Genomic DNA, 57671 nt, shown 5'->3' on the forward strand with positions numbered 1-57671 from the left:
GCGCGTTCTCCGCCATCGCCCGGTCCCTGAGTTCAGTGCTCGAATGCGGGGCCACGACAACCTCGGCGAACTGGCCCAGCACCCGCGCATGGCGCGATACCAGGGCACGGGCCTTCTCCGAGCGCTTCCGGATGGGCGGCAGCCGCAAGCGGGCGTCGATATCCGCGACGAGTCCGGCGAGCTGCTTCCCGGTCTCCACCGGGAGCGGCTCAGGGCCCTTCTTCTCGTCGAGGAACGGCGCCAGGGGCCCGAGCAGCCGCTGGTGGAAGGCGGGGGCCTCCTGCTCGAAGAAGTCGACGAGGGCCCGCGCGGAGGCGGACGGGACGCGCGGAGCGCCGGTTCCAGCGCACGCGAGGGAAAGCACGAGCCACGGCAGACACAGGACTTTCACGCGGACCTCGGGATGGACGACGGGGGCCCGGCCGGGACGCACCGGGCACGGGAGGCCCGGCGCATCCGCCGTGAAGGGACACAGGATGGGCGGGGAGATGCGTCCACCCCGCATCGACGCGCGCACCAGAAGGCGGCGACGCTCACGTGCTCGGGTGGGAACGGAGCCGAAGCGGGGAGCCACGCTCCCACGCTCCAGCTTCCGGGTGTCGCGGACCGACGACGGCCAACGCTACGGCGAGATGTCCTCCTGGTAGTCGCTCGGGATGACGAAGCGCGTGGCGTCCTGTTCGACGAACTGGATGTTGGAGACGCGCAGGGTGCCGAAGAGGTCGGACTCCTCGCGGATGGCGTAGCCCAGCTCCGCGTCCACCCACTGCGTCATCGTGTCGTGCGGCGCATGGACGCGGCGCCACCGGCGCGTGAGTCGTCCCTCCAGGACCTCCTCCCCCTGGAGCTGGCAGTCCTTCTGGCTCTCCGAGCAGCCATCCGGAAGGTGCAGCGGAAGCCCCAGGTCTCCCGGAGAGGGAATCACGTCGTAGGTGCGCGCCCTGACATCCAGGGCCACCCGCTCCCGCGTGGTGACGTCATAGAGCAGCACATGCGGGGAGCGGCCATCCGCCGACTCCAGGCGGATGCGGCCACACCGCGAGACGGAGATGCGGTGGGAGATGCGGTTGAGGGTGAGGCTCCCATCGTTCTCGTAGGTCGTGATGGCGGTGAAGTCCTTCGGGTAGACAGCCCGCGCACACACCGCCGCCGCGAGCCCGGTCCTCGGCCGCGCGGGTGTGGACAGCGGCTCGGGCACCTCCCACGCCCAGGCCGCGCCGGAGGCCACCAGCACCGCGAGCACCACGCCGGCACGCGCGGCCAGTCGCGCCTTGCGAGGCACCTCCCGCCTCGGCGCCTGTCCGAGCAGCCGCCGCACCCGCTCCGCCAGCGGCTGAGTGCCCGCGCCCAGCGCCACCACCGGGCCCGCCTGCCGCAGCTCCTCCAGCCCCAGGAGCGCGCTGGAATACACCCGCGCGTCGCCGCAGAAGCCGACCGCCGCGTCATCACAGCAGTGCTCGCGCTCCAGGCGCACCTGGGCGGAGAGCCAGCGGGCAGCGGGGTGGAAGAAGAACAGCACCTCCACCAGGGACTGCACGAAGTTGACGACGGTGTCGTGGCGCCGCACGTGGGTCAGCTCATGCGCCAGCACCGCTTCCAACTGCGCCGGGGAGAGCCGCTCCCGCATGCCGCGCGGGAGCACGAGCACCGGGCGCACCACGCCCAACACCAGCGGAGACGGCGCGACGGCGGACTCCAGCACCTTCACCGCGCGACGCAGGCCCAGTTGTCCGGCGACGTGTGACACCAGCAGGTGCAGCGCCACGGAGGCGGGCGTCGCGGGCCGCACCAGCCGTCGCGTCAGCCGCCGCCACCCCAGGGCCAGGCGCAGCAATGCCACACATGCGCCGCCGAGCCAGAGCCCGCCCACCACGAAGGGCCAGCGCGTGAAGGAGTCCTCCGGCACCGACATCGTCTGGGGGGACGGGCTCGGCAGCGCGCCGCCCGCGAGCCTCCGGGAGTCCTCGACGATGGATGTCGCGCGCCCGCTCTCCGCCGCCGCCAGCAGCGGCTGCTCCACGGGGGCGGAGACAGGCGACGACAGCAGCAGCGTGGCCATGGGCGACAGCACCACCACAGCCAGCGCCAGACACCCCACGGCATAACGCGCCCGCGCCGAGCGGCGGCGCAGCAACCACAGCGCGCCGCCCGCGACCAGGACGACGACGCTCGTCTGCCACACGCCGTGAGCCAGCCACAGGGCCACCGCGCGCCCCCACTCCTCCATCAGCCAGACGGGGCTCATCGCTTGCTCCCCTTGTCCTCATCCAGCAGCCGGCGCAGGTCTTCCAGCTCCTCCTTCGAGGCGGGCTTGAGCGACAGCGCCTGCACGGCGAGCGCACCCGAGGAGCCACCGAAGACGCGGTCCAGCAGGTCCTTCACCAGTTGGCGCTTGGTGCGGGCCTCCGCGACGCTCGCGGCGTACACGTGGCTGCGCGCGCGCTCGTCACGGCTCACCAGCCCCTTGGCGGACATCACCTGGAGCTGCTTGAGCGTGGTGGTGTAACCCGCGCTCTTGCCGTCCTCCCGCCCGAGCGCCTCGTGCACGTCTCGCACGGTGCTTGGACCGCGCTTCCAGAGCACACCAAGGATGGCGAGCTCCACGTCCGTGGGAATGGCATCCGTCGTCATGCGGCCAAAGTACGATTTCAATCGTATGTTGTCAACGACGCTCGTCGTACTTCATCGCCGCGCTACGTGCCGGGGTGCTGCGCACCCTGTCCCCAGCCCGACACGCAGCCCAACTCATGCTCGCGGGCGAAGGCCACCAATCCGCGATGGTGCTCCGGGGTGAACTCCCTGCCATCGACGTGGCGGCCGAACAGGGGACAGGCGCCCAGCCGCCGCCAGACCCTGCTCGAATCCCAGTGGGGGAAGGCCGCCGAGACATGCGCGTGCATGCCCCGCAGCGCATGCAGACAGCACTCCAGGGCATCCGGAGGCGCCGACGGTCCGAACTCCATCATCAGCCCATTGATGAGCGCCGGTTCGATGCCAGCGGAGGACAGCCGCTGGAGGAACCTCACGCCCCCGTCGTTGAACCCGGCCAATGCCCCCGGCGCACCCGCGACGGGCAGCGTGTAGGAGAGCTTCAGCGTGGGATGGACGGAGAGCAATTGGGAGATGGCCGCCAGGTGGCGCACCTGGCCCTCGTCGTCGTGGAGGAAGGCCCCCTCGAAGTCGAAGTCCAGGTGGCGCACGCCGTAGTTGCGCAGGACGGACGCGTAGGCCGTGACGAGCCTCGACACGTCCGTCTCCACGGCTTCGAGGGGCACGTTCGCCGCGCCGCCAAAGGACAGCACCACCGTGCCGCCCCCGCGACGGAAGTCGTCCAGGTCCTGCTTTCCATAGTCGGAGACCGTGGCGTCCCCCGCGTATGTCTGGCCATCCTCCGAGTCCACGAGCAGGGCGTTTCCGCCCCAGGACACCGACCTGTCACCGTCCGGCCGCACGACGATGAATCCGAGGAAGACGCCATCCAGGCCGGACTGCCCTGCGGACCGAGACACGCGAGGCGTGGGCCACGTCGTGTAGTCCACGAAGGGAGCCCGCGGCACGTCCCAGTCCCCCGCGTCCGGCAGCGCTGGCGCCGTGCGGACCTTCACCGCCTCCGAGGGCACCGAGGCGTTGTCAGCCAGGTCCAGCGCCACCACGGAGACCCGGTACTCGCTCCCCGCCGACAATCCCATCAAGGTGATGGCCGGCCGGGTCGTCACGCGCGTCTGGGCCCCGCCGCCGCCCTCCTTCGTGTACGTCACGCGATAGCCCGCGACGGCGACGTTGTCCGTGGACGCATCCCACCCCAAGGAGACGAGCCGGGAGCCCACCAGCGTGGCGTGCAGCCGCCTGGGCGTCGTGGGGGGCTCGGTGTCGAGCGGAGGGTCCGCGGGGCTCCCGTTGACGGTGAAGTCGAAGGGAAGCCGGCCCTGGGCCTGGCCCTGCACCGACAGCCGGAACTCGCTCGCGGCGCGCGGTGGAATGACCTTGCGCTCGGACACGAGGGTGCCGGACACCACCTCCCCGCTCCGCGTCCACACCAGGCCGTAGTTGTTCTGGAGGACCTGTCCCGCTCCCACCCTGAACGAGATGACGGGATTGACCACCACCTCGTCCGACAGGTTCAGCAACGTCACCTTGAAGGTCGACCACGAGGGTCTTCCGCCCGACACCCACTCCGGGCGCGCCACCACCACCAACGTGTTTCCCACCATGCCGACGGTTGTGCCGGATGCGGGGCGGGCACGACATTGCCCACGGGTTCCTGCCCCTTGTCGCTCAAGTGACGGGACGCGCCCCACCGTGTCACTGCGGGGCGCGGCCCGCGCCGTGAACAACACCTGAAACAGCGTGAGACCGACCGCGACAGCACGAAGTCCGGGCACGGCCCGGCGGGAGAAAATCATGATGGAACCCTCCTGGGGGAACCATCATGAAATCCTGCTTTATCGATGATATACAGAATTACAGCTATATGGACTCATGCGACACCGCTACATATGCCACCGTATTGAAACGTGAGAACCCGGGCCGGGTGGAGGCCTACTTGTCCCGCGACAGGATGACGACGCTGTAGGGGCCCAGGTTGTTGAGGGAGCCGCTGGCGGGCAGGCCATCCTTGCCGTTCCACTTGCCGCCCACGTCGAAGCTCTGGGCGTTGCCGAAGTCGCCGGAGTAGCCCTGCCAGTCGCTGTTGTAGCGCACCTTCCACGTGCCGTCGGAGGGCAGGCCCAGCTCGTAGTTGGAGAGCTGCTTGCCGCCGAAGTTGACGACGACGATGGTGTCGTCGCCCGGCCCGCCCTTGTCCCAGCGGTGGAAGGCGATGACCTTGTCGTTGTTGTTCACGTGGTGGACGTTGACGTTCTCCCCACGCAGGCCCGCGGTGTTGTCGTTCCAGTTGCGCCGCAGCTTGATGAGGTCCGTGTACGCCTGGTTGATGCCGGCGAAGGACTCCTTCTTCTGCCAGTCGAGCGGGTCGCCGTCCTGGAAGTGGCCGTCCTCGAGGAACTCCTGACCCTGGAAGATCATCGGAATGCCAGGGCTTGTCATCGTCAGCGCCGCGCCGATGAGCGAGCGCTTCTTGGCGTGGTAGCCACCGGAATCCCAGCCCCCCACTTCACTGGGCAGCCGCTGCTTGCCATTGGCCACTTCATCGTGGCTCTCCGTGTAGATGACACGCTGGGTGGCATTGCCGTTGTATTTGAAGCCAATCGCTTGGGCGACGGCGTTCATGTCGCGGTCCGCGTCGGAGAAGGCCGTCAGCGCCGTGCGCACGGGGTGCACGAAGTTTGCGTCCCACTGGCTGTCGAAGTTGGCGCCATCCGGGTGCGTGAGGCCGCCCTCGTTGCCCAGGTCCTCCGCGATGATGATTTTCTGCGGGAACTCGCGGTTGACGGCGTCGTTGATGTCCCGGAGCAACTGCCAGCCCTGCGGGTTGTCCGCGCCGCTGGCCTGGCGGATCTCCTTGGTGGCATCCAGCCGCAGGCCGTCCATGTGGTAGTCGCGCAGCCACATCATCGCGTTGTCGCGCAGGTAGTCGCGCACCTCGGGGCGGCCGTAGTCCGGGCGCGTGTCGCCCCACGGCGTCTTCGCGCGCCAGTCCGTGTAGAAGTAGCTGCCGCCCTTGCCGTACGTCTCGCCGTCGAAGTCCCAGTGGGGCAGGTCACTGGGCCCCAGGTGGTTGTAGACGACGTCCATCACCACGCCGATGCCGCGCTTGTGCGCCTCGTCGACGAAGCGCTTGAGGTCCTCGGGGCTGCCGTAGGCGCTCTCCGGCGCGTTGGGGAAGGCGGGGTTGTAGCCCCAGCTGAAGTCAGCGGCGAACTCGGCCGAGGGCATCACCTCGACGACGTTGATGCCCAGGTCCTTCAGGTGGTCCAGCTTGTCGATGGCGCTCTGCCAGTTGCCGGGGCCCCAGCCGGGTGAGTCGTTGAACGTGCCCACGTGCATCTCGTAGATGACCGCCTCGTTCCAGGCCGGCATCTTGAACTCCCAGTCGTGCTTCCACTCGTAGGACTTGTGGTCGACGATGACGGAGTTGCCCGTGGAGTTCGTCACGTCGTTGGCGCGCGGGTCTCCCTTCCAGCGCCAGTCGCCGTGCTTGCCCTGGATGACGTACTGGTACTGCTCGCCGGCCTTCGCGCCGGGGACGTCCAGGGAGAAGTTGCCGCTCGGCTCGCGCTTGAGCTCCACCGACTCCCAGTTGCTGAAGTCACCGGCCACCTGCACCCGCTGGGCGTTGGGTGCCCAGACGCGGAACGTCGTCCCTCCGTCGTAGGGGATGGCGCCCATGCCCGGACGACTGGAGGGCTGGGAGGGCATGGGGACGGCGGTGGCCCGGGGCAGCTCGGCGACGAGGCTCCCATCCTTGCGGACGATGTCGCGCCCCACGGGCCCATGGTCCGCCGGTGCACGCCGCGCCTCCGCGTTGCGCGTCTGCCGGACGTCGTCGAAGAAGTCCTTCACCGCCGGCCCGCGCGCGCCAGCCGCCTTCCCGCTGGACGCGGGGCGCTGCGACTCGGACTCGGTGGAACGGGACGTGGAGGAAGTCGCGGGACGGCTCGGTGGGGGAATCCGGGTGGGCATGGCTCGGCCGTTGTCTGGAGAAGTCCAGAATCAGTATCGAGCACACGCCCTCAAGGTTGCTTGAGGCATGTGACAGCAGCTGCTGGAGCCCGCTGAAACAGCATCAACCTGAAAACAAAAACACGTTATTCACGGCTGATACCCGCGCGCCCCACACCGTGGGACTGAGTCCCACCCGACCGGGCCCTACTCGTGCGGGTAATGCGCGTCCCGGGCGACGACGACGTCCGGGGCCGCATCGCGGTTCAGGGCGTCTCCGTGAAAGCCGGCCTCCCCCATGGAAGGAGCGGAGCCTCCGCGTCGGGCCTCGGCCACGCTCTTGAGGTCGGCCAGGCCCTGCTCGAAGTCCCGGCCCATCACCTCGTCCATGCTGGCGAAGAGCTGGAGGGCCTTGCCGGCGAAGGTGTTCTCCCCGGACATCACCCACGTCAGCGTCACGCCGTCCGCGGTGGGGGTGAGCAGGTACTCGCTGGTGTTGGTGGCCCGCATGGGCACGGTGAAGTCGAGCCGGATTCGCACGTAGGTGTTCGGACGGCTCTCCACGATTTCCATCCGCCCCGAGCCCGTCCGCTCCCCCCGCCACGCGTAGATGGCGCCCACACCCGAGGGCGCGCCCTCGAAGGAGACGTGCTGGGTGGGCTCCAGCTTCCACCAGGGCGACCACTGCTCCCAGTGTTGGAAGTCGTTCACCAACGCGAAGACGACCTCGGCGGGTGCCTGGATGTTCGCGCTGCGTTCGACGCGGAACGTGCCGGGTCGCTGGCCGATGGCGATGAGCAACCCGACGACGGCGACCATCGAGACGATGCCTGATGTCCTCTTCATGAAAACTCCCGGACGTTCAAAAGGAATGGATACGTCGGGCCCCCCCGGGCCATGCACCGAGCGCTCAATCGCCGCTCTGCAGCGGCGACGAACGAGGACCCCTCAGATCGACACGGGGTTTGCGATTTTCCTGGTCTTTCCAAGTACGCGGAATGATTGATGCTGGCACCCCCGGAGGGCTCCCATTAGAAGTGGGCGGCCTCTTCGACGCCGGACACCATGAGAAATACCCACCGTCCCCTCACCACCGTGGCCCTGGCCCTGAGTCTCTTCATGGCGGCGTTGGAGGTGACAGTCGTGTCCACCGCCATGCCCACCGTGGTGGGGGAGCTGGGTGGCATCCAGAGCTACGCGTGGGTCTTCACCGCGTACATGCTGTCCTCCACAATCACGGTGCCCATCTACGGGAAGCTGGCGGACCTGTACGGTCGCAAGCCCATCATCCTGTTCGGCATCGGGCTGTTCCTGGTGGGCTCCATCGCCAGCGGGCTGGCGTCGTCCATGGGGATGCTCATCGCCTTCCGGACGCTTCAGGGCCTGGGTGCGGGGGCCATCCAGCCGGTGGCGCTCACCATGATTGGGGACCTGTACACGATGGAGGAGCGGGCCCGGGTGCAGGGGGCCTTCAGCGCGGTGTGGGGCGTGGCGGGACTGGTGGGCCCCGTCACCGGCGGACTCATCGTGAAGTACCTGAGCTGGCACTGGATTTTCTTCATCAACGTGCCGGTGGGGATGCTGACCTTCGCGCTCATCGTCACGTTCTTCCACGAGCGGGTGCAGCGCAAACCGCAGCAGCTGGACTATGCGGGCGCGGCGCTCCTGTGCGCCGGTGTGGTGGCGCTGCTCTTCGGAGTGCAGGGCGTGGGCATGAACCTGTGGGCCCTGCCGGTCGCGCTGGGACTGCTGGTGGCCTTCGTCCAGGTGGAGCGCCGAGCCTCCGCGCCTGTCATCCCGATGACGCTTTTCAAGTACCCCGCCATCGCCATCTCCTCCATTGCAGGAGCGCTCTTCTCCGCGGCGATGTTCGGAGCGACGACGTACGTGCCGCTGTACGTGCAGGCGGTGCTGGGCAGCTCGCCCACGGTGGCGGGCGGCATGATTACGCCGATGATTGTCGGCTGGCCGCTGGCGGCGGTGTTCGCGGGGAAGCTGCTCTTGCGCGTGGGCTTCCGGCCGCTCATCGTCGGAGGGCTGGCGCTGACGGTGGTGGGCACGACGTTGATGGCGCTGCTGCTCAAGCAGGACGCGCCCCTGCTCGCGCTCCAGGTGGCGATGGCGCTGTTCGGCGTCGGCCTGGGCTTCGCGTCCACGGCGCTGCTCATCGCGGTGCAGACGAGCGTGGGCTGGGAGCTGCGCGGCGTGGCCACCGCGAGCAACATGTTCTTCCGCACCATTGGTGGCGTGCTGGGCGTGGGGTTGATGGGCGGGGTGATGGTGTCGCGCCTGCTGGCGGACCCGACGATTCCCATCGAGGCCGCCAACGCGCTGCTCGGCCCCGAGCGCAGCCACTCCGCCATTCCGGAGGCGATGCTGAGGTCATTGAGCGGCGCGCTGACGTCGGGGCTGACCGTCAACTTCTGGCTCATCTGCCTCTTCGCGGTGGGCGCCTTCATCGCGGGCCTGTTCTTCCCGCGCGTCCAGCGCAACGCGGGCACGCCCGTCCCCGCCGAGGCCACCGCCGCGCAGCACTGAAGCGCGCGCCCTACCCCCGCGCGAAGACACGAGGGGCGGGCTCCGTCACCCAGAACAGCTCCAGCGCCTTGCCCGGCAACCTCACGCGCAAGCTGTCCGAGCTCTCGACGGCGAAGAGGCCGTCTTCCGTCATGGGCACCAGCCGGCTGGGCGGACGGCCTGGACGCACGAGCCACAAGCTCCCGTCACGCAAGCTCACCTCGATATCGCCATAGCGCCCCGCCAACGATTTGAGTCGCGCCGGGGAGAGCGACACGGGCAGGAGCTTCGCTTCCAGGCCGACGCGCGCCCACGCGTACTCGGCCCGCTCCGGGGCCGTGGCTCCGGAGCGCTGGGACAGGCCCTCCAGTGCCATGGACAGGGCGACGTCCAGGGCCTCGGCGGAGGGCACCTCCCGGTCCGGCGCCACGCCCGTGCCCTCCCAGTTGGACTGGCTGACGGCATGGACGGGGCGACCTTCCGACACGCTCAACTGGAAGCACGGGGCCACCGGGAGCAATGCGTTGTTGTTCGCCGCGCCCGCCGTCCGGGTGCCCACCAGCGTGCCCAGCTTGAACTGCTGCACGTCGTACGCGAAGTCCTCACCCGCGGAGCCCACGCGGCCATCAATCAGGACATACAGCGGCTTGCCCGTCAGGCGCCCCGCGGGCACGTGCTCCAGCGTGCGCGACTGCGCCGGCGGCTGGGTGCCACTCTGGAACGTCATCAACAACGTGTCAGGCGCCAGGAAGTGGCTGACCAGGTACTGCACCGCCGCGTGCGAGCCACCGCCGTTGCCGCGCAGGTCGATGATGAGGGCGTCACCGTCGCGCAGGAACCGCATCGCGTCGTCATAGGCTCCGCCGGTCTCGTCGCGAACCCACATGAAGCCGGTGACTTTCATCGAGCGCACGTTGCCTGGATGGACCTTCAGCTCCGTCAGGCCGTGGTGCTGACGCTGGGCCTGCTTCCGGTGGAACGCCTCGGCGCTGTCGCCCGCGGAAGACTTCGGGCCGGCCTGCTGCGCGGCGAACCAGGCGGGGTCGTGAATCAGGTACAGGTGCCCGTCTCCGCTGGCCGACTTCAAGTCTTCGGTGATGTGCTCCGCGAGCTGGCCCGGCGTGTTGCCCGCGTACCGCCCGGACTTCCGGCCTCGAGCGAGTCGCTCGAGGATGACCGCCCGCTTCTCAGGGAAGACATATGAGCGCTGGATGGCCGACTCGATGGAGTCCAGGGCGGTGGCCAGCTCCGCTGGAGTGAGAGGCCCGCGCGAGGGCGGCTGGGGTGGAGCCATCGCCGGATGGGGATGAGCACCTCCGCCCGACTCCGCCGGAGTGAGCCGCCCCTGCGTGGGCGCCATGCGAGGGGCGGCCTTCGACTGGGCAGAGGCGCCTCCACCCAGGAGAAGCAGCGAGGCAAGGACGGCGAGCCACGGCCTAGGCATCTTCATCGGAGTCTCCGGTGTCATTCGAGGTGTCGAGTCCCAGCCGCTCCCCGGCCCGGGCGCGCAGTCCTCTCCGGTCCAGGGCCTGGTCCAATCCATCCAGCTGCGCCATCAGCGTGGGAGCGCCCTCGCGCAACAGTTCGTCCGCCGCCTGGGCGATGGCGGTCCACAGCGGCGCGAGGCGCGTGGCCGTCCGCTGTCCCTTCGCGCTGAGCAGCAGACGCTGGCGACGGCCGTCCTCCGGGTCCGCCTTGCTGAGAATGAGGCCCTCGCGCTCCAGCGCGGTGCGCACCTGACTGACCGCCGCATGGGTGATGCCCAGCCGCACAGCCAGCTCGCCCACCGTCAGCGGGCCGGAGTCACGCAAGGTCGTGAAGACCGCGTACCAGCGAGGCTCGAACCGCTCGCCCGCCGCGCGGTAGAGGGCGAGCACGTCCCGGTCCATCCGCTCCACGAGCCGCCGCAAGCGCGTCCCGAAAGCCAGGGTGCCCTGCTTCTTGAGGGAGTCCACGAACTCCGTTATTGCTTACGGAGTTTCGCGGCGCAAGGACGTCGCGAATGGCAGGCCCTGAACCCGGCCCCCGCCGACCCGAGCACCATCGACCCACGCTCCATGGACGCCCTGAAGGACTTCCTCCGTCGGAGCGACGCGCTCGCTCACGCACGACGGGAGCGTGCCCCCACGGACACGCTCCCGTCCTTCCCTGCGACAGTCGCTCAGTGGTGGTAGCCGGACGCTTCTTCCCGCGTCATCGGCGCGCTCACCGGGTGGCGCTTGAAGTGCTCGATGCAGGCGATGAGGTCCGTCACCAGCAGCGTGGCCAAGTCCCTGCTGACGCCGTGGCGCACCAGCACGCGCTGCACCACCAGATCCTCGATGTTGGCGGGCATGGGGTACGCGGGCACCAGCCAGCCGCGCTCACGCAGCCGGTCCGCCAGGTCGTAGAGGGTGAAGCCTGGATTCGTTCCGTCCTTCAGCTTCCAGCACACGCCGGGCACGCCGCCCCGACCGTCGTAGACGATGTCGAACAGGCCAATCTGTTCAATGGCCTTCGCGATGACATTCGCCGTGTCCGAGCACGACTGCTGCAATCGCCGGTAGCCCTCCCGCCCCAGCCGGAGGAAGTTGTAGTACTGGATGACAATCTGCCCGCCCGGCCGCGAGAAGTTCAGCGCGAACGTCGGCATGTCGCCGCCCAGGTAGTCCACGCGGAAGATGAGCTCCTCGGGCAGGTCCTCCTTGTCGCGCCACACCACCCAGCCGCAGCCCAGCGGCGTGAGGCCGAACTTGTGGCCGGAGGCGTTGATGGACTTCACGCGCGGCAGCTTGAAGTCCCAGACGACGTCCTGGTGGATGAAGGGCGCGAGGAAGCCGCCACTGGCCGCGTCCACGTGGATGGGGATGTCCATTCCGGTGCGCTTCTGGAGGTCATCCAGCGCGGCGGCGATCTCCTGCACCGGCTCGTAGAGCAGGTTGAAGGTGACGCCCAGCGTGGGCACGACGCCGATGGTGTTCTCGTCGCACAGCTTGAGCACCTCCGCGGGCGTCATCACCATGCGGCCCTTGGCCAGCGGCACCTGGCGCAGCTCCACGTCGAAGTAGCGCGCGAACTTGTGCCAGCAGATCTGCACCGGCCCGCAGATGAGGTTGGGCTTGTCGGTGGGCTTGCCTTCCGCCTCGCGCCGCTTGCGCCAGCGCCACTTCAGCGCGAGTCCGCCCAGCATCGCCGCCTCGCTGGAGCCGGTGGTGGAGCAGCCCATGGCGGTGGACGCGGACGGCGCGTGCCACAGGTCAGCGAGCATGTTCACGCAGCGCGTCTCGATTTCGGCGGTCTGCGGGTACTCGTCCTTATCAATCATGTTCTTGTCGAGGCACTCATCCATCAGCTTGTGCACCTGGGGCTCGGACCAGGTCTGGCAGAAGGTGGCCAGGTTCTGCCGGGAGTTGCCATCCAGCAGCAGCTCGTCGTGCACGACGGCGTAGGCGTGCTCGGCGCTGTGCTCCTCGTCCGGGATGCGATACTTCGGCATCGGGACGGACAGGTCCGGCGAGGCGTAGACGTCATCGTTCAGTCGGTCCCGGACTTCATCTTTGCCATGCAGGGGCATGTGTCTCTCTCCTCGCGGCGGTGCACGGTGAAGGCATCACTGGGACGTGAGATGGCGTCACCCGCCCGGAGGGGCGTCGTCTCCAGGAGAGGGGCGAGCCGCCGGGCAGCCGTCCGCTCCGCCTGGAGGATGCGGGTTGTCAGGTGCGCCGGCTTCGGGTTCGAAGCGACGGGAGAGATCGCCCTCCCCTCCCTGCCGCCCTGACTCCAGGAGCGCCGCGAGGCGATGGCTTTCAGCCTGGGCGTGTCTGGAGGCCCTCGCCTCGCGGCCCATGAGCCGCGTTCATACGGCCCTGGAGCCGTGAGAAGGGCCCCCTCATGGGGGACGGCCACGGCATGCCGTCTGCAATCTCACGGGGCATGAAGCTGAACCGAATGAATGCCCCACGCGGCGCGCCCCTCTCGCCGGGTGCCCTCGCCCTGGCGCTCTGTCTCGGGCTCGGGAGCACGACGGCCCTGGCGGCCGCTGACGAGCCCCCCGTCGCGAAGGGCACGGTCCTGGTCGAGGGCCCCATCGACACCCTGAATATACCGGGCACGGCGAAGCGAATCTCCTGCGAAGGCCCCTTCTGCCTGTGGCTCGTGGTCGAGGAGTTGGGACCGTGCTTCTACGGGCTCTGCACGAACAAGTTCATGGTGCTGTCGGACCTCGAGGGGAAGTTCATGGGGGCGTCGCGTTCGCTCGACTCCTGGACAGAGAGCACCCCGCGATTCATCGACGCGGAGCATGTCGAGGTCGTCTCCCGAAACACCAATTATCCCTTCACCGCCGTCGACGATGGACTGGACCCGACCCAGGTGTCTCGGACGGTCCTGAAGGTGTCCCGGGATGGCACGCGTTTCACCCAGGCGCCCAGCCTGACTCCGACATGGACGAAGCCTGGCTCTCGGCGAATGGGCTCGTCAGTCGCCCCGAAGCCTCCCGAGCCGCGGGTCGTGAGTGCCGAGCTCCTCGCTCGGGCCCGCGCCCTGTGCCCCACCGACGTGACCTTCAATCCGGTGGACTACGCCTGCGGGGACGGGACGTGCCTTCTCCTGCTCACGGAGTCCGAGCCCAAGTCTGGGCCCGACGCCGGGCGCGAGGAGGCCACCGCGAAGCCGACGTTCGAAGTGGAGGGGCCGTTCTGTAGCGTCATGGTGAAGGGAGAGGACGTCGAGTTGGCCTCTCTGGGCGGTGATGCGACCTCGGTCAGGGTGACGCCGACGGGCTATGCGTTCTCCGGGCCCGTGGGAATGCGCGGCTCGACGGAGGTCATGGAATGGGTCTCCCGGGCTCGGCCCGGATACATGTCCTTCAGCGACACCGAGGGCGTGGTCGTCAATGGGAGCAATCCCTATCCCGTGAGGTTCGCGGAGTCCGCCAAGGCCGCGCTCGCCCTGGCTCCCACGGTCCAGGCGTTCACGCTCGCTCACGTCACCTGGGGACTTGCCGACTGGAAGGGCCCGACCGACCTGGCGTTCGCGTGGCGACTGGCCCGCGTGGGAGAGGCGCTCGCCCTCATCGCCGAGGTGCACGATGACAAGGTGGTTCCTCTCGGGAAGGGCACGGGCCTGCATTCGGACCACCTGGAGCTCACCTTTCCGCGGCCTTCCGTCTCGCCCTCTCACACCATCAAAGTGGGCGTCCTGCTCACGGCGGGAGGAAAGGTCGAGGCGCGTGACTGGACGGGAGAGGCGAACCCGGTGCTTCCTTCCATCCAAGGCACCTGGCGCAAGCGTCCGCATGGCTACGAGGTGTCGCTCACGCTTCCATTGGCGGCCCTCGGCGTGGAGAAGTCAGCCAGGGCCTCCTACTTCTCGCTCGCGGTCTCGGACGCGGATGCACGAGGCAAGCAGGAGACGTTGATGGGGCACGACGGGGAGCTGCGCTTCTGGACCGAGTACCCGCCGAGCATCGCCGAGTACCGCGGCAGCTCCCCCTGGCCCTGGAACTGACGCGAGGACAGGGGTCGCGGGGTCAGGTGCTCAGCGCGGCAGCAGGACTCGGCGACCGTCGCCCAGGCGACCACGAGCGGAGCACCGTCAATCACATCCACGACGTCGCTGGCCGTCCCCCACCGGCTCCGCCACGCGGCTCTTGCCCGGCGCTTCGCTCGTGGGCGGCATCCGGTTCGACAGGGAATGCTCCAGCCCTGGAGTCGCGCCCCGCGCCTCGGATCCCAGAATCCTCACGATGAGCTCCGAGCGCGAGTTCACTTCGAAGCCCCGGTAGATGGACTTCGTGTAGTGATTCACGGTGAAGCGGCTGATGCCGAGCCGCTCAGCGATCTGCTTGTCACCGAGCCCGTCCAAGACCAGTTCCAGTGTCTGGCGTTCGCGCCGGGAGAGCTGGACACCCTGGGGCACCTCCACCGCGGCACCAGGTGAGTCGAGCAGGGGGCTGCACTCGGCATGGAACAGGTGCAGCAGCTCCCGGTCCGCCGCGTCGAACGCGCGCCCGCTCCACCCACGGTAGATACCGAGCCCCTGGACCTCGCGAGGCAACCCGGACCATCGGATCGAATACACCGAGTCGTCGAGCCCCGCTGCCCGCAAGTAGTGGTCGACATAAGGGGAGCCATACCAACACCGGTCCTCGACGAGATCCCGCCGCATCGCCGTCACGATGGCCCCTGGCACCAGGGGGCGATCCATCAACGAGCGGATGGCGGGATTGCGGGAGTTGCCCATCCTCCGGAGCGCCTCGAGCGCGCGCAACGCACTGCCACTCCTCCCATTCAGCATGATGACCGTGCAGTCTCCTCGCCCTGCCGGGCCGAAGTCCCGCTCCAGGACGCATGCCCCTTCCTCCGCGCCCAGGATACGACACACGCCCGTGAGCAGTTGCCGGAGGCGCTCCTGCGGCCTCTCCCGCAGAGCATGCGCCGTGTTGACCAGACGAAGCAGTGCACGAACTTGCGAACTGCGCAGGTTGCCATCAGCCATCGAACCCCCGAATCCGCATCCATGAGGCCATCCCTAATTCTAGCGAATTTCCAGCTTTGCCATTTTAGACGATATCCAATCCTGGAATCCAAAGGCAGGGGGGCACTCCATGAAGAGCCATCTCAAGCTGGCGGCGCTCACGGTGGCGGCCACTCCTGCGGGCAGGTCGCGCTCACGGCGCATTGTCCGTGACCCAAACGGAGGGACACAATGAGACGAGTCGGCATGATCCTGGTAGGGCTTCTGGCCTTGTTGATGGCACGCCCGGCGGACGCGGTCTGCAAACTGGTCATCAACGTTGATCGAACCGCGTCAATGATGGCGGTGCGCGACAACGGCAAGACACGGTGCGAGACCTCTCAAGAACAGGTTCTGGCAATTCTCGACGCTTACCTCAAGGGACTCGACTTCGACATCACGCATCCAGAGCGTGGGGCAATCCCACGTGCGGAGTACACCGCCAATTGTCCTGCGGGGCCCGACTACATGGCCACGGCGGGTACCAGACTGGTACAGGTGCGGGAGTTTCATGGAGACGTCATGTCTCCGGTCGTTTCGGCGGGCTTTCTCCCGGTGAGTTACGTCATCACCCAGGTCGTCAAATTGAATTGGTATGACAGCACCACCGGGCGCAGTCGAAACAACTGCCCCGGACCCTCGACGCCGCTGGCGCAGGCGATGTGCCGCGCAGCCCGCATATTCCCGCCGACACCTCCTCCTCCCGACGAGTTCAGAATCGTCAAGACGACCACTGATGGGCAAGAGAACTCATCGACCTACGTGCCAGTCGCCAATGGCGAAACGCGATGCCGCATCAATGGAGAGCCCGAGCTTGAATGGCGTCAACGGGTCATGAACGAGTACACGACACGTGACATTGCCGCCGACGCTGTCCTTTGGGGGGTCGGCGGGTCGACCTCTCTTCAAGAGCCATCAATCGCTGCGCGAGAGCCCGACGCCGAGGCTCATGGATACACGGAGAGATTCGGGAGCCTTGACGAGTCGCCGGACTATCTCTTCTTCTGGTCCATGGCACTATCGACGGGTGGGCTCTTCAACTTCGTCGATGAAGCGACGGCCCTCTCCCCTGTCGTCACGCTGATTGACAGCGATTCCGATGGGATTCCAGACTTCCGTGACCAGTGCGTTGGTACGTGCGCTTCCGATGCGGATCGTGACGGCATTCCCGATGCCAACGACCTCTGCCCGTCGCTTGCCGAGGATGGTCGCATCCCGAATAGCGCGGACGGATGCCCAGACAGCGACTCCGATGGCGCCCACAATGGAGTCGACCTCTGTCCGAATGCACTCGAGGACTCGTTGGAGCCGTTCCCCAACGACAATTGCCCGGCGGAACGCTGGTCCGCAACGAGTACGCTGGGTCTTCAGACGATCAACAATGCCACGGTCTGCACTCACCTCAATGTGAACTCGCGGACCGGAGCGGCGTCACTGGCGAAGCTGGACATTTCGGGCGACCACCAAAACGGTTTCTGGCTGCGCGGCACGCTGATGCACAATGGAACCACTGTCATGGCATTCCCGGCCGGCACATTCTCCCCCAACCCCACCGGGGGGCCTGGCCGCTTCCAGTTCTTCAATCGTCAGATGGCCATGCCTCCGGGGGCAGCGTCAGGAACATGGACGCTGTGTCTCACCGACTCCAATCCATACGGCTACATCGGCATCCTTTGGAATTGGTCGGTCCACGACTGAAGCGTGGCCAATTCCTGGCACCTGCCCTCCACGCCTGGGCCATCTTCCCCACGCGGGGCCCAAGGCTCAAATCAGCAGCAGCGTCCTGCCAGTGACGCCCCGGGAGGTGAGCGCCGCATGGGCATCTCCCGCCTTCTCCAATGGGAAGGTCTGCCCGATGACGGGCCGCAGCTTCCCCGCCGCGGCCAACGCCAGCGTCTGCTCCGTCAGTCGCTGGCGCTCCGGAAGGGGGAACTGGACCTGCTGGATGCCGCGCACCGCGATGTGTCGCCGCTCCGCCTCGGCCGTGTCGATTTGCGTGAACCCACCCGCGGGCGCTCCGTGCGCGGAGAACTGCCCGCCTTGCGCCGTCACACCAAAGGCCGCCTGCCCCAGCTCACCTCCGGCGCCATCGAAGACCACGTCAGCGCCCCGCCCGTCCGTGGCCTCCAGCACCCGCTGGGCCCAGCCGGGCTGGGAGTAGTCCACCACGACGTCGGCGCCGAGCTGACGGAGGAGCTCCAGCTTCCGCTTGCCCCGGGCCGCGCCAATGACCCGCGCGCCGGCCGCGTGCGCGAGCTGCACCAGCAACACGCCCATCCCTCCCCCCGCCGCGGTGACGAGCACCCACTGTCCCGGACGAATCGCCGCCTTCTCCATCAGCCCCAGCGCGGTGGGACCATCGGACCGGAGCGCCGTCGCGTCGCGCAACTCCAGTCCATCCGGCACGGCGACCATCTTCCGCACCGAGACGACAGCGCGCTCCGCATATCCGCCGTGCTGCTCCGTGTTGGCGATGACCTTCCGACCCACCCAATCAGGGTCCACCCCCGCACCCACCACTCGCACCGTCCCACCCACGCCGAAGCCCGGCACGTAGGGCGGCTCCATCTTGAAGAACTCTCGTCCCCAGCCGCTCCGGATCTGCGTCTCGACGAAGATGATGTCCGCGAAGGCGACGTCGATGAGGACCTCGTCCGCCCCGGGCTTCGGCTCGGGCACCTCACGCGGCTCCAACACCTCCGGACCGCCGAACCTCGACACCTGGATTGCGCGCATGCGTTTCACCCTCCATGGCCGCTCGGACACGGTGAAGCACGGCGGCGAGACCCCATGTCCCGCCCGCTTGCCCGCACGTGACTCGAACGATGCACGCCCTTGAATCTGCGACTTCAAGTGCACTTGAAGTCAAGGCGAAGTGCACGCATATCCAGGCATGGACGCGTTGCTCACCATTGGAGAGCTGTCCCGGCGCACCGGCGTCGCGACCTCCGCGCTGCGGTTCTACGAGGAGCGAGGGCTCATCCGCTCCGAGCGGACGTCCGCGCGCCACCGACGCTTCGCCCGGCCCGTCATCCGGCGCGTGGCGTTCATCGTCTTCGCCCAGCGCGTGGGCCTCAGCCTCGAAGAGGTCGGCCGGGAGCTCGCCAGGCTGCCCGTCGACACCGTCCCCAGCCGACAGGACTGGGCCCGACTGTCCGGGACGTGGAGTCAGCGAATCGACGAGCGCATCGCCGAGCTCGAGCGGCTCAAGGCGGGGCTGACGGGGTGCATCAGTTGCGGCTGTCTCTCATTGGACCGCTGCCGCTACGTGAATCCAGGAGACCGGGCCGCCGCACAGGGGCCCGGTCCGCGCTTCTGGGTCAGGGCTCCCAAACACGAGCCACCGACCCAGGAGCGATGAAGCGGACGACTACTTCACACCCACCGCGGCCCAGCTCTCCAGCACCTTCGCGGCCTCGACGGAGTCCTTGCCGTAGAGGTCCTGCGCCGCCTTGTACGTGGCCTCCTTCGCCTGGGCGAAGTTGGTCTGCGGCGTCATGTAGAAGCTCAGCGCGCGGGAGTAGATCTTCAGGCCCTTCTCGATGCCGATGCCGTCCTTCACCTCGGTGCCGGAGGTGCGGTTCTTGCCACCCTCGGACAGCAGGTAGAAGGCGTTGTTGGCGATGCCCGAGTTGATGTGCACGCCGCCGTTGTCCTGCGAGCCCTTGTAGCGCTTGGAGTAGTTGTCCGGCGACATGCCGTCGCTGGACGGGTCGCTCAAGTCGCGCAGGCCGTCGGTGGGGTCGCCGTTGTTCGGGGTGTACGTGTCCTCGCCCACCGTCCAGTCGAACTTCACCGCGTCGTTCGTCTGGCTGGCGTGCCACTCCACGCCCACGCCCATGATGTCGCTGAAGGCCTCGTTGAGCGCGCCCGACTCGTTGCGGTACTCGAGGCCGGCGGTGCGCTCGGTGAGGCCGTGGGTGATTTCGTGGCCCGCGATGTCCAGCGTGGTGAGCGAGCCGAACTGGTCGCCGTCGCCGTCGCCGTAGTTCATCTTCTCGCCGTCCCAGAAGGCGTTGGCGAAGTCCTTGCCCACGTGCACGTCGGAGATGAGCTTCTCGCCCTTGCCGTCGATGGAGTCGCGGCCGAGCACTTCCTTGTAGAAGTCGTACGTCGCCTGCGCGCCGTACTGCGCGTCCACCGCGTCCTTGTTGCGCGCGGAGTCGGTCTTCTCGCCCCAGACGTTGTTGTCGTCGGTGATGGGGGCGTTGGTCGTCCAGTCGGTGTCCGGGTCGCGGTTGAGCGCGTCACGCGTCACCACACCACCGCCGCGCGTCGTGTCCTCCAGCGAGTACTTGCCGTCCGCCGTCTTCGTGCTGCCGATCTCCACCTTGCCGCTGTACTGGGTGGTGTCGTCCTTCTTGCTGGTGGTGGGCTCCGCGCCCGGCGTGGTGGGCTCGGTGGCCACGAGCGAGGGCTTCTTCGCGGGCGCGTGGTCGGCGCCGTGCGCGTGGTTCCCCACGCCGCCCATCTGGTTGTACTGCTCCAGCACCTTGCCGGTGTTCGCGTCGACCAGGTAGTTCATCCGGCGCGGGTCCTTGCCCGGGCCCACGTCCGTCGTGTTGCTCAGCTGCACGTGGTACGCGGAGCGGTACTCGCCGCTGGCGTCCTTGAAGATGACGCGCTCGGTGACGGGCTTGCGGTCCGTCGCGCCGTCGAACTGCTTCTGGGCCACGGCCAGCGCGTCCTGCTCGGACAGCTTCGTGGGGCTCTTGCCCAGGCCCGCGGGGATGGTCGCCACGTCACCGGTGACGCTGTCGACCTTGCCTTCCGCCGTCAGGTGGCTCACCACCTGCTCGCCGAAGACGCGCACGCCCTCGCTCTTGCGGTCCATGCGCACGTGCGTCATGCCCAGGTCGTCCTGCTCCACCGCGCGCGGCGCGAAGTCCGCGGCGTTGACGCCCGGCTTGCCGGCGAGGAGCTGGGAGACGGTGGGCGCGCCCTGCTTCTGGAGGAAGTCCACCGTCGTCTGGATGGCGGCCTTGCTGGCCTCGCTGTCCAGGGCCACGGGGCCGGACTTCACCGGCGGGGCCAGCGGGGCGGCCGGCTTCACCTGCGCGGGACGCACCGGCGCCTCGAACGAGGAGCCCTCCGCGAAGCCCACGGCCTTGTTCTTCACCTCGGTGGCGGCGGCGGGCCGAGAGTCAGCGGGACGCGTGACGGGAAGCTTCGGGAGGTCGGCGCGAATCTTCATGGTGGGGGTGCCCAGAGGTTGAAGTGCGGCTTACGTGGGTATTCTCGATTCTTGCGAGCCCAGGTTGTGTCTCCGTGGGAGGAAAACGCACACACTTCGCGTCACAGCGGGCAACCCCCTGGAATCACTGGGCTACATTGGCCGCCGAATGCCCCGTCCCCGCTCGTTCACTCCGTCAGGCATCGCCGCCGCCGCGCTCACCGTCATCGACCGGGAGGGGCTGGACGCGTTGACGATGCGCTCCGTGGCGAGCGCGCTCGGCCTGGGCACCATGTCGCTGTATCGCTACGTCGAGGGTCGCGAGGCGCTGGAGTCGCTCGTGGTGGACACGGTGATGCGCGGCATCGAGCTGCCGGCGCCGTCATCGAGCGCGAAGTGGACGACGCGGGTGATGGGGCTGATGACGCGCGTGCGGGAAGCGGTGGTCCAGCACCCGGCCGTCGCGCCCCTCCTGCTCACCCGCCGCCACTCCACGACAGGAACGCTTGCGTGGGCCGAGGCGCTGCTCGGACTGCTCACGGAGGGCGGCTTCGACGGCACGGCGCGAGTCATCGCGTTCCGCACGCTGGTCAGCTACGTGTTCGGCGCCGTCCAGTTGACGCACCTGGGCTCGCTGTCCGGCGAAGGCACCGCCGCGCTCGCGGAGCTGGACGTCGCCACGTATCCGCTGCTCCGGGAGACCGCGCGGCGCGCCCAGAGAATGACCCACGAAGAGGAGTTCCGACACGGCCTGGAGCTCATCCTGCGTGGAGTGGAGGAGACGGTGGCCCACCGCTGACGCGGGCCCAGGTGAGCGGCGATGTGTCCAGGCATGCCACGCTGAAGAAGTCGAGCCGCGCCAGTCAGAGCGCAACGGGCTGCATGAGGCCGGCCCTGGCCAGCAACTCGCGCACCCTCCGCGCCAGCGCCATGTGCTCGGGGTTGGCCACGGTGAAGCGCTCCGGCGTCAGGACGATGAGGGTGCCCAGGTCTTCCACCCTCTCGATGCGCACCGGAGCAGGAAGTGGAGGCACCTTGCCGCGACTCCGCGCGAGATAGGTCACCCAGCCCAGCCACATGTCCGCCTCGTCCTGCCTGGCGTCCATCGTCCGATAGGCCTCGGACATGGCCACCGCCCAGTCAGGTTCCCAGGCAAGTGCCATGCTACGCACCACCCCCATCAGCACGGGCGGTGTGAGGAGTCGCTCCGCGTTTTCTCCCTTGTAGGGGATCGACAGGACGCACGCATTGGCAGTGCTGAATTCGGCGGAGCTGCCGCAGTGCATCCTCAACGAGGCAAGGTCTGGGCCGATGCCGTCGTTGTAGGCCGAGACAGTCAGGCCCAAGTGCTCAAAGGCTGGCCCACCGGGCTCCCGATTGACGCCGCGCCGATATGCTTCCGTCAGCGTGGAGAGGTCAGGGGGCATGAGGGGGGTCTTGCGTCCCTTGCCTCGCGGCTTCGGAATCTTGTTCCAGTGAGCCAGCAACGGGTCACACGCGGCCAGCAGATTGAGGAACGTGACCGCTCGCCGGGCGCACTCTTCAGGAGACTCTCGTCGCGGCCCCCAGTAGGCACCTGCGTAGTAGGTCTCAGGGTAGGTCTTGGGCGCGGGTTGCGCGGTCATGAGGTTCTCTCCTCAGCGCGCCAGGAGCCGTGCCGGGGTGTGAACGACGGTGATATCCTTGTAGCCGTTGCCCTCAAGCAGCTTCCGGATGGCATTGGCAGCATGCTCCTCGGCAACATGCCACTCGATTCTGTTGCCCATGCCCCGAACGATGTCACGCTGCCGTTCGGCCTGGTCGATGAGATCCTGTGCTTTGCCGGAATTTCTGTACCAGTACTTGGGGGCAAGGTCGTCCTCGAAGAACGCCGCGTAGCCAGGCCCTTTGGCCTCCAGGAGCACGCCGTCTTTGAAGCCGTCGAAACGCACGCCTCCATCCTTCGTACCCATCCCCCCGACCCAGTAGGCGTCGTCGTATGAGTGACCTGAAATCTGCTCCTGGTAGGCCTGAGCGCGCTCGGACGCCCCCTTCTCTCTAGAAGGCCCCCAATTCCCAGGCCCTTTTCCGCCAGAGGGGGCCGGATGCCCCGTAGTTGTATTGGCGCGCTGAAGGATGATGGCGGCTCCGGGACCGCCACCCAACACCGCCGCCGCGCGCCCTACTGGAACCGCCACGCGCTCGATGGTCAGCGTCCCCTGCGCGGACAAGGCCAGCACTGGCACCGTGGCCTCGGCGCCCGCCAGTGCGCTTGTCACCGAGCGCGTCGAGGCGGCCGCCGTGCCCGTCGTGAGCAGGAGGTCCGTAGCCAGTTCGGCCACCGCCTCGATCTGCTCGCCCCGCGTCATGTATCGGAAGCGCTCGAAGTATTCCGGCGATGACTCAATGAGCGCGGCCACGCCAGCGGGCAGGTTCTTGACGGCGGCGATGCTGTCCATCGGATAGGTGAGAAAGTGACCCACGGAGAGCGCCAGCTTCACGACAGCGGATTCGGCTCCATCCAGTGTGCGGCCCACGTAATCCGCGTCGTCGTGGACATCCGCCAGCGGGAATCCATCCACCTCCCGCAGCGCGTCGTCCAGCGCGCGGAAGACGCCCGTGCGCCCATCGTAGAAGCGGCCCAGTTCGAAGCCGTGCGCCCGGAAGCCACCGTTGCGCCACTCCACGGAGCCCACCCGCTGTTGGGTCCCGCCACTGCGCACCCATGCGAGGCACCCGTCAGGCCGGAGTACCGCCAGATGATCGAAGCGACTCACCCGCTGAACCAACTCGGCGCGCGACACCTCGCCCTTGTCCAGAACCTCGCGCAGCATGAAGCCCACCGCGACGCGTGCCGGAAATTGCCCCAGCGTCACGTCCCTGCCCAGCAGCGCTGCCAGAAGCCGCGCCGCCTGCGGGGGCGTGAGTGGACTCCCCTTCACAGGTCGTTCGTCACGGTCCTCCATCCCCGCGTCACGAAGCAATACGTCAAAGGCGTCGCTCCGTGGACCTCGTGGAGGGAGAGTTTCCCGGGAGGTGTCCTCCACCCGTCGCTCACCAAGTGACGCGGAGCGCTGGTGGAACGTACCTTTGCGAGTAGCGGGTTCAACTCCCGAGCAGCCCGAGACAAGAACGGCGATGCACAGCATCCAGAGGCCACAACGCATTCTTCACCTCGCGCCTCCACCCTCGGAGGCCAGCGGTCTGGATGCTGGCATTCACTTCTGACAAGACGATGGGCAGCGCGGTAGGGTCCCGCATCGTCACGCAGACATGCCTCTGCAGCGGGCCCGCGCGGGCGTGTCACCCTCTCTGCATGGGCGACACGCTCGGGGTGACGACTCAGGCGGTGGCGCGCAGCGGGAACGGCTGGGGGCTCGGGCCGGCCTGCCAGTTGTTGTAGCGGCCATCCCAGTACTGGACGGTGAGCTTGGAGACGTCCACGCCGTCGAGGCAGCCCAGGTTGATGGAGCGGAAGTGGCCGCCCATCTCCTCGACGAAGCCTCCGCCGTAGCACTGGACGCCGCAGTGCTTGCAGAAGCGGCGGTAGTTGGGGCTGTCACCCACCCGGTACTCGCCCGTCTCGCTCTCTCCCTTGGTGACACGGAACTGGCTCGGCGGAACCGAGGTCGTCGTGCCGCCCATCTTGGTGCAGACGGTGCAGTTGCAGCGGTTCACCGGCGCCGCGAGGTCGAACTCGGCCTCGAAGCGCACGGCGCCGCAGTGACAGCCGCCGACGTACGTCTTCAGGGTGGGGGACTTCTGGGGGGCGGTCTCGCTCATGGCAGGGTTCTCCTCGGTGCGGCGTGTTGATGGAGGGAGTTATGAACCCTGTCAGTGACAGGAGTATGTCAGGTTTCCGCGAGGCCCCCTGACAATCCGGCCTGAGCACGGGCACCCCATCACGCGCGCGAGCGGACGATGGCGCCCGGTGTCACTCCCAGTACCCGGCGCATGCACCGGGCCATGTGGCTCTGGTGGGAGAACCCCGCCTCCAGCGCGACCTGCCCCGTGGGCATCTCCCCACGCAGCAACAGGGTGCGGGCGAGCTCCACCCGGCGCTGAATCACGTACTCGTGGGCGGGCAGCCCCGTGGAGCGCTTGAAGAGCGTCTTGAAGTGCGACGCGCTGACTCCCGCCACGCGCGCCAGTGACGCGAGCGCGAGGTCTTCGTCCAGGTGCTTCTCGATGTACTCGATGACCCGCTGGAGCTGGGACGCGGGGAGTCCGCCGCGCACCTCGGCCTCGGTCCGGTACCGGGCCAACAGCCTCGCCGCGAGCGCCAGCCCCAGGCTCTCCCGGTAGAGCAGCCCGTTGGGGAAGTCCGCGTGGGACTCCGCCTCCAGCGCCCAGGCGATGTGCTCTATCTGCTCGTCGCGGAAGTGGTGGCGCTCCTCCAGCCCCACCTTGTCCGGGTCCAACCCCATGTCCTCGGCGGCCATCCGCAAGAGCGAGTGGGGCAGCCGCAGGTCCACCGCGGTGCTCGCGTCGTCCTCCACCCAGGTGTCGGACGCGCCGGCGGGCATCAGGCTCAAGTCACCGCGCGTGCGCACCGAGCGGCTGGAGCTGGAGTGACAGGACACCCGGACGGGCTTGCCTGAATGGAGGCTGATGAAGTGGTCAGCGCTGGCGGCGTGCCGCACGTCGCCCATACGCGTCATCCGCAACTCGACACCGAGGCTGATTCGAGGACGTCGGCGCGCGTGCTCACTCATGGCCCCCGAATATAGGAACCCCCGGCTTTTCGTGCTCCCGAAACATCCGCGCGTGCGCGACCCGCGCGGAGGCCGTCGGTATTCCTTTCCCACATCCAACGCGAGGTGGCCGCGAGCGGTCCCACCTCCACGCAGGCGGTCGGGAGTCATGCACATGGGCAGGTACTCAGGGAAGAAAGCAGTGGTGACCGGGGGCACGGCGGGAATCGGGCTCGCGACGGTGAAGGCGCTGCTCACGGAGGGCGCGGAGGTGCTGCTCACCGGACGCAACGAGCAGGGCCTGGACGCGGCGCGAAAGGAGCTGGGCCCCCGGGCGCACGTGGTGCGCTCCGACACGGCGAACCTGCGCGACATCGACGCGCTGGCCGCGCTCGTGAAGGAGAAGCTGGGCGCGGTCGACTTCGTCCTCATCAACGCGGGCTACGCGAAGCTGCGCCCCTTCGACCAGGTGTCGGAGGCCGAGTACGACGAGACGTTCGCCATCAACACCAAGGGCGCGTTCTTCGCCGCGCAGCGGCTGGCGCCTCACGTCCGGGAAGGCGGAGCGTTCGTCTTCACCACCTCGGTAGCGGACGAGTCCGGCTACCCGGGCATGAGCGCCTATGCGGGCTCGAAGGCGGCGGTGCGCTCGTTCGTGCGCGTGCTCGCCTCGGAGCTGTTGCCCCGAGGCGTCCGCGTCAACGCGCTGAGCCCCGGCTTCACGAGGACGCCCACGCTGGGCGTCCACGGCGCCACGCCCGAGGAGGTGGCGGCCTTCGAGAAGGAGGGAGCGGAAATCACGCCGATGAAGCGCATCGGCTCCGCGGAGGAAGTGGCGCGCGCGGCGCTGTTCCTCGGCTTCGAGGCGACGTTCACCACCGGCGCGGAGCTGCCCGTCGACGGCGGCCTCTCGCAGCTCTGATTCGAGACAGGGAGAAATCCAAACATGAAGCCATCCATCAGTGTCATCGGCGCGGGCCGCATGGGCTCCGCGCTCATCAAGGCGTTCCTCAAGAGTGGACATGCGACGACGGTCTGGAATCGCACGCGGGCCCGCTCGGAGCCCCTGGCGGCGCTGGGCGCGCGCATCGCGGACAGCGTGCGGGACGCGGTGCACACCGCCGACATCGTCGTGGTGAACGTGAATGACTACGACACCAGCGACCACCTGGTCCGGCAGGACGAGGTGACGCAGGCGCTGCGAGGCAAGCTGCTCGTGCAGTTGACGTCCGGCGCCCCCGCCCTCGCGCGTGAGCAGGCGGACTGGGCGCGGAGGCACGGCATCGACTACCTGGACGGCGCCATCATGGGCACGCCGGACTTCATCGGCCTGTCCGAGGGGACGCTCCTGTACGCGGGCCCCGCCGCGCTGTTCGAGAAACACCGACCCACGCTGCTCGTGCTCGGGGGCAACACGCAGCACGTGGGCGAGGACGTGGGCCATGCGTCCGCGCTCGACAGCGCGCTGCTCGTCCACATGTGGGGCTCCCTGTTCGGCGTGCTACAGGCCGTGGCCATCTGCCGCGCGGAGAAGCTCCCGCTCCAGACGCTGGCGACGTTCGTCAAGGCGCTGGCCCCCGTCGTCGACGGCGCCGTGGCGGACGTGCTCACCCGCGTCCAGAAGGACACGCTGGGCGCCGACGAGGCGACCCTGGCCACACTGGAGACGCACAACGTCGCGTTCCAGCACCTGCTGCACCTGTGCGAGGAGCGCGGCATCCACGATGGCATCCCTCGCGCCATGGACGCCCTCATCCAGGCGGCCTTGAAGAAGGGACACGGGCAGGACGACTTCGCGGTCCTCACCCGCGTCCTGCGCTGAGCGTCACGCGCATCACCGAGGCGCGAGTCGAGGCGGAATCCCCTCCGCGCATCACTGCCGGTGAGGTATCGGCCGTCCGCTCATCCCACCATCGCGGAGCCGCCCTCTGCATGGCGCTTGCTGGCCCATGGAGAGGGCGGTAGGGAAACGGGGCCACCACCACGAGCCAGGACTCCATGGCGCAAAAGAAGACCGCGGTCCCTCGTTCCCCCTCGAAGAAGGCGTCGACGACTCCCGCCGTCCCGCTTGAGGTCGCCTGGCGGGCGCTGGAGCAGCAGTTCCGCGAGGCCCTGGGCCCGCGCGCCACGGGGCAGTACCCGGTGGACCTGGAGCCCCTGCACGTGACCTTCAAGCAGGTCCCCGACGTCACGGGGCTCCTGCCGGACACGTATCAGCGCTTCGTCGAGGCCGTGGGCTATGGCTGGCTCAACACCGGCAAGAAGGGCCTGGCCTTCCTGCCACCCCGCTGGCGCGCACGGGAGTCACAAGGCATGGGCGAGCCGGGTCGCGCTTGGGACCGGGTGCGCTGGGAACGAGAGGCGGGCCATCACGTCTACCGCTTCCTGATGTTCGCGTCCGAGGACCGCAACGACGTCAATGGCTACTGCTTCGGCAAGAGCGAGCAGGATGGCTCGCTCGTCGTCTGGCTCGTGGAAGACAGCCTGCCGCTGCGGGAGGAGGGCCCCTTCGAGCCCTGGCTCGCCAAGAAGCTGGCGGCCCTGACCAAGGCCCTCGCGAAGCGCGGCGCCCGGCCGGAGCTGGGAGACCCGCTCGCGCTGGCGCAGGAGTCGCTCGGAGTCACACCGCCTCCGCCACCCACCTGACCCGGTGTTCCGGAACTGGGAAGCCACTTCCCAGGGTCGGGCAACCCGACGCGCGGCGAGCACGGGCCTTCACTCGACGCGCCCTGGGAGAAGAGGCATGGCTCGACCCTTGCTTCGTGCGGGGAGCCGCAGCCTTCGCCCCGGAGGGGCCTTGTCCGACATCACCCAAGACCTTCGCCTCGCCCTGAGGATGCTCGCCCGGCATCCGGCGTTCACCCTCGTCGCGGTGCTCACGCTGGCCCTGAGCATCGCGGCGAACACCGCCATCTTCAGCGTGGTCAACGCGGTGCTGCTGTCGCCCCTGCCCTTCCCCGAGCAGGACCGACTGGTGCTGGCCTGGACGCGGATGCCGAGCACCCCTCGGTGGACCGTGGCGCCCGCCAACTTCCTCGACTGGCGCGCCCAGGGCGACGTGTTCGACGGGCTCGCGGCGTTCTCCCGCCTCAGCCTCAGCCTGACAGGCGATGGCACGCCCGAGCGCCTGCGCGGCGCCAGCGTGTCCGCCAACTACTTCCAGGTGCTCGGCGTGCCGGCGGCCCTGGGCAGCGCGTTTCAACCCGTCGAGGGGGAGACAGGGCCTCGCCACGTCGTGGTGCTGAGCCACGCGCTGTGGAAGCGCCGCTTCGGCGCGGACCCTCGCATCATCGGTCGTGACGTGCGCCTCGATGACCGCGGCTACCAGGTCGTCGGAGTGATGCCGGAGCGCTTCACCCTGCCCGGCATCGGACCGCAGACGTCCACGCCGGCCGATGCACCCGAGCTCTGGGTTCCCGCGCCGTCGCACGACATCCCGCAGCTCGGCTCGGATGGGACGCTGGACCTCAGCCAGTCCCGAGACACCACCTACCTGCGCGTGCTCGGACGACTGAAGCCCGGCGTGACGATGGAGCGCGCGAGCGCGGCGATGAGCGCCGTCGCCCAGCGGCTGGAGCAGGAGTACCCCTCGAGCAACCTGCACTCCGGCATCACCCTGGTGCCCCTGCGCGAGCAGATTCTCGGCGACGTGCGGCCTGTGTTGTGGGTGCTGCTGGCGGCGGTGGGGCTGGTGATGGCCATCGCCTGCGCGAACGTGGCCAACCTCTTCCTGGTGCGCGCGGCGGCGCGGCGGCAGGAGATGGCGGTGCGCGCGGCGTTGGGCGCGGGACGCGGACGGATGATGCGTCAACTCCTCACGGAGAGCGTGCTGCTCGGCCTGCTCGCGGGCGCGCTGGGCCTGCTCCTCACCGTCTGGGGAATGGACAGCCTGCTGAGCCTGGTGCCGGCGGAGCTGCCCCGGCTCGACGAGGTTCGCGTGGACGGACGGGTGCTGGCCTTCGCGCTGTGCATGTCGCTGGGCACGGGGCTCCTCTTCGGCCTGCTGCCCGCGCTCCAGGCCTCGCGTCCGGACCTCGACGGAGTGTTGCGACAGGCGGGTGGAGGAAAGCTCGTGGGCGGCGGCCGTTCGCGCGGCGCGCTCGTGGTGGGCGAGGTGGCGCTGGCGGTGGTGCTGCTCATTGGCGCGGGACTGTTGCTGCGCAGCCTGTCGCGCCTCCAGGACGTGGACCCGGGCTTCCGCGAGGAATCCGTGCTCACCTGGACCCTGGAGCTGCCGAAGGAGAAGTACCCAGACGAGGCGCGACAGGGGGCCTTCTTCCAGCAGGTGGTGGAGCACGTGTCGGCGCTCCCGGGCGTCCGGAGCGCGGGCGCGGTGACGGACCTCCCGCTGGGAGGCGCCAACATCTGGTTCAACCTGGACATCGAGGGACGTCCGGCGCCTTCTCCCCAGGAGCGCGCGAGCGTGGGCTTCCAGGTCGTCACGCCGGGCTACTTCGAGTCGCTGGGCATCCCCGTGCGCCAGGGCCGGGACGTGACGAGCACCGACACGAGCATGTCGCAGCCCGTGGTGATGCTGAACGAGACGGCCGCGCGGCTCCACTTCCCGAAGATGGACCCGGTGGGCCAGCGGATTCGCGTGGGGGACGCGGAGACGCCCTGGCTCACGGTGGTGGGCGTGGTGGGTGACGTGCGGTACGACGGCCTCACCCAGGAGACCCGACCGGAGGCCTACCTGCCCGCGCTCCAGCGCTCCCTCTTCCTCATGTCCTTCGTCGCCCGGACGGAGGCCGAGCCGATGGCGCTGGCCGCCGCGGTGCGCTCCGTCGTGGCCTCGCTGGACAAGGACCTGCCCGTGGGCGTGACGCTGACGATGGAGCAGCGCGTGGCGGAGTCCACCGCGCGGCCTCGCTTCGTGTCAGTGCTCGTGGCGGTGTTCGCGGTCCTCTCGCTGCTGCTCGCCAGCGTGGGCCTGTCCGGCGTCATGGCGTACACGGCGCGGCAGCGCACGCGGGAGATTGGCATCCGCATGGCGCTGGGGGCGCAGGCCTCGGACGTGCTGCGCATGGTGCTGGGCCAGGGCCTGCGGCTGGCGCTCGGGGGTGTCGCGCTGGGACTCCTCGGGGCCTGGGGACTGACGCGCGTGTTGTCCAGCCTGCTGTTCGACGTGAGCGCCACGGACCCCGTCGTCTTCGGCTCGCTGTCCCTGCTGGTGGCCGTGGTGGCCCTGCTGGCCACCTGGCTGCCCGCGCACCGCGCCACCCGGGTGGATCCGCAAGTCGCCCTGAGAAGCGAGTAAGCGCTGAGAGTCCAGCACTCACCCTGTCCGTGATGGAGGTGACGCCACGGGGCGCTTGAGGCTTGGAGGGCGGTCGTTAGATTGCCTCGCATGGCTGACAACTTCGACCCCATCGACGGCGCTCGCGCGAACATGATTCTGGAGAGCCTGCTCGACACGCCGTTCACCGAGGACGACGAGCACCTCCAGTTCCTGCTGCGCCAGGGGGACCTCACCTTCGAGGGGGACTTCGAGATGGAGCCCAACGAAGTCGTCATCGTCGTGGGGAACCTGACGGTGACGGGCTGCCTCGCGGACCAGTTCTACAACGAGGACGACTTCTCCAAGCTGTACGTCCTGGGGAACGTGAGCGCGCGGGACATGGTCTGTGGCTCGGAGGTTCGCGTGACGGGGAACCTCACGGTGGAGAACGTGCTCTACGCCAACTCGTTCGACGTGGACACGCTGGGCGTGAGCGGGAAGCTCAGCGCGAAGGTGTTCATCGAGGATGGACACCAGGTGGAGTTCGGCGCGCTCCAGGTGGGCACGCTCATCTCCGACGACGCGTCGTGGCGCGAGGTGAAGCCGGAGGCCGTCATCGGCGACTTCGCGACGGTCCTCCAGTCCCACATCCTCAGCGAGGACGGACAGGTGGTCCTCGGGGATGCGCTCCATCAGGAGCTGAAGGCGGGCCGCTCCGTCCTGCTCTGAGCGGCCCGGGCCCGGGACTCAGGGCGCGTCTGGCAGCGCGTACTCGAACACGTAGGTGTGGCCACCCTTCTCGTCGATTTGAATCTGCATCGAGCCGGTGAGGCCCTTGAGCTCGTCCGTTCCGGAGTCGGGGACGACGAGGATGGTGAGCTCGGGTGCGCCGCGGGTCATGCGCCCGGTGTGATGGATGGAGAAGCTGCCCTTGCGGCCCTGGAGGCTGCCGGTGACTCGCTCCATCGCGACGTAGGCGCCCGACTTGCCGTCATCCATCGTCGCGAGCATCTGCCCGACGCCCGTGCCCTCCAGGTCGCCGTGGTAGCGCTTGTCGATGGACATCCGGCCGATGGGCGAGGCCGCCGCGCCTTCGTCCGGCGCCAGGGGCTTCACCTTGACGTCGAAAGGTCCCTGCACACGCTTCGTCATGTTCGTCTCGCTCCCTGTCCGTGGGGAAACCGTGGCCTGACTACCCGCGCATCCCTGCGCGAGCACGGCACCGAGCACCCACGTCCACATCATCGTTCTGGCCTTCATCATGGATGGCCCCTCATCGAGTGGCCCACCCATACCGGTGCCCGTTTCCGGTCGATTGCAAAAACGCGACACGCCGACAGAATGCGCGCCGGTGAGTCGCCCTCGCATCGATGCGCCCCGTGGAGTGCTTCAGCGCCCAGCCCCCGAGGGCAGGATTGCGCACGAGCGCTTCGCGCCCTCGCCTGACCTGGAGGCCTTCGTCCAGCACTTCTGGACGGTGCGCTGGGACTTGCGTGGGGAGCCACCGCTGCTGGCGGAGACCCTGCCCCACCCGTGCGTGCACGTGGTGTTCGAGCGGGGACAGGCGCGCATCGCGGGGGTGCAGTCGCGTCGGTTCCGCCGCAGGCTCCAGGGCCAGTCCCGGGTGTTCGGCATCAAGTTCCGTCCCGCCGCGTTCCAGCCCTGGCTCAAGGCCCCGCTGTCGCGGCTCACGGACCGCACGGTGAGCCTGCACTCCGTGTTCGGCCGGGACAGCATCGCGCTCAAGGACGCCATCTTGGCGGAGCCGGACGTGCGCCGGTGCATGACGTTGGCCGAGGACTTCCTGCGGCCCCGTCTTCCAGTCATGCCCGAGCCGATTGCCCGGTTGAGGGATTTGGTGGAGCGGCTCGCGGTGGACACGACGCTCACGCGGATGGAGCAGGTGGCGGCGCTCGCGGGGTTGGAGCCACGCAACCTCCAGCGGAGATTCAGCGCGGCGGTGGGCGTGAGCCCCAAGTGGGTCATCCAGCGGTATCGCTTGCATGAGGCCGCCGAGCAGCTCGCGCGACCGGATGCCCCCGACATGGCGAGCCTGGCGCTCCAGCTCGGCTACTTCGACCAGTCCCACTTCATCCGGGACTTCAAGGCGCTCGTGGGCCGAGCACCCGGGCAGTACGCCGCCCAGGCAGCGGCCGCGCGTGGGAAGCGCGCCTCCCGCTAGGAACCCGAGACGCGGCGTCACGGACTGCGATTGCCTCTCGTACTTCACGACAGGCCGCGGGGGCTTCGGATCGACGGCATTCACCACAAGAACCATCTGCGCGGTGTGCAGGAGGCGGGGGCAAAGCCAAGCTCCAGCACCCATTCGTCAAGTCCAGAATCGGGTGCTGGGAAGGCGTTTCCAGTGGGACCAGGATGCGCCGGCCGGAGCAGAAGGCTTGGGTGAGAGCACTGTCAGGCCCTTCAGGTAATTCTTCGGAATGGACCTGCTGAAGAGGACCAGCTCCAGGAGAAATCCCATTGAAGCTGCGCCCGACGGTGCTGGTCGCGATTCTCGCCGGATGTTCCACGACTCACGGAACAGGTGGGTCCGGTTCCGACCCATCTCCAGGAGTCCAACCAGCGACGAAGAAAGAGCTGCCCTGGATTCCGGTGCTCGGCGGGCGAATGGAGACGACCCTTTTCTACGGTCCCTGGCAGTGCAGACAGGAGTTCATGCGAACATGCCAGCGTGAATGCGCTCGGGTCATGGGCTGCATGTGGTTGGCCGACATCAAGCTGGAATGGGAAGGTCGATTGGTCGCCCCACCGCTTCCCGTCAAAGCTGGCAGTCGCTACGGCATCTTCCACTGCTGCTGCGACCATCCCAAGCTGACGCCAGACAAGAACGAGGAGGAGCGGAGGTTGTGGGAGAACTTCCGAACTTCCTTCCGAAAGGACTGGAGCAAGAAGTTCGGAGACTGGCCTGAAGAGGAAGGTGTCGCCTGGCCCGGGCACCACATCCGGGACCTTCTTCATGGCGGAGATCCGGTGGACCCCAACAACATCATCCCCGTGAAGCCGGGCGTGCATACCGTCTTCAACAAGGCGTATCCCGCCTGCTACGGAGGTCAGCCACCCTGGAATACAGTGGGGCCCAATCTTCCCTACTCGGACCACTGACGATGGCCACGCCCATGAGCAGCCTGCTCGAAGAGGTCTCTCGCGAGCACTTTCCCTATTCGCCCGCCGCGCCCGAAGAGGTCGATTCGTTCGAACGCCGGGTGGGCTGGAAGTTGGACCCCGACCTGCGCGCCTTCTACCTGCACTGCAATGGAGCGGAGCTGGTTGAGCGGCTACCAGAGACGCCTTACCGCGTCCTGCCGTTGCACAAAATCACACGGGCGAGGGTGGCCATCTACGGCGAGGATGACGACAAGTGGGGACCGGCCTCGGTGTACGCGCTCTGCGATGTGCAGGACGGCAACTACGTTCTGGTGGACGTGGCCCGACAGGAGAATGGCCGCTACCCCCTCTTCGACGGGAACCACGAAGCGTGGCCGGACCCGGCCTACTGCAAGCAGATCGCCAGCTCCTTCTCGGAGTTCCTGGAGCGGGTGCTACGCACCCGGCGCGGCCTCTACTGGCTGGGGTAATGAAACAGCGAGGCGAGCGTGGAGTGCCCCTCCGCCACTCCCCGCCCGCCCCGCCTTTCTTCACGTCAAGAGAGCGCCGCCCCGGGCGGCGGGCTCCCCGTCCGTCACTGAAACAGCAGGCAATAGGTGTCGAGCCCGTAGAAGTCCGACGGCACGAACGGGTTCCACGTCTGCCGCACGAAGTAGAGGTGACGCCCGTCCACGCTCAGCGACGGGTGGAACTCGTCCTTCTCCGTGTTCACCGCCGGGCCCAGGTTGATGGCCTTGGTGAAGCGGCCACCGATGTTGATGCTCGCGTACAGGTCCCCCAGACCATGTCCCTCCGGCCGGTTGAGCGAGGCGAAGATGAGCACGCGGCCATCCGCGGAGATGTGCGAGTTGTACTCCCAGTAGTCCGGGCTGTTGACGCCAGTCCCCAACTTCTCCGCGGGCGCGTAACCAGGGCCACGGCGCTCCGCGCGGTAGATGTTGAAGTCCGAGTCGAACGTGCCGCTGGCGAAGTACACCGTGCCATCACGCGTCGCGCTGACGTAGAGCTCCTGACGGTCCGAGTTCACATTGGGGCCCAGGTGTTGCGGCGTGCCCCAGCTTCCATTCGCCTGCTTGTGCACCACCCACAGGTCCGAGTCCGCGCGCTCCTCGGTGCCCGTCACGGGACGGGTGGACGAGAAGAACAACGAGTTGCCATCCGGCGTGAGGAACGGGTCCGTGTCCAGGTACGTGCCGGAGAAGGACACCAACTGCCCCGGGGTGAAGTGGCCGTTCACCTTGCGCGTCTCGTAGATGGCCTGGAACGGCGCCTCCGCCGCATCCACGTGGTAGTACGCCGTGTTGCCGTCCGCGGAGACGGTGAGCCGGTACTCCGAGCGGTCCGGAAGGGAGACCTCTCCCGGAGCGAAGATGCTGCCGCCCGCGGGGCAGGTCATGAACCGCAGCGCCTCGCTGGACACCTCGTGCGCACCGAGCGCCTCCGCCACCTTGGCGGACTCCGGCTCCTGCGCGGCGCACGCCATCGTCATGGAGGACATGGCGACGAAGAGGCTCAGAGACCACGACTTCCCAGGGATGAAACGATTCATGCGACGTCTCCTTGTGATGGAGACACAGTCGCCCGACCTCCCGACGCTCGCGATGGAGTTGTGACGAACGGCGGAGGTCCTGGGGCGAACGGTGGAACCGCCGCCCCACCCCGCTCAGGAGGGCAGGTCCAACGCCCGCTGGAGCCGGGCGCGGTAGCTCCGGCCTGACGTCAGCTTCGTCCCATCCCGCAGTGTCAGCACGAACTCGCCAGGAGGCAGCGGCTCCACCTCCTCGATGCGGTCCACCCGGACGATGAGCGAGCGGTGCGCACGCACGAAGTCCTTCGGGTCCAGCTTCGCCTCCAGCGCATTCATCGTCTCGCGCGCCAGGTACGACTGCTTGCCCAGGTGGACGGAGACATAGTTCCCCTCCGCCTCCAGGTAGTCGATGTCCTCCACGCGCAGGAAGCGCATCCGCCAACCCACCTTCGTCACCAGCTTCGTCGCGTACGGCTCCGACGCGGGAGGCAGGCGCTGCGACAGCGCGTCCAGCCGCTCGATGAGGTCCGCGTCCAGCTCCGTGGCCCCGGTGCGGCGGCGCTCGCGCACCCGAGAGAGGCTGAGACGAAAGCGCTCCCGGTCAAAGGGCTTGAGCAGATAGTCGAGCGCGTTGGCCTCGAACGCCTGCACCGCGAAGTCCCGGTGCGCCGTCACGAAGATGACCGCCGGCTGCTGCTCCTGGGCCACCGCGCGCAGCACGCCGAAGCCGTCGGGCTCCGGCATCTGCACATCCAGCAGCACCAGGTCCGGGCGCTCCTTGCCGATGGCGGCGATGGCCTCGACGCCATCGCGACACTCGCCGATGACAGCCATGTCCGACTCGCCCGCGAGCAGCTCCTTGAGCCGCTCCCGGGCCAGGGGCTCATCGTCGACGATGAGCACGCGGATGGGCTGCGTCATGTCGCCGGCTCCGTCCGGAAGGGAATGGCCAGGGACACCAGCGCCCCGCCCTCCGAGCGCCCGCGCAGCTCCAGCCGGTGGTCCGGGCCGTAGAGCTGGACGAGCCGCTCCCGCGTAATCCACAGGCCCTTGCCACTCCCCGAGACCTTGGGGGCCGTCGACTCGCGCAGGCCGACGCCGTCGTCACGGACCTCCAGGAGCAGCGCCGGTCCCTCGCGCCGGGCGGACACCGTCACCGTGCCCGGAGCGGAGCGCGGGGCGATGCCGTGCTGGATGGCGTTCTCCACCAGCGGCTGGAGCAACAGATGCGGCACATGGGCCCCGAGCGTGTCCTGCTCGATTTCGTGCTTCACCTGGAGCCGGTCCGTGAAGCGCACGCCCTGGATGTCCAGGTAGAGCTGCAGGGTGCGCAGCTCGTCCCGCAGCGTCACCTCCTCGCGGCCCGCCGCATCCAGCGTGCCCCGCAGCAAGTCGCTGAGCCGGGCAATCATCCGCTCGCTGCCCATCGGGTCCCGGTGCACCAGGGCGGAGATGGAGTTGAGCGTGTTGAAGAGGAAGTGCGGGTGGAGCTGGGACTTGAGGACGTGGAGCTGCGCGCGCGCGAGCTGCGTGTCCCGCAACCGGACCTGCTCCGCGTAGTAGAGGGCGTGCGCCACGCCCAGGAGCGTCAGGTAGATGAACGGGTTGTAGAGCAGCGCATGCTCCAGCACCGCCGTATACGCGGGGGGCACGTCGTACCAGTGGAAGTACGGGTCCAACGCGTAGATGACCGTGGCGCGGAAGAACGAGACGGCGAGCGCACCGCCCACGTGCAGGGCGAGACGAGAGCGCCAGCGACGCCGCTCGAAGGGGAAGCGCAGGCCGAAGTACACGACGGCGACGGTGATGGGCGCCCACAGCGCGGTGGCGAACCCCTCCGTGAGCAGCGCATGAGACCAGGACACGCCCCGGACGGAGTGCGCCTCACTGGAGGCCGCCAGCCCCTGCAAGGTCCAATAGGCGAAGGCCCCCACCCACAACATCCAACCGCGTCCGCGTGACATGGCCTCAAGGTACACGGACTCTCGCCGGCTTTCACACCCACCCCCATCTCCCCTCTGAAGGGCACGCTCGCGCACATGAGTGAGCAGGCAGTCTCGCCTCCACCCAGCAACTGTTATTTGCCGGACCTCAAGCAATCCAGTGACAATAGCCACATGTCACTATCACGCACGCTCTTCGTCTCGCTCGCGGTGGTCCTTCTGGGGTGCTCCGGGTCGTCGGGTGACTCGGGAAAAGAGGAGTCGCCCGAAGATGAGTTCGGAGTGGCGTCCATCAGCGACGCTGGAACGCAGGACGCGGGGATACCCGACGCGGGGCCAGCCGACGCGGGTGACAGCCTCGCGGGGCTGACCCGCATCGCCGCCGCCGAGTACCAGTTGTTCTACCTGGTGGATGGCCGCGTGCTGGGCATCGGCTCCAACCGCGCGGGGCAGCTCGGCGTGGGCCACTCCAATCCGTACAACCAGGTCCCCCCCGTCGACATCGCCCTGCCCCAGGGGCTGCTCTTCAAGGACGTGGCGGGCGGCGGCTTCCAGAGTCTCGCGCTCGATGTCCAGGGCCGCGTCTGGACCTTCGGGCAGAACCTCTACGGGCAGCGAGGCGACGGCACCACGAACGACTACCCCAACCGCGCGACGACGCCGAACAACGGCCAGCCGTACCTCATCCTCCAGGACTCCACCGGCGCGACGTTCGACAACGTCGTCGCGGTGCGCAGCGCGCTGCTGTTCAACATGGCGCTGAAGGCGGACGGCTCCGTCTGGGTGTGGGGCATGAGCGGCACGGCGATTGGCAACACGCTGGGCATCGCGGGAGATGGAAACCAGGCGCCGCGCAACATCACCCGTCCCACCCGCGTCCCGCTCCCGCAGGGCGTGCGAATCACCGCATTCACCACCAACGACAACACCATCTTCGCGCTGGATGACACCGGCAAGGCATGGGCGTGGGGCGGAGGGTCCGCCGCGGAGAACCTGGGCACGGGCAATTACGCGGGCTATGCGCAGCCGAACCCGCTGACCATCCCCGTCAAGGTGAAGGAGCTCGCCGCGGGAGGCAGCCGCTGGGCGGTGGCGCTGGACGAGAACGGGAGCCTGTGGGGCTGGGGCATCCAGGGCACCTTCCTGGGCATCGGCAGTCCGACGGGCGGCTGGATTCCCAAGGCCACCCCGGTCCAACTGTCGTTCCCCGAGTTCGGCTCGCGCAAAATCGTCCACGTGTCCGCGTGTGGCCATGCCACGCACGTGATTCTGGACGACGGCTCGCTGTGGGGCTGGGGCGACAGCGCGATGGGCGAGGTGGGCAACGGAGTGATGCTGAACTTCGCCACCTACCACACGCCGTACAGCTGGGACTGGTCCAACTACCAGATGATGGTCTTCCGTCCCGTGCAGATTGCCCCGGGCGTCACCTTCAAGGCCCTGCACAACACGGCGCAGTCCTTCTACGGCTACGCCACGGCGACGGATGGAACCATCTACTCCTGGGGCCGGAACAAGACGGGTGTGCTGGGCAATGGCGTGCGGCCCACCGGTGACGTGGCGGGCCGGCCGGACAGCTGGAACGTGGCCACCGCCACGCCCGTGCCCGCGCACCTGCTGACCACGGGCACGGACGCGCCGTCGCTGTAGCGCGCCGTCAGTCGTTCAGCACCACGGCCAGGCCGTGGGAGAAGGGCTGGGCGGAGGCGAAGCGGGGTGTCACCGCCCAGCTTCCGTCCGGGCGCAGGTAGCCGAACCTGCCATCCTGCTTCACGGCCGCCAGCCCTTCGGAGAACGCGCCATTCACCGCCTGGAAGCGGGGCTCGATGACCATGGCCCCCTTCTGGTCGATGAAGCCATACACCCCCTTCACCTTCACGGGCGCGAGCCCCTCGCGAAACGCACACTCCGTCAGGCTCTCGTCCCAGTTGGAGAAGCCAGGCTCCAGCACCCAGGCGCCGGACGCGTCCACGAAGCCGAACTTCTTGCCCTTCACGACCAGCGCCAGCCCATCCGAGAAGCGGCCCATCGTCTTGAAGTCGAAGCTGGCGAGACACTGGCCCTTGGGGTCGATGAGCCGGCTCTCCTCACCCGGGGGGCTCTTCTTCAAGACGACGTGCGCCTTGCCGTCGACGAAGGGCCGGGCGAGTCCGCCACCGAACCCGTCCAGCACCACCTCGCCCTTCTTGTCGATGTACGAGTCCGAGCCCTTCGCCCCCGCGCGCATCACCGGCGCGAGCCCCGAGCCGAAGCGCCCCACATTCGCGTAGGTGGCCCCGGCCACGACGTACTTGGTGAAGTTCGCCTTGAACTCCACCGGCAACACGAGCGTGCCCTTCACGTCGATGAAGCCCTCGTCCGTCAGGGCCATTCCATCGCTGAAGCCCGTGAAGGCGCGCTTCACCTTCAGCGTGGCCTGCCCCTTCACGTCGATGAAGACCCAGCCATCGAAAGCGGGCATGCGGGCGTGGCCCTCGTTGAAGGTGAAGGGCGTGCCATGGGGGCTGGGGATGACCAGCTCCCCCTTCGTGTCGATGAAGCCGTAACGCGTTTTCACGCCAGGGACCCTACCGTCCGGGCCCTCGCGCGTCGACGCTCACGGCCGCGTGCAGGAGCGCCCACCGCCCGCGTGATACATGAGGTCCTGGTAGACGGCTTGCGCGAGGATTTGCGTCTTGCTCTCCAGGCGCTGCACGGTGACACCTCCGCGCTGGAGTTCGAAGACAGGCGTGGTGCCGGGCACCAGCGGCGCCTGGAAGGCCGTCACTCCCGCGCTCGTCACGTCCAGCGTGCGAACGTCGGTGCCCTGCGTGATGACCAGCCGACCCGGTTCCTTGAGGAAGGCGAGCAGCTCCACCTGGTTGGACGCGGCGACCCCGCCCCGCAGCTTCATGGCGCGCGCCGTCTGTTTCGCGGCATTGAAGGGCGCGTCCGTGCGGTGCCGACGGTGGGTGTAATAGAGCGTGTCGCGGACGATGGTGGGGCGCTGTCCCGTCTTGAACCAGGTCGTGTAGTACGCAATCCAATCCATGATGACGTAGCCGCGCTCCTGCGACGCCGTCATCCACGACTCGCCGTAGTCCGTCAGCGTGAGCAGCGTCATCCAGTCCGCGTCGCCCTCCATCGCCTTCTCGAACTGCGAGCGGAACGCCAGGCTGTTCTGCGCCTCCCAGTACACGCGGCTGCTGTTCTCGCTGTCGGTGAGCTTGTGGCGCACGTCCTCGAACGCGACGGGGGACATCCACAGCTTGCCGCGACGGTGAGACTCCACGCTCCAGCGGCGCATGTTCTCCCCGGACTGCGCGGTGCGCTCGCCCCACGTGGAGAAGCCCGTCACCAGGCTGTTCCACTCCGCGTACTTCGTCACGTCGCCCGTGTATGACAGGAGCGGCCAGTACGTGACTTGGATGCCCTGCGCCACGAGCCGCGTCTTCAGCTCCGTCCAGAAGGCCACCGACTTGCGCTCCGGGTTGAAGCTGGCCAGGACGATGGCCCCGTTGAGCTTGTGCACGGACGGGTGCTGGGCCACGGAGGCAATCATCGACACCAGTCCGTCCGTGGTGCCTTCGGCCTCGGTGGGGAAGTCCGGGCTGAGGACGATGCGGAACTCCGGGTCCACGGCCGCGGCGGCGGCGAGCATGACGGTGAGCTGATTGTTCCGCGTATCGGACGAGACTCGATACGGGTGCTCGTAGAGGAAGCCGTCCATGCCGGAGGCAATCGCGCGGCGCACCTCCGTCTCGAAGTCACGCTGCCGCCACGCGCTGTCGGCCCAAGGGGCTCGGGGCAGCGGCCTGTCCCTCATCAATCCGCCGATGTTGGCGTACTCGCCGTTGCGCGACTCGGGCGTCATCCAGCCCGTCCAGTAGTCCGACGCGGGCTGCGCGTTGTCGATGGAGATGGGGAAGATGGGGTAATAGAAACCGAAGACCTTCTTCGGTGCCGCGCGCAGCGCCGCCGTCGTGGGCATGTCGAACGGGTAGCACTCGGAGATGGGCGTCGGCGCGGGCGCCGTGGGGAGCACGCCCGCCTCGGGTGCTCCGTCCTCGGAGGGAAGCGACTCGTCCGCAGCGCCTCCCGCGCAGGACATCGAGAGCAGGGGCGCTAACAAGAACGCGGCAAGCCGCGCCCTGGAGAAATCCATGGCGATGCGCATCGGTCGACCTCGAGGTGCGCTTCATCCGGGGGGACGAAGTGAGGGGGTTATCCTCGGGACACGGGAGGTCTCTCGATGGCGCGCTCTTTCGCGCTTTTCCTGCAACTCATTGAGCCGCGCGACACGTCGGCGTGCTCACGTCATGGCAGCAGTGATTCCTTGCGCTTCAGCTTCTTGGCGAGCGTGGTGTAGGACCACTCGCCCTCTTCATCCACCAGCCCCTTGGCGAGCAGCTTGCTCAACTGGGGGCCCATCTCGCTGGAGTGGCCGATGAGGTGATGGTCCGCGCGCACCTTGTCGATGGCGTCGTCGCGGTCATCCGAGACGACGAGCCGGGCGGACAGCGTGTCGGCGTAGGAGGAGTAGTCGTTGTAGTAGGTCCACGCCACACCCTGGAGGGAGAAGTCCCCCAGCACGACAATCTCTCCGTGGAAGAGGAGGTTGTGAGCCTTGAGCGAGCCGCCGACGAAGAGCAGTGAGTAGTCGAAGCCCTCGTGGATGATGTTGCCCTCCACCACCAGGTCTCCCGCGACGAGCAGGCGGCCCTGGTCCTCCAGGATGAGGTTGCCGTTCACCGTGACACTCTTCGCGTCGAAGGTCAGGTCCTGGCCCTCGGAGAGGGTCAGGCCTTGGGCCACCTGCTTCACTTCGGCGGAGGGCGACAGCTTCGCCTTGAGCGCGGCTCGCTTGCCGGCCGAGCCTGCTTGTGCGTGGAGCGAGCCTTCCTGCAGCAACTTTTCGAAGAGCGTCATGTTCACAGGCTAGAAGTCCACCCGGGAGCTGACGAGCGAAATGTCCTGGCTGGACCTCCCCGGGAAGCCTCGGCCGTCCGGCTCCGGGTATACTGGGGACTCGGCCGGGAAAACGGTGTGAGGTCTGCGTGGCATCAACCAGGACTGTCCGATGGGTTTCGACGCTCGAGAGTGTGCGTGCTCGGGGCGTGACCGCCCAGGGAGCGCTGCTTGCCTGCGCGTTGCTCTTCGCCCATGCGGCGGGTGCGCAGACCACGGAGGATCGGGCCTACGTTGGCGTCACCTTCGCGCGCGGCACCGAGATTGGCTCACAAGGCGGCAGACTGGATGAGCGCAGGCAGTTGGACCTGCGCATCCCCCTCCCGCCCTTGTTCCTCGGCCGCACGGTGCTCGTGCCCTCCTTCGGCTACGAGACGCGCTTCATGGGACTGGAGCAGCACGGTCCGCTGGCGGATGTGTCGGAGGAGGAGCTGGGTCGGCAGTTCCATCGCTTCCAGCTCGGGCTCACGCTGATTCGTCCGCTCTCGCCCCGGTGGATGCTGGTGACGGGCGCGGTGGCGAACACTCGCACGGACTTCAAGAGCTCCTTCGACTTCGGGTTGGACACCTCGTGGGTGGGCTTCGCCATGGCGAACTACCTGATTGGTGGAGACCCGGACGTGCGGCTGACGTTCGGCCTGGTGGCGCTGTATCCGTTCGATGCCACGCCCGTCGTCCCCATGATTGCCTTCGCGTACCGCAAGGGGCCGTACATCCTGGAGGTGGGGCTGCCTCGGCTCGCCATGTTGTACAAGGTGGGCACCGGGCTGGAGCTGGGCATCACCGGCATGTTCGACCAGCAGGTCTTCCGCTCGCGCATCCCGTATGACGGGCAGGGCCCCATGCCGCAGTACATCCGTGAGACGGCGCTGCGCTTCGGCCCCACGGTGAATGCGCGCCTGGGCAATGCAAACCTCTGGCTCAGCTCGTCCATCGGGCTCGACCTCCTGAACGACTATGCGCTGCTCGACAAGGACCGGGACCGGGTGGAGATGGGGATGCTCCAGTCCACGGGCCCGGCGCCCTATCTGAGGGTGTCGCTCGGCTGGCGTCCGCCGCGTCGTGCGAGGGAAGCCGTCCGGCCCATCGGCGGGCCGCCGGAGCAGGCTCCGCCGCAGGGCAACTCCCCCTCGCTCATCCGATGAAGGGCGTGAGCGCCTTCAACCAGACGACGACAGCGGCCGCGCCCGCATCGGGCACACCGAGCGCCCTGCTTCCCAGATAGCTGGCGCGTCCGAGCCGGGGCTGCATGCGCGTGGTGGCCTCCGCGCCTCGCGCTCCTTCGTGCACCGCCGCGGCCCAGGCTTCAGCGGTCGACGTTCCAGCCTTCAGCTCTCGAGCGAAGGCATCGGCCGCGGGCTTGAGCGCATCCAGCATCGTGCGGTCTCCGGGCTTGGCGCCGCCAAGCTGCGCCACCGCGTCGACGGCGAGGGCGAACGCGTCCGCCCAGGCCGGAGCATTGGTGGAACTCTCGGAGAGGCGACGCGCGGCGCGCAGCAACGCGGTGGCGTAGAACGGCCCCGAGCTTCCGCCGATGGCGCGCCGCAGGGCATCGCCGATGGCCGTGAGGGCCCGTGGTGGATTCGTCCACGAGGACTCGGGCAGGGCGCGAATCGCCGCCGCGCCGCGCGAGAGGCTGAGGCCCAGGTCTCCATCTCCCGCCGCGCTGTCGAGTTCGGTGAGGCGGGCTTCACTCGCTTCGAAGGCGGCGGCGACGGCGTGCGCGGCGTCCCGCACCCGCTCCATTCCAGGCTGACGAGTCTCCTGGGTGAGAGGCGCGGACGGCGTGACGGCGACGGGCCGGGCGGGGCGCTCCGGTGCGAGCCGGCCCTCGCCTCCCCAGGCGGGAGCGGTCGTCCTGGCGTCGAGCCAGCCCAGGCGCGCGTCATCCAGCTTCAGCACGGACAGGGAGCAGCCCGGCATCTCCAGCGCGGAGAGGAACGTCCCGGTCCACGCGCGCTCCACACGCAGGCCGCGCTCGCCCAGAAGTGTCAGGGCGCGGCGCGTGACGATGGCCAGCTCCATGGGGGGCGTGCCGCCCAGTCCATTGACGAGCAGGGCCACGCGGGTGCTGGCGCCGAAGCTCCGGTCCTCCAGGATGATGGAGAGCAGCGACTCCACCAAGGCATCAGCGGCCACGAGCGGGGCGCGGCGCACGCCCTGCTCTCCGTGGATGCCCAGTCCCAGCTCGATTTCGTCATCGCCCAGGGTGAAGCCGGGACGGCCCGCCGCCGGCACGGTGCACGGACCGAGCGCGACGCCCATGGTGCCCAGCTCCGCCGAGGCCGCCTGGGCTTCTCGGAGCACGTCCTCGAGGGACAGGCCCGCCGCCGCGGCGGCTCCCGCCACCTTGTGCACCAGCACGGTGCCAGCGATGCCGCGACGTCGCGCGGGCTCGACGGTATGGCGCAGGGCGACGTCATCGGCGACCACGACGACCTCCACGGGGATGCCTTCCGCGCGGGCCAGCTCGGCGGCGAGGCCGAAGTTGAGCCGGTCACCGGTGTAGTTCTTCACCACGAGGAGCGAGCCCGCGGGGCCTGACACCGCGCGAATGGCGGCGAGCACGGCGTCCGTGCTGGGCGAGGTGAACACATCCCCCGCCACCGCCGCGTCGAGCATGCCCGCGCCGACATAACCCGCGTGCGCGGGCTCATGCCCGCTGCCACCACCGGAGATGACGGAGACCTTGCGCTGCGCGGGGTCGGCCGGTGTGTCGGCGCGGATGACCACCGTCTCGTCGTCGAGCAACACCTGCCCCGGAGCGAGCGCGACGAACCCCTCCAGCATCTGCCTCACGACGGCCCTGGGCTCATTGACGAGCTTCTTCACCGGTTCCTGCTCCTTCGCCGCGGCGGCGGACGGACTGAACGGCGGGAGTAGAGCACGGGCGTTCCAGCACGGCGTTGGGAGGAGAGGCACGCCGGTGGGGTCCGCGTCGGAAACGTCCGCCAACCATCGCCGCGCCACCATACGGACCCGGCCAGTGAGATGGGTCATCTGGCTCCCTTCGGGAGGGATTTCATCCCCGCCCCTTCCCCGAGGTAGAAATCGCTTGCCGGGCCGGGTCGGAGGGACCTAGCTAGGGCTCGGGGAGCGCATGTCCTTTCTCGTCATCCTGCTGACCGCGGGATTCTTCACCATCCTCTTCTCCCAGTTCGGGCATCGACTTCCCGCGAGGAACTCGCTCATCTGGTGGTTGGTGGCGCTGTTCCTCCTGACCACCGTCATCAATCCCGACCTGTTCCGCCCGGTCATCCGGGTGCTGGGCATCGAGCTCGTCAGCAACTTCGTGCTCGGCGGGATGATGATGTTCCTGTTCTTCCAGATGGTGGAGCAGCAGGCGGAGAACCGGCGCTTCTCGCGGCAGATTGTCGAGCTCACCACCAGCTTCGCCGCCCAGCAGTTTCCCAAGGAGGCCGCGCGGCACCTGGCTGGCGAGGGCCGCAAGGTGCTCATCCTCCTGCCCTGCTTCAACGAGGCCGGCTCGCTGCCGGAAGTCCTCCCCCGGCTCGCAGCGCTCCAGGAGCGGAGCACGGGTGAAGAGCGCTTCGCCTTCTGCGTGGTGGACGATGGCAGCCTGGACGACACGCCTCGCCTGCTCGCCTCGCTCGCGCCCCTGGGCCACGTCACCCACAGCACCAACGTCGGCGTGGCTGGGGCGCTCTTGACGGGCTTCAAGCTCGCGCGGGCCCTGGACGCGGACCATGTCGTCCAATGCGACTCCGACGGCCAGCACCCCATCGAGGAGATTCCCCGGCTGGTGGCGCTCGCCCGTCAGCGGGGCGCGGACCTCATCATCGGCTCGCGCTTCGTGCCGCCGGAGCCCGCCGCCAACGCGGTGTCCAATCCCCTGCGGAGCACCACCCCGCTGCGGCGCACGGGCGGAATGCTCGTCACGCTCGTACTGGGTCTGTTCGGCCGGCAGGCGCGGGTGAGCGACCCGACCTCCGGCTTCCGCGTCTACTCACGGCGAGCCGTGCGGGAGCTGCTGCGCGCGATGCCGGACGAGTATCCGGAGCCCGAGTCCATCGCGCTGCTCGCCCTGCGCGGACTGCGCATCCAGGAGGTCCTGGTGGAGATGACGCCGCGCACCCAGGGCGTCTCCAGCTTGAGCGGCCTGAAGAGCATCCGGTTCATGGTCAAGGTCACCACCGCCCTGCTGGGGCTGCGCGTCCGCTCACTGGTGGGAGGCTGAGCGCATGGCGACGCTTCGTGAGCGGCTCGACCGGGCGCTGAGCAGGCTCGACAGCCCCGGCTCTTCTCCCGAGTCCGCCGGCCCGGCCTCATGGCTGGTGCTGGCGCTGGTGCCCGGTCTGGCGTTGTTGATGTCCGGTGCCCTCCGCGCGGCGCTGCGCTTGAGCATCACCGCGTCGCTCGGGCTGGCGGTCGCCCTGCTGGCGGGCGGCGTGGTCCTGGCCGCGCTGACGGGAGGGCTTCGCGTGAGGCGGGGATGGCACGTCCTCCCAGCACTGCTGGTGCTGGGGACCCTCATGGTGGCGGCCCTCCAGGCGCTCCACGCCTCCGCCTTCGACGGCCTGATGTCCGTGGGCGGCGGGGACGCGGGCAACCACGTCGCCCTGCGGCGCGCGTTCGTCGAGAGCGCTCCAGACGTCTACCAGCAGTTCGTGTCGTTCTACGCCTTCACGCACTGGCTGGACGTCTTCCTCGGCTTCGACGCCTTCGAGTCGTTCCGGGCGGGGTTCTACGCCATCCCCTTCCTGCTGACGCTCTGCATGCTCGCGGCCCTCCTGGCGATGACCCACCGTCAAGAGGAGGCGGGAGTGCCGGGAGCGCGTGTCGCGCCGTGGCTCCTGTTCGCGGGATTGATGGCGGCGACATCCATCCTCTTCCCCGTGCTCCACTACCACCAGGCCGACGGCTTCTACGCCCACCTGTTCGGCCTGGTGCCCACGCTGCTGGGGTGGGTGTTGTTCGGGTTCTTCACCTCGCGGCTCTTGCGCATCGGAGCCCTGCTCTTCGCCGTCGTCCTCCATCGCTACACCTACGGTCTCAACCTGGGCGACGTGCTCCTCGTCAGCGCGGTGCTGGCGGGCGTCGAGTCCACCGGCGTGTCTCATGCCCGGCGCCTCCAGTGGGCGCTGCGCGCGCTGGCCGTCGGCCTGGGGCTCGCGGCCCTCTTCGCCTACTGGAAGCTGCTCCCGCTGATTCCGGTGACGGGTGGAATCGTCGCGCCCCGCTTCCACGCGATGCTGAGGGGACAACTGGTGCTCTCCCTGGGGCTGCTCCTGCTCCCCCTGGCGGCGAAGCGCATGGGGCTGGCCCTGGGCGACACCGGCACGCGCCTGGCGCGGTACGCGGGCCTCTTCGGCGGCGTGGGCGGACTGGTGCAGTTGCTCTGTCTGTGGTCGGTGACGAGTCGGGAGTACTACCTCATCAAGTACCACCTGCACGGCGCCATGCTGGTGTTGTGCGCGACGCTGGTCCTTGTCTCCGCGCTGCTGGCCCAGGTGCTCTCGCGGTGGGCACTGCGCCAGGGGGGGGCCGCGCACGCGGGACTGGTGCCGCTGGCGGTCCTGGTGGGCATCGGCGTGTTCAACCTGCGCAGCGCCATCACCCCCTATGAGGACAGCTTCCAGGAGCGCAGGTCCGGCAAGGCGCCGTGGAACCTGCTCTTCCCGCTCGCGGACCGCGAGGGCTGGAGTCGCATCCAGGCGACGCTGGCGCGAGAGCACGCCGACTTCGGTGGGTTCGTGTCCGCGAACTGGCCGCTGATGAACTTCATGAACGCGAGCCTGCGCACGACGAGCGACGAGGACCCGTTGCGCTTCGGCTGGGAGCAGTACACCCAAGGCCTGGTGAAGCAGGGCCCGGGCCTGTGCGTGTTCTGGTACGCGACGGAGCGCGACTTCCAGGAACTGACCGAGACGCAAGCCGTCAACGGCGGGAGGCTGCTGGACGTCGCCCGGGCGCTGGACGCCGAGGCGGAGAAGCGCTGCGAGGACTACCCCGCTCCCTGGGATGCCCAGCGCCCCCTCCGGCTCTGCCACGTCTGCGAGCCGAAGCAGTCGGGGACGTAGCGACTCACGTCAGCCGCTTGGACTGTCGCGAAGGCACCCGTCCGGGAAAGACTCGCACCCTCATTGCCCCGGTACGGACGGCAGACGCCAGTGCAGGAGGACCGCCAGCATCCGCAAGCCGAAGCAGGCCACGGCCCCCAGGCTCGCCGCGAGCACGGCGGGCACACCCACCCTCCGAGCCACGAGCAACACTCCCGCGCCCACGAGCGCCGCCACCGCGTACACATCCGCGCGCAACACCAGCGGGACTCGTGCCAACAACAGGTCGCGAAGCGTTCCTCCCCCCACGCCCGTCATCGCGCCCAGCAACAAGGCCGTCAGCGCGGGGGCTCCCAAGGAGAGTGCCTTGCTCGCACCCGTCACCGTGAAGAGGGCGAGCCCCGCCGCGTCCAGGGCCAGCAACAACGTGGGAGGAACCTGGCCCAGCGGGCCGCTCACCAGCACCACCAGCACACCCCCGCCGAACGCCGTCGTCGCGTAGCGCCAGTCGCGAATCGCCAGCGGCGGCACCGCGCCGAGGAGCACGTCCCGCACGAGCCCACCTCCCAACGCCGTGGCGAACGCGAGCACCAACACCCCGAAGACATCCAGCCCCGCCCGCGCCGCCGTCAGCGCGCCCTCGACAGCGAAGACGAGGGTGCCAGCCAGGTCCCCCGCCGTCAGGAGCATCAGCGGCATGCCGCGAGCCGGTGCGTCGACCATCGATGCGGGCCGCATCTCATTCCCCCTCCGAGGCCGCGTGGACGTCGCTCCCCGGATGCGTCACTCCGCAGCACGGCCCTCACGGATTCAATGTGCCCGCACCACGAGAGGCCGGCTTCTGAACAGCGCGACGCACTCGAACGTCAGGCGTCCCGCGCCGAGCAGGCGATTCAACCTATGGCGCCTCGGGAGACTCGTCCGTCCGAGCGTCCTCGGGCGACTCGTCCGCCCGAGCGTCCTCCAGCGCCACATCCTCCGGCGGCTTCGCCACCACGGTGAGGATGGGCCTCGCATCCGTGAGCGAGGGCGTGAAGAGGGACGGTTGGCCCGGGTCATCGAAGACGGTGGAGAAGTCGAGCCGGGTCAGCCCCCGCTCCAGCCTCGCGGCGAACGTCTCCTTCAACAGCCGCACGTAGTATTCGACGTCGTAGTCGCGCGGCGCCTCCACCGCGTCCGCCGGCCCGCCGCCAATGTCATCCGGCTCCGGCTCCGGCAACAGCCCCGCGCGTCCCCCCACCGCGCGGTAGACGTGGATGTGCTCGCCGGAGCCCCAGGTCTTCCTGCCAGCGCCGAGCATGGCCTCGTAGGGCAGCTCGCGGCGGCGCTCGCGCAACGCACCGTACTGCGCGGAGTCCTTCGTCAGCCGGACGTGCGAGGCCAGCTCCGTTGTCGGCACCTGGCGCCTGCGCAGCGCCAGCACCGTGGAGACATACGCCTCCCGGACCCCCACCACGTCTCCGGCAAGCAGGCACCGCACCGCGCGGCGCAGGAAGGTCTCCCCGAAGGGCTCGGCGCGGCTGGAGCGGAAGGCCACGCCCTTGAGGTGCAGCGTCCCGTCGTAGGACTGGAGCACGTAGTTCTTCGGTTCGTGCGAGAGCATGGCCGCGTAGCGCCCTTCGAACTCGAGCTGGACGCGCTGGGGCAGCAGCGCGGCGACCTCCGACACCACGCGGCGCTCGTCCTCCTCGCGCCAGTCCTCCGGCACCGCGAAGTACACACCGTCCGTGTCCGCCTCCAACAGCGTGACACCCCGGCGGTCCAGTTCGCGACACAGGAGCGACAGCACCGCGCGCCCGCGCCGCGTCACCTCGTTGGCCGCGTGCACATCCGAGAAGCGCGTCAGCCCGGAGGCGCCCAGGTAGCCATAGGCCGAGTTCACGACGAGCTTCATCGCCGCGGAGAGCGCTTCGTTCTCGTGTCGCTCCGACGAGCCCGGCGCCGCCGCGCGCGCCCGCTTCTTCGCCGCGAGCCGCTGGTCCACCAGCCGGTCCACCATCGCCAGCAGCGCACCCAGCCTGTCCCGCTTCGGGCCGATGCGGTACTCGCGCATCAGCGACGGATAGAGGCTGGCCACGTCGGCCTTCACCACGCGCCGGGCCACTCCCGTGGCGAACAGGTGGAGCGCCGCGCCGTTGTGCGACGTGCCATCCCCCTCCTCGTACGCGGGGAGCGCCGCCCCCGTGCGCAGGTACGCCCGCACCAACAGCGGGTCCAGCACGCCGGTGGCCGCGCCCGCATCCGCCAGTCGCTCGTAGCGACGGGGTGCCATGCGCGCGAGCGCGAAGGCCGCGCCGCCCAGCAGCCGCGCCAGGCCCTCCGCCTCGCCCACGTCGTCGCGCGCATAGCGCCGCACCCGCTCCGGGTCCGTCTGGAAGACCTCGTGCACGCGCGCGCCAGGGATGTACTCCCGCGCCGGGCCGGCGATGCCGAAGTGCCGCGCGACGACCTTGAGCCCGTGCCCCGGCAAGTCTCGCGCGGAGAAGTCGTGCCGCAGCACCGCGTCCATCGTGTCGATGAACTCGCGCCCGGGCACCGTGTAGCGCGCGCGCCGCATCGAGTCCGCGTTGCGCTCCGCCCCGCGCCCCAACGCCGAGCCTCGCGCGGAGGGCCGGTGACGCAGCCCCGGGCCTCCCATGCGCCCCAGCGACACGGGCACGTTGAGCAGCTTCGCGCGCCGCGCGACGAAGGGCAGGTCGAAGCCGTGCAGGTTGTGGTTCTCGATGACGTCCGGGTCCAACACGCGCACCCGCTCGACGAAGCGGCGCAGCAGGTCCGCCTCCGCCGCGTCCCCCTGTCCGTGCGCCTCCAGCACCTCCAGCTCGCCCTTCGGGCCGCGCATCGCGATGAGGAAGATGCGGTCCTTGCCCGGGTCCAACCCCGTCGTCTCCAGGTCGAACTGGAGCCGGTGCAGTTCGTCGAAGCCGAGCCCCCGGAAGTACGTCCGCCCAGAGGCCGTGAGGTACTGCTCCTCCGGTGGCAGCGACAGCACCGTGCTCGAGCCCAGCTCCCGCAGGTTGGAGAACGCACGCCCCAGCCGCCGCGACGCGCCCTGCAGCACCTCCGCCGCGAGCGCCCGCCCGTCCTCCGCGCGGACGAGGAAGCGCAGCACCCCCGGCCCCGACAGCTCCTGGAACGTCACCCGGCCCGGCACATAGCCCTCGCGCTCCGGCCGGAGCCGCGTGCCCAGGTGGTCCAGGTCTTCAAGATGGGAGAGCACCAGCCAGGGCCGGAAGCGCACGTCCTCGCGCACCAGCTCCCCCGTCCCGGGAATCCGCCGCCAGACGAAGGCGCGGCCGTCGGGCTCCGCCCACACCGAGACGATGCCCGGTGTCGCGTCCCAGCCCCCCAGCCACTCGTCCTCCAACATGCCGCTCATCATGCCCCACACCTTGCCGCTCACGGGTGTCAGCGGTATGTCAGTTATCACCCCCCATGCAACGCACCGAGCGACTCTTCGCCCTCGCTGAATACCTCCGAGGCCGCCGCACCGGAGTGACGGCGGAGACACTCGCGGAGCGCTTCGGCGTCACGGTGCGCACCATCTACCGGGACCTCGACACGTTGCGCGCCGCGTCAATGCCGGTGGCCGCGGAGCGTGGGCGGGGAGGGGGCTACGCGTTGGACCGCAGCTACAGCCTGCCGCCGGTGAACTTCACGGCGCGCGAGGCGGCGCTGCTGGTGGCGCTGGGGCGCTTCGCCATCGACATGCGGCTGTTGCCCTTCACCGGGACGCTGGAGTCGGCGCTGGACAAGGTGCGGGCGGCCCTCTCCACGTCCGCGCAGCGCGAGCTGCTCGACAGGCTCAAGGAGCTGTCCTTCCTCGGCGTGCCGTCGCTGCCCAGCAAGGCGTCCGTCCGGGCGGCGATTGAGCGCGCCTGGTTCGAGCAGCAGCCGCTGCGCATCACCTACGTGGATGGCAACTTCCTGGAAACCACGCGAGAGGTGCGAATCGTCTCGGTGGTGATGGACCGGCACGAGACTCGCCTGGACGCACTCGACGTGCGCAGCGGCGAGCGCAGGCACTACCGCGTGGACCGCATCGTCCAGGCCGAAGTCACGCGCGCCTTCGGCACCTGACGGCGGGCGCGGGCATTCATGCCGCAGCGCGGCAAAGGCAGACAACGAACAACCGCCGCGCAATGGGTCGGACTTGTGCGCAATCGGGATACCATCCGCGTCCCCGAACCCATCAACGACACGCGCCTTGGAGGCGAGCCCGATGGAGAAGCCCTGGTTGAAGCACTATCCGCCTGGAGTTCCGGCGGAAATCGATGACCGGCAGTACCCGACGCTGACGCACCTGCTGGAAGAATCGTTCACCAAGTACGCGGACCGGCCCGCCTTCAAGTGCATGGGCAAGTTCATCACGTACCGGGAGCTGGATGCGTTGTCGCGGCGCGTTGGCGCATGGCTCCAATCCCGGGGCCTGGAGAAGGGCGCCACCATCGCCATCATGATGCCCAACGTGTTGCAGTATCCGGTGTGCATCGCCGCGATTCTGCGCGCCGGCTACATCGTGGTGAACATCAACCCGCTCTACACGCCGCGCGAGTTGGAGTACCAGCTCAAGGACAGCGGCGCCCAGGCCATCTTCATCCTGGAGAACTTCGCCGTCACGCTGCAGGCGGTGCTGGAGAAGACGCCGGTGCGGCACGTCGTCGTCGCGACGATGGGCGACCTGTTGGGCGGCTTCAAGGGCACGCTGGTCAACTTCGTGGTGCGCAAGGTCAAGAAGATGGTGCCCGCGTTCCAGCTTCCGCGAGCCACCAGCTTCAAGCAGGTGCTGGCCGAGGGAGGCACGCGCACGCTCACCCCCGCCACCACGACGCGGGATGACATCGCGTTCCTGCAGTACACGGGTGGCACGACGGGTGTGTCGAAGGGCGCGATGCTGCTGCACCGCAACGTCATCGCCAACCTGTTGCAGGTGGAGGCGTGGCTCCAGCCCGCGATGAAGGGCCGGAACATCGAGCAGGCGAACATCATCTGCGCGCTGCCGATGTACCACATCTTCGCGCTCACCGTGTGCGGCCTGATGGGCATGCGCATGGGCGCGATGAACGTGCTCATCCCCAACCCGCGCGATATCCCAGCGTTCATCAAGACGCTGTCGGAGCAGCCGTTCCACATCCTCCCGGCGGTGAACACGCTCTACAACGCGCTGGTCAACCACCCGGACTTCAGCAAGCTCGACTTCTCCCACCTGATGGTCTCCAACGGCGGAGGCATGGCGGTGCAGAAGGCGGTGGCGGACAAGTGGTTCGCCGCCACGCGCGTGCCGCTCATCGAGGGCTACGGCCTGTCGGAGACGTCTCCGGTGGCCACCAGCAACACGCCCATCGCCACGGAGTACTCGGGCACCATCGGCCTGCCGGTTCCGGGCACTGAAATCGCCATCCGCGACGAGGACGGCAACGACGTTCCGATGGGCGAGTCGGGCGAAATCTGTATCTGCGGGCCGCAGGTCATGGCCGGCTACTGGAACCGTCCGGACGAGACGGAGAAGGTGATGTTCCCCGACGGCTTCTTCCGCTCCGGCGACATCGGCATCATGGACGAGCGCGGCCACACCAAGATCGTCGACCGCAAGAAGGACATGATTCTGGTGTCCGGCTTCAACGTGTACCCGAACGAGGTCGAGGGTGTGGTGGCCATGCACCCCGGCGTGCTGGAAGTGGCGGCGGTGGGCATCCCCGACGAGCACTCCGGCGAGGTGGTGAAGCTCTTCGTGGTGAAGAAGGACCCGTCGCTCACGGAGGCCCAGTTGATGGACTTCTGCCGTGAGCAGCTCACCGGCTACAAGCGTCCCAAGCACATCGAGTTCCGCACGGACCTGCCGAAGACGAACGTCGGCAAGATTCTGCGGCGCGAGCTGCGCGAGAAGAAGGTCGCCTGAGTTCCAGGTGACGTCACGTCGGCCGGAGCGGCATCCTCGTCGCTCCGGTCGACCGTGCTCGACTCACGCGACGCCGACGCCTCCCGCCGCTCCTCCAGCTTCCGGAAGTTGTCGCCGCGCTCGCGTTCGATGCGCAGGAAGAACGGGTCGACCCCGACATACGTCGGGCGCTGGTCCACCACGAAGGACACCTGCGTGGACGCGCCCTGGAAGCGCAGTCGCTCCACGTGCAGCGGGACATCCTCTTCGGAGCCATCTCGCGGGGACTCGCTGTAGACGGCGACGTCCAGGGCTTCATCCATCGGCAGGGGAACGTCCTCGCTCCCACGGCGCGCGTGCTTGGACGTCGTCACCCGGGCCGTCACCTGGAAGCGCCCATCCGCCCGCGCCTCCACCGTGGCGGCCTCCACCTTGAAGTCGTACAGGACGACCTCCTTGAGCCACTGGTCGATGAGGACCCCCTGCTCGGCGGACGCCTCCGCGTGCAGCGCGTCCAGCAGGTCCAACGTCGTCAGCGAGTTCTCACGCCCCTGCGCATGCAGCAGGTGGCGCAGCGCCGCGTCCAGCTTCGCCTCGCCCAGCAAGTCCCGCAGCGCGTTCATCACCAGCGCGCCCTTGCCGTAGTAGAGGTACGACTGGCCCGTGCCCTTGTAGAGCGCGGGCTCCTGCTCCACCTCCTCCGCGCGGCCCACCAGGTAGCGGTCCCGGTCGAACGCCAGCACGGGCAAGAGCGAGCGCTCTCCGTGCAGTCCCGCCAGCACCCGTTGCTCGGAGTACTTGGTCAGCGACTCCACCAGCATCGTCGCGCCTTCCACGGTGGCGGGGTCCAGCATGTGGCCCCACCACTGGTGCGCCACCTCGTGCGCCGTGCGCCGCGTCACCAGGTCCACCGCGTCCGTTCCCCCCATGTCGGTGAGGAAGCCCCGGTCCTCCACGAAGTAGATGACCTGGCTCATCGCCAGCGCGCCGAAGCCCCAGTACGAGGGAATCTCCACCACGCGCAACTGCGTGTCCGGATAGCGATGGAAGCGCGCGCCGAAGTCATCGAGCGAGCGCGTCATCGCCGCCAATATCGCCTTCACGTTGTAGGGGTGCGCGGGGTGGTAATACACCTCCACGTCGACGCCCTGGTGCCGCGTCCGCTCCACCGCATAGCGGGCGGAGACGATGGCGAACATCGGCGTCATCGGCCGGTCCACGACGTAGTGGAAGTAGCGTCGACCGCCCTCGCTCCACTGCTTGCGCAGCGTCCCCGGAGCAATCGCCGTCTGGTCGCCCGCCGTGGACACCGTCACGTCGAGGGTGTGCCAGGTCTGGGCCGGCGCCGAGGGCGTGGCGCCACTCTCATCCAGCGGGGGCATCCTCGGAACCTCCGGCAGGCCGAACTCCCTCCGCCGGGCTGGGTTGCCCATCGCATACGTCCGTCGGTAGCCCAGCGTGGGGAACGCCTCCGTCTGCTGGATGAAGGAGCCGTTCTCCACCAGCGCCAGCTCGAAGTCCCCCGCCCTCACGCCCCGCTCCTCCCGCGTGACGTCGAAGGACAGCTCCGACACGCCGCCCGGAAGCAGGGGCGACGCCCACTTGAAGCGGTACATGCCGAAGCGCTCGTCATGGGCCACCAGCTCCGCGCCGCGCAGCGCCAGCGACACGGGTCGCGCGCTCCTGGGCACGGCGACCCACATCGTGTCGATGGGCGATAGCGTCCGGTTCTCCAGCCGATATGCCCCGGTGACGCGGTAGCGGCCCTCTTCCGGAAACAGGTCCACCGCGGACTTCACCGCGACGATGCTGGGGAGCGGGAGCGCCTCGTGGATTTTGTACGCGCGCTCGTAGTCCGCCTGCCACGTGGAGAACGTGTCGCGGGACTCGTAGCCATTCAGGCCGTAGGTGTCATGGAGGATGAGCCCGCCCATGCCCACCAACACCGCGCCACTCGCCACCGCGCAGGCCAGGCCTCCGCGTCCCCACCGAGACGGCAGCGCCTGGAGTCGCGCCGCCAGTCGGGGCGCCAGTCCGCGCCGCCACAGGCCCCAGGTGACCAGGGCCAGCAGTGCCGAGAAGGCGCTCCAGTACACCATGAAGGCGGTGAAGGACGCGGTCAGCGGACCATGGCCATTCAGGTCCGTGTGAGACAGCGCGGGCGCCGCGCCGAAGCGCGTCAGCGGATGCTCCAGCCCCCAGCCCGCGCCCTGTCCCGCGACGATGGCCAACAGCAGGCTCAGCACCATGCCCACGTAGCGATGCGGGCTCACCGTCTGGATGAACAGCACCGCCACCGCGAACAGCACCAGTGGCAGCCCCGCGAAGTAGAACAGCGACAGGTAGAGCCCCGGCTCCAGGAGCTGGTGGCCGCGAGCGAGCTGGAAGAGCACGCCCAGCACCATGGGCGTCCCGGTCAACACGACGACCAACGCCACCAGCGCCGCGAGCTTGGACACGACGAAGACGATGCTGGAGACCGGCGTCGCGTCGAGGAGCGCGTCGAAGCGCGCCATGCGCTCGCGCCACGCCAGCTCCGCGCCGAAGTAGATGAGCACCAGCGTGCCGAGCTGGGACAGTGGCGTCCAGATGCTCTCCAGCACCCGGCCCGTGGTGGGGATGCGGCGCGTGCCGTACTCCCCTCGCCCCGCCCCCGTGACGATTTCCATGCCGACCATGAACAGCCACAGCGCCAGGAGCGCCAGGAAGGGCCAGCTTCGCAAGAGGTGCCGCAACTCCAACCGCGTCGAGGAGACCAGCACCGCCCACGACGAGCCCGCCTGGGACGTGCCCTCCACGGCGACGGGACGGTAGGGGGAAGCGGCCGTGGCCACGGGCTCCGGGGAGCGCTCGTCCCGCCGGGGCTTCACCGCCGCGCTGCGGAAGGAGAAGCGCCAGTGGACCAGGGCCAGCACGCACGCGGCGACTGCGAGCCATAGCAGCCGGTTCCAGAGCAGGTTGCCTGTCAGCGACAGCAGCCGCGTGTTGCGCTCGGCCTCCGTCCAGTAGCGCGTCTGCTCGAAGAAGGCGGACAGGCCGAACGGGTCCAACAGCGCCGCGCGCGCCAGGGCCTCCGGTGTCTGCGGCGTCGCGCCCGCCATCAGCGGAGAGTCCGCCCACATGGCGCCGACGATGTAGAGCGCATACACGAGGATGCCGCCGACGTAGCTGGCCAGCGTGCTGCGCGACAACGCGGAGATGGCGAACAGCAGCGACGCGGCGAACACGACGTTGGGCACCACGAGCACCAGCATCGCCCACAGGTAGCTCGCGACGCTCAAGGGCCCCAGCCGCTCGGGCGCCACCACCACCACGAAGGGCGACACCATCAGCGCCAGCGCCGCCACGGCGAACACGGCGAGCGTCGCCAGCAGCGCCCCCAGGAAGCGGCCGAGCAGGTAGTCCCGCTGGGTGACGGACGTGGTGTAGAGCAACTCCGTCATCCGGTGCTCGGCGTCGCGCTGCACGGTGTTCGCGCAGAAGATGCCCAGCACGAAGAGCGACGTGAGCGACAACAGGCCCAGCGACTGCGCCACGCTGTACGGCGAATTCACGGGGAGGCCGTCACCGCCGTAACCCGTGGCGACGAACA

Annotated in this window: 46 protein-coding genes (2 of these 46 only partly in view); 19 read left to right on the forward strand and 27 right to left on the reverse strand. The window is 68.5% G+C overall.

Annotation, left to right across the window (positions count from 1 at the left end):
- The 6 genes from G4D83_RS33050 to G4D83_RS33075 form a co-directional block, all read right to left on the reverse strand.
- On the reverse strand, window positions 1-574 hold the 5' portion of the coding sequence (locus G4D83_RS33050; protein ID WP_240356854.1) for an erythromycin esterase family protein. The gene continues 524 nt to the left of window position 1, outside the view; only the first 574 of its 1098 coding nucleotides appear in the window; its start codon is at window positions 572-574; its stop codon lies off the left edge, out of view.
- 48 nt (window positions 575-622) lie between these two features.
- Complete coding sequence (locus G4D83_RS33055) at window positions 623-2245, reverse strand: M56 family metallopeptidase (protein WP_163868857.1); 1623 nt, start codon at window positions 2243-2245, stop codon at window positions 623-625.
- Window positions 2242-2631, reverse strand: a complete 390-nt coding sequence (locus G4D83_RS33060; RefSeq protein ID WP_163868858.1) for a BlaI/MecI/CopY family transcriptional regulator — start codon at window positions 2629-2631, stop codon at window positions 2242-2244. The genes G4D83_RS33055 and G4D83_RS33060 overlap by 4 nt, the downstream gene beginning before the upstream one ends.
- Window positions 2632-2693: 62 nt before the next feature.
- Window positions 2694-4211: a fibronectin type III domain-containing protein gene (locus G4D83_RS33065; protein WP_163868859.1), complete on the reverse strand. Its 1518-nt coding sequence runs from the start codon at window positions 4209-4211 to the stop codon at window positions 2694-2696.
- A gap of 328 nt (window positions 4212-4539) precedes the next feature.
- Complete coding sequence (locus G4D83_RS33070) at window positions 4540-6582, reverse strand: alpha-amylase family glycosyl hydrolase (RefSeq protein WP_163868860.1); 2043 nt, start codon at window positions 6580-6582, stop codon at window positions 4540-4542.
- A 186-nt stretch (window positions 6583-6768) separates the two neighbouring features.
- A complete protein-coding gene (locus G4D83_RS33075; protein WP_163868861.1) occupies window positions 6769-7407 on the reverse strand; it encodes an SRPBCC family protein in 639 nt (212 codons plus the stop codon).
- A gap of 219 nt (window positions 7408-7626) precedes the next feature.
- Here G4D83_RS33075 and G4D83_RS33080 point away from each other — a divergent pair, with 219 nt between their 5' ends.
- Window positions 7627-9099, forward strand: coding sequence for an MDR family MFS transporter (locus G4D83_RS33080; protein ID WP_163868862.1), 1473 nt, complete (start codon window positions 7627-7629; stop codon window positions 9097-9099).
- Window positions 9100-9109: 10 nt separating this feature from the next.
- Here G4D83_RS33080 and G4D83_RS33085 read toward each other — a convergent pair whose 3' ends face one another.
- The 3 genes from G4D83_RS33085 to gad all read right to left on the reverse strand — a co-directional run bounded on the left by G4D83_RS33085 (window position 9110) and on the right by gad (window position 12631).
- Window positions 9110-10528 (reverse strand): S41 family peptidase, encoded by a 1419-nt coding sequence (locus G4D83_RS33085; RefSeq protein ID WP_163868863.1) that lies wholly within the window; start codon window positions 10526-10528, stop codon window positions 9110-9112.
- The gene (locus tag G4D83_RS33090) at window positions 10515-11033 is read right to left on the reverse strand and encodes a MarR family winged helix-turn-helix transcriptional regulator (RefSeq protein WP_205522771.1); all 519 of its coding nucleotides are present in this window, start codon (window positions 11031-11033) and stop codon (window positions 10515-10517) included. The genes G4D83_RS33085 and G4D83_RS33090 overlap by 14 nt, the downstream gene beginning before the upstream one ends.
- A 206-nt stretch (window positions 11034-11239) precedes the next feature.
- Window positions 11240-12631 (reverse strand): glutamate decarboxylase, encoded by a 1392-nt coding sequence (gad, locus tag G4D83_RS33095; protein ID WP_163868864.1) that lies wholly within the window; start codon window positions 12629-12631, stop codon window positions 11240-11242.
- A 374-nt stretch (window positions 12632-13005) separates the two neighbouring features.
- On the opposite strand from gad, the gene G4D83_RS33100 reads away from it, so the two are divergent.
- A complete protein-coding gene (locus G4D83_RS33100) occupies window positions 13006-14565 on the forward strand; it encodes a DOMON domain-containing protein (RefSeq protein ID WP_163868865.1) in 1560 nt (519 codons plus the stop codon).
- Window positions 14566-14652: 87 nt separating this feature from the next.
- On the opposite strand, the gene G4D83_RS33105 is transcribed toward G4D83_RS33100, so the two are convergent.
- A complete protein-coding gene (locus G4D83_RS33105) occupies window positions 14653-15354 on the reverse strand; it encodes a helix-turn-helix transcriptional regulator (RefSeq protein WP_240356855.1) in 702 nt (233 codons plus the stop codon).
- Window positions 15355-15780: 426 nt separating this feature from the next.
- Here G4D83_RS33105 and G4D83_RS33110 point away from each other — a divergent pair, with 426 nt between their 5' ends.
- Window positions 15781-17271 carry a thrombospondin type 3 repeat-containing protein gene (locus tag G4D83_RS33110; RefSeq protein WP_163868867.1) on the forward strand — a complete coding sequence of 497 codons (1491 nt, stop codon included), beginning with the start codon at window positions 15781-15783 and terminating at the stop codon, window positions 17269-17271.
- 66 nt (window positions 17272-17337) lie between these two features.
- On the opposite strand, the gene G4D83_RS33115 is transcribed toward G4D83_RS33110, so the two are convergent.
- A complete protein-coding gene (locus tag G4D83_RS33115; protein ID WP_163868868.1) occupies window positions 17338-18309 on the reverse strand; it encodes a zinc-binding dehydrogenase in 972 nt (323 codons plus the stop codon).
- Window positions 18310-18448: 139 nt separating this feature from the next.
- Between G4D83_RS33115 and soxR the strand changes: the two genes are divergently transcribed.
- Window positions 18449-18934, forward strand: coding sequence for a redox-sensitive transcriptional activator SoxR (soxR, locus tag G4D83_RS33120; protein WP_240356857.1), 486 nt, complete (start codon window positions 18449-18451; stop codon window positions 18932-18934).
- A gap of 9 nt (window positions 18935-18943) precedes the next feature.
- On the opposite strand, the gene G4D83_RS33125 is transcribed toward soxR, so the two are convergent.
- Window positions 18944-20767 (reverse strand): M4 family metallopeptidase, encoded by a 1824-nt coding sequence (locus G4D83_RS33125; RefSeq protein WP_163868869.1) that lies wholly within the window; start codon window positions 20765-20767, stop codon window positions 18944-18946.
- A gap of 148 nt (window positions 20768-20915) precedes the next feature.
- Between G4D83_RS33125 and G4D83_RS33130 the strand changes: the two genes are divergently transcribed.
- The gene (locus G4D83_RS33130; RefSeq protein WP_163868870.1) at window positions 20916-21545 is read left to right on the forward strand and encodes a TetR/AcrR family transcriptional regulator C-terminal domain-containing protein; all 630 of its coding nucleotides are present in this window, start codon (window positions 20916-20918) and stop codon (window positions 21543-21545) included.
- 64 nt (window positions 21546-21609) lie between these two features.
- Here G4D83_RS33130 and G4D83_RS33135 read toward each other — a convergent pair whose 3' ends face one another.
- The 4 genes from G4D83_RS33135 to G4D83_RS33150 form a co-directional block, all read right to left on the reverse strand.
- Complete coding sequence (locus G4D83_RS33135; protein WP_163868871.1) at window positions 21610-22371, reverse strand: immunity 52 family protein; 762 nt, start codon at window positions 22369-22371, stop codon at window positions 21610-21612.
- A gap of 12 nt (window positions 22372-22383) precedes the next feature.
- Window positions 22384-23691: a Tox-REase-5 domain-containing protein gene (locus G4D83_RS33140; protein ID WP_240356859.1), complete on the reverse strand. Its 1308-nt coding sequence runs from the start codon at window positions 23689-23691 to the stop codon at window positions 22384-22386.
- A 376-nt stretch (window positions 23692-24067) separates the two neighbouring features.
- The gene (locus tag G4D83_RS33145; protein ID WP_163868873.1) at window positions 24068-24508 is read right to left on the reverse strand and encodes a GFA family protein; all 441 of its coding nucleotides are present in this window, start codon (window positions 24506-24508) and stop codon (window positions 24068-24070) included.
- Between the two features lie 119 nt (window positions 24509-24627).
- On the reverse strand, window positions 24628-25386 hold the full coding sequence (locus tag G4D83_RS33150; protein ID WP_240356861.1) for an AraC family transcriptional regulator: 759 nt from the start codon (window positions 25384-25386) through the stop codon (window positions 24628-24630).
- A 208-nt stretch (window positions 25387-25594) separates the two neighbouring features.
- Here G4D83_RS33150 and G4D83_RS33155 point away from each other — a divergent pair, with 208 nt between their 5' ends.
- From G4D83_RS33155 to G4D83_RS33175, 5 genes are all read left to right on the forward strand, one after another.
- Entirely contained in the window at window positions 25595-26341 is a 747-nt protein-coding gene (locus tag G4D83_RS33155; RefSeq protein WP_163868875.1) for an SDR family oxidoreductase, read from the forward strand.
- 24 nt (window positions 26342-26365) lie between these two features.
- Window positions 26366-27241, forward strand: a complete 876-nt coding sequence (locus G4D83_RS33160) for an NAD(P)-dependent oxidoreductase (RefSeq protein ID WP_163868876.1) — start codon at window positions 26366-26368, stop codon at window positions 27239-27241.
- A gap of 176 nt (window positions 27242-27417) precedes the next feature.
- On the forward strand, window positions 27418-28065 hold the full coding sequence (locus G4D83_RS33165) for a hypothetical protein (protein WP_163868877.1): 648 nt from the start codon (window positions 27418-27420) through the stop codon (window positions 28063-28065).
- A 151-nt stretch (window positions 28066-28216) separates the two neighbouring features.
- A complete protein-coding gene (locus G4D83_RS33170; protein WP_163868878.1) occupies window positions 28217-30676 on the forward strand; it encodes an ABC transporter permease in 2460 nt (819 codons plus the stop codon).
- Between the two features lie 90 nt (window positions 30677-30766).
- A complete protein-coding gene (locus G4D83_RS33175) occupies window positions 30767-31366 on the forward strand; it encodes a hypothetical protein (RefSeq protein WP_163868879.1) in 600 nt (199 codons plus the stop codon).
- 18 nt (window positions 31367-31384) lie between these two features.
- On the opposite strand, the gene G4D83_RS33180 is transcribed toward G4D83_RS33175, so the two are convergent.
- Window positions 31385-31789 carry a DUF3224 domain-containing protein gene (locus tag G4D83_RS33180; RefSeq protein WP_163868880.1) on the reverse strand — a complete coding sequence of 135 codons (405 nt, stop codon included), beginning with the start codon at window positions 31787-31789 and terminating at the stop codon, window positions 31385-31387.
- 199 nt (window positions 31790-31988) lie between these two features.
- Between G4D83_RS33180 and G4D83_RS33185 the strand changes: the two genes are divergently transcribed.
- From G4D83_RS33185 to G4D83_RS33195, 3 genes are all read left to right on the forward strand, one after another.
- Window positions 31989-32819, forward strand: coding sequence for a helix-turn-helix transcriptional regulator (locus tag G4D83_RS33185; RefSeq protein ID WP_163868881.1), 831 nt, complete (start codon window positions 31989-31991; stop codon window positions 32817-32819).
- A 536-nt stretch (window positions 32820-33355) separates the two neighbouring features.
- Window positions 33356-33760, forward strand: coding sequence for a hypothetical protein (locus G4D83_RS46480; RefSeq protein WP_240356863.1), 405 nt, complete (start codon window positions 33356-33358; stop codon window positions 33758-33760).
- A gap of 2 nt (window positions 33761-33762) precedes the next feature.
- Entirely contained in the window at window positions 33763-34233 is a 471-nt protein-coding gene (locus G4D83_RS33195) for an SMI1/KNR4 family protein (RefSeq protein WP_163868883.1), read from the forward strand.
- Window positions 34234-34337: 104 nt separating this feature from the next.
- Here the strand turns inward: G4D83_RS33195 and G4D83_RS33200 are convergent, their stop codons facing one another.
- The 3 genes from G4D83_RS33200 to G4D83_RS33210 form a co-directional block, all read right to left on the reverse strand.
- A complete protein-coding gene (locus G4D83_RS33200; RefSeq protein ID WP_163868884.1) occupies window positions 34338-35312 on the reverse strand; it encodes a TolB family protein in 975 nt (324 codons plus the stop codon).
- 114 nt (window positions 35313-35426) lie between these two features.
- Window positions 35427-36212, reverse strand: a complete 786-nt coding sequence (locus G4D83_RS33205) for a LytR/AlgR family response regulator transcription factor (RefSeq protein ID WP_163868885.1) — start codon at window positions 36210-36212, stop codon at window positions 35427-35429.
- Window positions 36209-37255, reverse strand: a complete 1047-nt coding sequence (locus G4D83_RS33210) for a sensor histidine kinase (RefSeq protein ID WP_163868886.1) — start codon at window positions 37253-37255, stop codon at window positions 36209-36211. Before G4D83_RS33210 ends, G4D83_RS33205 begins: the two co-directional genes overlap by 4 nt.
- 153 nt (window positions 37256-37408) lie before the next feature.
- Here G4D83_RS33210 and G4D83_RS33215 point away from each other — a divergent pair, with 153 nt between their 5' ends.
- The gene (locus tag G4D83_RS33215) at window positions 37409-38884 is read left to right on the forward strand and encodes an RCC1 domain-containing protein (protein WP_163868887.1); all 1476 of its coding nucleotides are present in this window, start codon (window positions 37409-37411) and stop codon (window positions 38882-38884) included.
- Window positions 38885-38891: 7 nt separating this feature from the next.
- Here G4D83_RS33215 and G4D83_RS33220 read toward each other — a convergent pair whose 3' ends face one another.
- From G4D83_RS33220 to G4D83_RS33230, 3 genes are all read right to left on the reverse strand, one after another.
- Window positions 38892-39791 (reverse strand): WG repeat-containing protein, encoded by a 900-nt coding sequence (locus G4D83_RS33220; RefSeq protein WP_240356865.1) that lies wholly within the window; start codon window positions 39789-39791, stop codon window positions 38892-38894.
- Between the two features lie 39 nt (window positions 39792-39830).
- The gene (locus tag G4D83_RS33225; protein WP_163868888.1) at window positions 39831-41390 is read right to left on the reverse strand and encodes an endo-1,3-alpha-glucanase family glycosylhydrolase; all 1560 of its coding nucleotides are present in this window, start codon (window positions 41388-41390) and stop codon (window positions 39831-39833) included.
- Window positions 41391-41530: 140 nt separating this feature from the next.
- Complete coding sequence (locus G4D83_RS33230; protein WP_163868889.1) at window positions 41531-42142, reverse strand: hypothetical protein; 612 nt, start codon at window positions 42140-42142, stop codon at window positions 41531-41533.
- A 188-nt stretch (window positions 42143-42330) separates the two neighbouring features.
- On the opposite strand from G4D83_RS33230, the gene G4D83_RS33235 reads away from it, so the two are divergent.
- A complete protein-coding gene (locus tag G4D83_RS33235) occupies window positions 42331-43326 on the forward strand; it encodes a hypothetical protein (protein ID WP_205522772.1) in 996 nt (331 codons plus the stop codon).
- Here the strand turns inward: G4D83_RS33235 and G4D83_RS33240 are convergent.
- The gene (locus G4D83_RS33240) at window positions 43316-45013 is read right to left on the reverse strand and encodes a dihydroxyacetone kinase family protein (RefSeq protein WP_163868890.1); all 1698 of its coding nucleotides are present in this window, start codon (window positions 45011-45013) and stop codon (window positions 43316-43318) included. The genes G4D83_RS33235 and G4D83_RS33240 overlap by 11 nt on opposite strands.
- A gap of 268 nt (window positions 45014-45281) precedes the next feature.
- Here G4D83_RS33240 and G4D83_RS33245 point away from each other — a divergent pair, with 268 nt between their 5' ends.
- Window positions 45282-46379 (forward strand): DUF2304 family protein, encoded by a 1098-nt coding sequence (locus G4D83_RS33245; RefSeq protein WP_163868891.1) that lies wholly within the window; start codon window positions 45282-45284, stop codon window positions 46377-46379.
- Window positions 46380-46383: 4 nt separating this feature from the next.
- Entirely contained in the window at window positions 46384-48222 is a 1839-nt protein-coding gene (locus tag G4D83_RS33250) for a hypothetical protein (RefSeq protein ID WP_163868892.1), read from the forward strand.
- 60 nt (window positions 48223-48282) lie between these two features.
- On the opposite strand, the gene G4D83_RS33255 is transcribed toward G4D83_RS33250, so the two are convergent.
- A complete protein-coding gene (locus tag G4D83_RS33255) occupies window positions 48283-48939 on the reverse strand; it encodes a trimeric intracellular cation channel family protein (RefSeq protein ID WP_240356867.1) in 657 nt (218 codons plus the stop codon).
- A 160-nt stretch (window positions 48940-49099) separates the two neighbouring features.
- Complete coding sequence (locus G4D83_RS33260) at window positions 49100-51580, reverse strand: DNA polymerase domain-containing protein (RefSeq protein ID WP_163868925.1); 2481 nt, start codon at window positions 51578-51580, stop codon at window positions 49100-49102.
- Window positions 51581-51636: 56 nt separating this feature from the next.
- On the opposite strand from G4D83_RS33260, the gene G4D83_RS33265 reads away from it, so the two are divergent.
- Window positions 51637-52281 (forward strand): helix-turn-helix transcriptional regulator, encoded by a 645-nt coding sequence (locus G4D83_RS33265; RefSeq protein ID WP_141643678.1) that lies wholly within the window; start codon window positions 51637-51639, stop codon window positions 52279-52281.
- A 142-nt stretch (window positions 52282-52423) separates the two neighbouring features.
- Entirely contained in the window at window positions 52424-54100 is a 1677-nt protein-coding gene (locus G4D83_RS33270; protein WP_163868893.1) for a long-chain-fatty-acid--CoA ligase, read from the forward strand.
- Here G4D83_RS33270 and G4D83_RS33275 read toward each other — a convergent pair.
- Window positions 54001-57671, reverse strand: partial view of an ABC transporter permease/M1 family aminopeptidase gene (locus G4D83_RS33275; RefSeq protein WP_163868894.1) — the 3' portion only. The gene runs 94 nt beyond the window's last position; 3671 of the gene's 3765 nt are visible here — the last part of the coding sequence; its start codon lies beyond the right edge, outside the window; its stop codon occupies window positions 54001-54003. The genes G4D83_RS33270 and G4D83_RS33275 overlap by 100 nt on opposite strands.

Source organism: Myxococcus eversor, assembly GCF_010894455.1.
Classification (GTDB): domain Bacteria; phylum Myxococcota; class Myxococcia; order Myxococcales; family Myxococcaceae; genus Myxococcus; species Myxococcus eversor.

Bases quoted from the DNA above. Each gene is read 5' to 3' on its own strand.
- G4D83_RS33055 (WP_163868857.1), bottom strand. From the start codon at position 2,245: ATGAGCCCCGTCTGGCTGATGGAGGAGTGGGGGCGCGCGGTGGCCCTG.
- G4D83_RS33060 (WP_163868858.1), bottom strand. From the start codon at position 2,631: ATGACGACGGATGCCATTCCCACGGACGTGGAGCTCGCCATCCTTGGT.
- G4D83_RS33065 (WP_163868859.1), bottom strand. From the start codon at position 4,211: ATGGTGGGAAACACGTTGGTGGTGGTGGCGCGCCCGGAGTGGGTGTCG.
- G4D83_RS33070 (WP_163868860.1), bottom strand. From the start codon at position 6,582: ATGCCCACCCGGATTCCCCCACCGAGCCGTCCCGCGACTTCCTCCACG.
- G4D83_RS33075 (WP_163868861.1), bottom strand. From the start codon at position 7,407: ATGAAGAGGACATCAGGCATCGTCTCGATGGTCGCCGTCGTCGGGTTG.
- G4D83_RS33080 (WP_163868862.1), top strand. From the start codon at position 7,627: ATGAGAAATACCCACCGTCCCCTCACCACCGTGGCCCTGGCCCTGAGT.
- G4D83_RS33085 (WP_163868863.1), bottom strand. From the start codon at position 10,528: ATGAAGATGCCTAGGCCGTGGCTCGCCGTCCTTGCCTCGCTGCTTCTC.
- gad (WP_163868864.1), bottom strand. From the start codon at position 12,631: ATGCCCCTGCATGGCAAAGATGAAGTCCGGGACCGACTGAACGATGAC.
- G4D83_RS33100 (WP_163868865.1), top strand. From the start codon at position 13,006: ATGAATGCCCCACGCGGCGCGCCCCTCTCGCCGGGTGCCCTCGCCCTG.
- G4D83_RS33105 (WP_240356855.1), bottom strand. From the start codon at position 15,354: ATGCTGAATGGGAGGAGTGGCAGTGCGTTGCGCGCGCTCGAGGCGCTC.
- G4D83_RS33110 (WP_163868867.1), top strand. From the start codon at position 15,781: ATGATCCTGGTAGGGCTTCTGGCCTTGTTGATGGCACGCCCGGCGGAC.
- G4D83_RS33115 (WP_163868868.1), bottom strand. From the start codon at position 18,309: ATGCGCGCAATCCAGGTGTCGAGGTTCGGCGGTCCGGAGGTGTTGGAG.
- G4D83_RS33125 (WP_163868869.1), bottom strand. From the start codon at position 20,767: ATGAAGATTCGCGCCGACCTCCCGAAGCTTCCCGTCACGCGTCCCGCT.
- G4D83_RS33130 (WP_163868870.1), top strand. From the start codon at position 20,916: ATGCCCCGTCCCCGCTCGTTCACTCCGTCAGGCATCGCCGCCGCCGCG.
- G4D83_RS33135 (WP_163868871.1), bottom strand. From the start codon at position 22,371: ATGACCGCGCAACCCGCGCCCAAGACCTACCCTGAGACCTACTACGCA.
- G4D83_RS33140 (WP_240356859.1), bottom strand. From the start codon at position 23,691: ATGGAGGACCGTGACGAACGACCTGTGAAGGGGAGTCCACTCACGCCC.
- G4D83_RS33145 (WP_163868873.1), bottom strand. From the start codon at position 24,508: ATGAGCGAGACCGCCCCCCAGAAGTCCCCCACCCTGAAGACGTACGTC.
- G4D83_RS33150 (WP_240356861.1), bottom strand. From the start codon at position 25,386: ATGACGCGTATGGGCGACGTGCGGCACGCCGCCAGCGCTGACCACTTC.
- G4D83_RS33155 (WP_163868875.1), top strand. From the start codon at position 25,595: ATGGGCAGGTACTCAGGGAAGAAAGCAGTGGTGACCGGGGGCACGGCG.
- G4D83_RS33160 (WP_163868876.1), top strand. From the start codon at position 26,366: ATGAAGCCATCCATCAGTGTCATCGGCGCGGGCCGCATGGGCTCCGCG.
- G4D83_RS33165 (WP_163868877.1), top strand. From the start codon at position 27,418: ATGGCGCAAAAGAAGACCGCGGTCCCTCGTTCCCCCTCGAAGAAGGCG.
- G4D83_RS33175 (WP_163868879.1), top strand. From the start codon at position 30,767: ATGGCTGACAACTTCGACCCCATCGACGGCGCTCGCGCGAACATGATT.
- G4D83_RS33180 (WP_163868880.1), bottom strand. From the start codon at position 31,789: ATGACGAAGCGTGTGCAGGGACCTTTCGACGTCAAGGTGAAGCCCCTG.
- G4D83_RS46480 (WP_240356863.1), top strand. From the start codon at position 33,356: ATGTGGTTGGCCGACATCAAGCTGGAATGGGAAGGTCGATTGGTCGCC.
- G4D83_RS33195 (WP_163868883.1), top strand. From the start codon at position 33,763: ATGGCCACGCCCATGAGCAGCCTGCTCGAAGAGGTCTCTCGCGAGCAC.
- G4D83_RS33200 (WP_163868884.1), bottom strand. From the start codon at position 35,312: ATGAATCGTTTCATCCCTGGGAAGTCGTGGTCTCTGAGCCTCTTCGTC.
- G4D83_RS33205 (WP_163868885.1), bottom strand. From the start codon at position 36,212: ATGACGCAGCCCATCCGCGTGCTCATCGTCGACGATGAGCCCCTGGCC.
- G4D83_RS33210 (WP_163868886.1), bottom strand. From the start codon at position 37,255: ATGTCACGCGGACGCGGTTGGATGTTGTGGGTGGGGGCCTTCGCCTAT.
- G4D83_RS33215 (WP_163868887.1), top strand. From the start codon at position 37,409: ATGTCACTATCACGCACGCTCTTCGTCTCGCTCGCGGTGGTCCTTCTG.
- G4D83_RS33225 (WP_163868888.1), bottom strand. From the start codon at position 41,390: ATGCGCATCGCCATGGATTTCTCCAGGGCGCGGCTTGCCGCGTTCTTG.
- G4D83_RS33230 (WP_163868889.1), bottom strand. From the start codon at position 42,142: ATGACGCTCTTCGAAAAGTTGCTGCAGGAAGGCTCGCTCCACGCACAA.
- G4D83_RS33245 (WP_163868891.1), top strand. From the start codon at position 45,282: ATGTCCTTTCTCGTCATCCTGCTGACCGCGGGATTCTTCACCATCCTC.
- G4D83_RS33250 (WP_163868892.1), top strand. From the start codon at position 46,384: ATGGCGACGCTTCGTGAGCGGCTCGACCGGGCGCTGAGCAGGCTCGAC.
- G4D83_RS33255 (WP_240356867.1), bottom strand. From the start codon at position 48,939: ATGCGGCCCGCATCGATGGTCGACGCACCGGCTCGCGGCATGCCGCTG.
- G4D83_RS33260 (WP_163868925.1), bottom strand. From the start codon at position 51,580: ATGAGCGGCATGTTGGAGGACGAGTGGCTGGGGGGCTGGGACGCGACA.
- G4D83_RS33265 (WP_141643678.1), top strand. From the start codon at position 51,637: ATGCAACGCACCGAGCGACTCTTCGCCCTCGCTGAATACCTCCGAGGC.
- G4D83_RS33270 (WP_163868893.1), top strand. From the start codon at position 52,424: ATGGAGAAGCCCTGGTTGAAGCACTATCCGCCTGGAGTTCCGGCGGAA.